Raw genomic sequence first — 57,342 nt, 5'->3', positions numbered from 1 at the left:
CCTCACTGACACTCTTTAAAACGATACCTTGAATTACCCGATATGCCGGGGTTAATAGCATACAGGTCTCCGGCGTTCGGATACTGAATCAACTCCGGAACAGTCATAGCAAAACGAGCTGTGGTAATGAATAACGTCCCGAGACCCTCCCCACCGAAACAGCAGCTGGTAGGACGTGGAACAGGCATTACGACGCGCTCGCTCAGACACCCGTTCCTGTCATAGCGTAACAGGCATCCGCCATTGAACTGACAGACCCATAAGCCCCCCTCCTTATCCAGAGCGATCCCATCAGGACGTCCCAGCCCGGTGGGGGTCTTAACAAACAATCTGATTTGTTCCGGCATACCATACGCGTTGTAGGCCGCCTGAAAAATAGAGCAGGCGATCGAATCGACAAAATATAAGGTATTCCCGTCATCCGACCATGCAAGCCCATTAGGCAATGCGATCCCCTGCTGAATTACATAGGCGTCACCTGAGCAGCCGAACCGGTATAGCTCGCCAGGGCTGCGATCTGGCCCCTCATGCATAAGTCCGGTAATAAAACGGCCCTGCGGATCGCAGGCACCATCGTTGAAGCGACACCCTGTATCATCGTGAATAGCTGGACTGATGTGGCTCACTTCCCCGGCCTGTAGATCGAGCATGGCAACGCGTGCATCTTCTGTGAAAATGAGATTGCCTTTATCGCTGAGCGCCAGGGCACCAATACGTGCCACTGACTCATAAACGGTTTCTGTCTTGCCATTTTGCAGCAACACATGGATCCTTCCGCGAGTGATATCCACGAAATACAACACACCTTTCTGTTCATCCCAGACAGGGCTTTCGCCCAGCTCGGCGCGGACCCCGGCAACGCGACGCATAGCGTAATCGTCAGGCATTTCAGACCTCTTTTATCTGCTGCCACAGGCGGGCGACATCCGTAACGCTTGCACACTCGACGCGTTTCAGGTCTGTGGGGTAAACAACGTCTGGATTCTCACAAAAACGAGTGGCGGTGAACTGACCATTGCTGGCACGAAGGATGTAGCCGGTGTCCTGACATAGTGGACTCGACAGATAAAGGACTCCCGGCGCTACCCACTCCGGTTTGAGATCAACCGGAGGCTGCGTAATCCCCCACATGCGCGTTCTGGCAACCGGCGAGATAGCATTTACAAGAATGCCATGCTGTTCGCCTTCCAGGCTCAGGGCATTCATGATCCCTATCTGAGCCATTTTGCCTGCTGCATAAGCGACGAGACCGGGCTGTGCATAACGCTGAAACATGGCACGATCGGACGTATTAAGCACAATCCTGGGCGAGGAAGAGTGTTTAAGGTATGGCCATGCATATTTACTCAGCCAGATCGGCGCACGAAGACTGATATCGATGGCACGCTCAAGGAAATCCTCATCCTGGTCTTCAATAAGCTGATAGTCCACCCAGCCTGCGTTGTGGATCAGTATGTCCAGTTGACCTAACCCGGTGACAGCCAGTTCAATCAGCTCCCTGCACGCCTCCTCGCTGTCCAGCCGTCCACTGTGTGTGAGCAGTTGCCCCTTGTCGGCGCGCAGGGTGCGGGCAGCTTCAGCGATCACATCCTCAGAGGCACCTTCACCAGACCGGTTGGTGCCGGGGTCACTGATGACAACCCGCGCACCATTATCCAGCAACGACTGCGCGTATGTGCGCCCCAGGCCCTGTCCTGCTCCGGTGATGATTGCGACCTTATCTTTCAAAACCGTTTCTGTAGGCTGTTTTCTGTGGCTCATACTGAATCTCCGTAATCAGGAATGTCACGATGATCGCGTGTCACAAGCAACCGGTAAAATATATTATTTGTAGCCTGATAATATCTGTAACGTCTCAATCTATACTGAGCGCCATAGCCCTGCGTATCTCTTCGATTAATTTATCCCGGATTAAAGACGTCGAGTGCGCATTCCACCCCATCAGGAGTTCCACGTGCTGCAGTTCAGCCGGGGCATCGACACTGAGTGGTCTGAATATCACGTCTTCCCGTGCCTCGTGCGCCAGTGAGGCGGGTAACAGCGCGACGCCGAAACCGCTGGCAACAAGTGCAACGAGCGTCTGGAGTTGTCGGGCCTGTTGTGTAATGTGAGGTCTGAATCCTGCAGCTGCGCACAACTGAATGAGTTGGTCGTGAAAACCCTGGCCCAGGTGGCGCGGTGCTGAAACGAAGTTGTCGTGCTGGAAGGCTGAGAGATGAAGGGTTTCAGAATGTGCAAGAGGGTGTGCAGCAGGCAGAGCGAGCATAACTGGCTCACGCCATATGGTGTCGAAACGCAGCTCTGGAGCGCTCCTGCCGGGCGCGCGCATAAATCCAAGATCCGCGCGTCCCTGCTCAAGCGCTTCCGTCTGCTCCTGAGTCGTGGCCTCCAGCATCGTAAAGGAGACTGCCGGGAAAGCAGTCCGGAACGCTCTCAGTGCACGTAAAAGGGGAGCATAACTGACAATACTGATAAAGGTCAGAGTGAGATGGCCCTCAATTCCCTGTGACACGCGGCGGGTTTTTTCAACGCCTTCATCAAGAACACGTAACACTTCTCTCGCTGATTTGAGAAAATTGACCCCGGCAGGCGTAAGTGACACGCAGCGGTTCGTGCGTTCGAACAGCAAGACACCTAACTCCTGCTCAAGCCTGCGGATAGCCTGACTGAGGGGGGGCTGCGCCATGTAAAGTCGCTGCGCAGCCCGGTTGAAATGCAATTCTTCTGCAACGGCAATGAACTGGATAAGAAGCCGAGTTTCTATCATGAGATGCCATGGATACCATTGTGGTTTTTATGAGATCCATATCATATTACTAATGCAGATATATACCTTTCAAGTAGGGGAGCGGATGCCGTACCCGCCAGCATCCGGTTTATATGCATCATGCGGAGCTTAGTTATGGGTTCTTTTTCAGGTACTGTGCCGTCGTCAGATAGTAATTACGCGCGGTCGCATTAGCCTGCAGCCCGCCCAGCGCGGTGAGTGCATCAGCTTTTAGCTTTCGGGCCTCTGCGTTGTGCGGGTCGACGGCCAGTACATAGTCGGTCTGTTCAGCCGCCCACTGGTACTCGCCTGACGCCAGGGACTGACGGGCGCTATCCAGCATGTTTATTTTGCCACCGGTCATCGCCAGCAGACGCGTCGCCCGGTCTTTTTCAGTGAGCGGATACATGTGCGTGGCATTACCGTCGAACCAGCCCGCCTGCTGCGCAAAGATACCCCGTACGGTAAAGGCCACGCTGCCATAATACTCCTGCAGGTACGGATTTTTTGCCAGCTCAGCGGGTAGCTTCACCGTCTGCACCAGCTCATCAGGGGTCATGCCTTTGGCAATGCCGTCCATCGTCTGGTCCCATACGCTTTGTATCCCATCCCGATATGCCGTCAGTGCATTTTTTATCGCTCCCGAACCGCTTACCGGCTGCATATGACCCGGAATGACATAATCCGCATTCAGGGCAATCATTCTGTTCAGGCTCTCAATCCATTTCTCCACCGGTCGGGTCGGCAGGCCACGAAGCGGAGCAATATTGGGGAAGGTTTTCAGAAAGTCATCACCCGTCAGCAGTACCTTCTGTTCGGGTAACCACACGGCCGTATTTTCATCAGACTCGCCCGGGGTATGGATAAGCTCCATTTTTACACCGGCGACCGCCAGCTTTTTACTGGTGCCATCAAAGGTCTGCGTGGGAGGAAGAAAGCCTTCACGTGTATGGGGAGTTATTCGGCCGTATTCCAGTTGCGTTCCCGCATTAATAAACTGGTCATCCGGCAGCGAGGTGCCAAAGGCGTCCCCACCCTCTCGTTTTCCGCGCCCGGTATCCGGTTTAGCCATGACCAGCAGGCTGTGGCTGATAATGTCCGGCTTGTCATTGCCGGCAAAGACCGTCGCACCGCCGGAATGGTCCGGATGATTATGCGTGTAGATTATTGCGCGTACGGGATGGATCAGGCGGTGACCAAAGGCCTCAACAATCGCTTTCGCATCTTTGGGATTGGCTGAGGTATCAACGATAATGGAGCCGGTTTTACCCTAGATCAGGCTCACGTTAGCAGCCGAAAAACCGACGGCTACGTATACACCTGAAGTCACTTCCACAATCTGCCTGCGAAAATCAGCGTTATGTTCCTGCAGCACCTTCTCACCTGCTGTGGCTTCGTGCGCGAATGCTCCTCCCGGCGCGACCGTCGCCATCAGGGCCGTAACCATCAGGGGCAATTTTTTCAGGGTAACGTTTAAGGACTGTCTCATTTTTTTTCTCCAGGGATCGGGTGGCCATAAAGGGATAGGATTTAAAACAAAATACGGATAACGCACGGCTTGCGGCATTACACGTTATCGCGGGACTGAAGCCATTCCTCATGGATCAGCCGCACCTTCGCCCACAATGTGGTCAGTGATGCCTCGGGAACATTTTCGAAAATCAGGCCGAATTCGTCGCGCAGTACATCCAGCCATTCCGCCAGGGACGCCGAGGTGTGAGTCGTTACGACGTTTCCGTCAGTTTTGCTGAGAACGCAGCCTCGTAGTATCGTTTTACCGTCAGGTCGGCGAAGTTGTGCAGTGACAACTTTTGCATATCCCGACTCTGGCGAGTGCACGTTAAAGTGATGCCGGTCGATCAAATCCATCATATTTACGGGCTGGTCAGCCAGACTGACACCTGCGATCCAGCATGACGGGTCGGCCGTGAGATGCCAGTCGCCAACGCCATCCTCGCCTACAGCCTCCATTCCAAACTGCATCAAACCCTGGTTAACGGTGGTGTTCATAAGCGGCATCTGTTTATGCAGTGCATCGCCAAGACCAACATCAACCCACCATCTGCCATTGGGATTGCTTTCACACGGCATTCCCTCGGCGATGAGTGCGGCGTGATTTTCCAGCTTTATACGCTCAGGACCTTCAGCACCATGAACGTTTGCCGGGTTGAGACTCACACGATAACCAAGGTGGCTAAGCAGCATATGAAAGCCGCCATTAAGCTGAAAGCAGTAACCGCCTCGCCGGGTTGTCGCTGCCCTCCTGAAGCTCTCAATGGGGTCAATTCTCCAACCCTGTGCAAGGTGGATCCAGAACGTTTCGTACGGTATCCGCTCAACATGAGCCTGATGCAATCGGGTAAGTGCCTGGAGGGACGGCGGTTCGGCATCAAGACCAGGACGGTCCAGGTAGGCTAGTGCTATGTCTTTCATGTTACTGTCGTTTTCCTGATGGATATAAAACCCGGTCCTTTCATATCTGATAGCTTATTTCAGGATCCGGGCTTAGCGTTTGAGAAGATATAATCACGGCAGAAATACGCTAATGGTGCTTTTTACCCTATATTCCCTCTACAATCATGGCGGTTAATGATTAGGAACAGCGGTATTCTAATACCCCTATTCCGTTCTCTGTAGATCCTGAATTGGAAGTGATGTTTTCATATTTGAGAGGCCAGGATGAATTTAAATGCGCTAAAGATGTTTGTTCTGGCAGCCCGCTGCGGCAGTCTTTCTGCTGCTGCACGGCAAAATAACATCCCGCTTCCCACACTCAGTCGCAGGATCTCGGAACTTGAGCATGAGCTGAATGTGGTTCTGCTGGAACGAACAGTGAAGGGTTGCAAGGCTACAGAGGCAGGACAAAAACTGCTGAACCAGGCGAGTCCGGCCATAGATATACTTAATGATGCAGAGCTGTTTCTTACAACCGGCGACAACCATATTACCGGCCGATTGCGCCTGACGATGCCCCAGTCACTCGAACCATGGTGGGAGATCATCAGGCAGTTTCAGCAGACGCACCCGGGTATAGCCATTAACGTTTATACGACTGAACGCCGGGTGGATTTAATCTCTGAAGGCATTGATGTCGCGCTGCGGGTCGGGAGCATCGCTGATGATGATGTGGTAGCGCGCCATCTTATGGATTTCAGGCATATTCTGGTCGCCAGCCCGAAACTTTTCCTGAACAGCGATCTCCCCAAAGAACCGTCAGACCTCAGAAATTACGCCTGTGCCGCCTGGGGTTCAGTGATAGGCGCACGTCCGGCATGGATGCTCGGTGAGCATGCCTGGGATGTTCCTGCCACCTTTACGGTAAATGACTACCTTCATTTGCGTGCGGGAGCCCTGGCAGGAGCCTGGATTACCGAATTGCCTGCATTTTTTGCTGCTGAATATATTCACAGCGGACAACTGATTGAGATATTGCCTCAGACACGATTACCCTTCTCTTCATTGCATCTGGTTTATAAAAAACACAGGCATGTATCGGCGGCGGCAAGAGCTTATATAGAATTCTGTACGGATAACGCCTTCGTACTGAAGGAGAAATGCCGTGTACCGTCAGATGATGAAAATAAGCACTCGTAATACCCCTCGCGGGTTATCCCTCAGAAAAGTCGCGGGGAATAGAGTATTCTGCTGTACCTTGATCTCCCTGCTTTGTGACACAACGGAAAGTGAGCCATGATTAACCGCATTCAAATACAAAACTTTCGTTCGGTACGTAATATTGACATTGAACTTGGCAAACTGAATGTTGTCGTTGGCAGCAATGGCTGTGGAAAATCAAATATTTACAAAGGCATCCAGTTACTCTCGGCTGCTGCTGACGGTCAGTTTTCGAGACATCTCAGTGACGAAGGCGGGCTTGAGAATGTGATGTGGTCAGGGGAATCTCGCGTAACAGCCAGGCAACCAAAGCGCGTCGTCTTGTCCTGCCAGACTGATGATTTTGACTATGAAATGCAAATTGGATTTCCGGATAGGCTGCCCTATCCCACTCATTTTTACTTAGATCCTGTCTTCAAAGAAGAGAACATATGGGTTGGTCAGTCCGGACGACGTCCCGCTTCGAACGTCTTACATCGTAAAAATAGCGCCGCTTTTTTAGTCGATATTGATGGCCATAAAAATGCGTTTACGGATGTAGTCTATGAGAATGAATCCATTTTCGGTCACGTCGGCGAGCCTCATAAATATCCGGAGATCTCTCAGGTTAGAGAAACGATGCGGAAATGGCGTTTTTATCACGAATTTGATATCTCTAAAAAATCCGCGCTGAGGACAGCCAATGTCGGAAACCGTTCTCCGGTATTATTTAGTGACGGCGCCAATCTGGCGGCAGCATTTCAGACCATTATTGAAATTGGTGATTCAGAATTACTGACTGAAATACTTGCTGATGCGTTTCCTGAGTGCACATTTTATTGTGAGAATGTGAACTCCTTATTTGAGATGAAAATGCGACGACAAGGCGTACGTCGCCCTTTGCTGGCGAGCGAAATGTCAGACGGAACATTGCGTTTTTTATGCCTGGCCGTTGCGCTGCTTAGCCCACGTCCCCCTTCATTCTTTGCGTTAAATGAACCGGAGAATAGCCTGCACCCACTTTTGCTTCCGGCACTGGCGAAACTTATTGTGGAATCGTCGCGGTATTCGCAAATATGGTTAACCAGCCACTCTCCCGACCTTGCCGATCTTATCGCGGGGCACACCCCGTTTCATCTCTATGAGTTAGAAAACCGGACTGGCGAGACCGTGATCAAGGAACGATGCTGAAGAGATAAAAGCCGGTCTACTCATCCGGCGAAAAAGGCATTATCCGTCCGCTCAGTACCAGAAGCGGACGTTGCTAGTGCCAGCCTATGTTAATCAACAGGGGGCAGATCAGATGGGCTCTGTCACCAAAGGTTGCTTTCAGTTGGTTCATGTTCCGATTCCCAAACCTAATGAGGCATAAAAATTTAATTACTATTAAACGAATTAATATTCTATTCGGGAATGATATGGACGTAATGTGATGTATTAGCTCATACCTGAGCTAATACACACTGAATAATTAAGCTGCTACAAGGGTATCTATGATTTTTGCGGTTTTTTGTAATAGTTGAGCATCAGTAGGTAGAGAAATAACATTCCTATTCTTAGCAATATTTATAATCATTGGTTCAAATTCATTTTTTGCAAACAACGGGCGGTCAGAAGATGCATACATATCTCGCAAAAAATCTGGTACGTCCTTCTCTTTAAAGCCATCAATAACTGACTTTGCCTCTTGCTCACTTAACAGATAATTAAAAGCAAGTTCACCAAATGCTTCTTCAACTATTTTAAGCATTTCTTTAGCATCGTCCTCAATAAACTCATCGAGAATAGCTGAAACTGCAGCATTTGCAGCCGTACCACCGGCAAACGCACCTAGTAACCCCCCGATGATTCCGCCTGCAGCCGTGCCAACGAAAGGAATAAGTGAACCCAATGCGGCTCCTCCAGCAGCGCCTGCCATCCAGCCACCTGTTCCGCCAGCAACTCCAGATGCAGTAGCTGTAACATTCTTGAATAATTGAGCGCCTGAGCATCGGCCCTGAAACATTCGAACAAAATCTACCGAAGATATAACCAGAGTAGTGACAACACCTGTGACGATATTCCCGCGCAAAAGTTTGCTAACGTGGTTCATCGCAGCGGCACCATAAATCGCATTACCTGATCGTAAACCATTTGCAATCCATGCGGCAGCTTTAGGCCCCATTTGCTGAACGATCCAATCTGTAGCGCCACGCAAACTTTGTTCTATTCCTGTTCTGCCAAGTTGAGCAGTAATGATGCTACTAACCCAGGCTACACCACCCACTTTTAATCCAGCATAGCAAGATGATTCAAGAGCTTTATCCCAGTCTTCGCCATTCCATAGAGCGACAGCGAATGAAACAGCCGCAGAGATTCCCATTGCAGTACCAGCCAACTTAATGCCGTTTATTGCATCATAAGTTAAGCTTTCAATAGTACCAAATTTAGCAATATTCCTTACTTGTTCATATGTGAATGAACCTTTTCTGACAATATCTTTCGCTAATTCTGGATCTTTTATACCTGGCACCTGATTATTTTTTATTCTATTCTCCATTGCCTTCACCGCATCATCATATTTATCTGACGGTACTTCTATTTGCATAGGAGTACCATCAGTGTTTAAGTAGCGGAAAGTTCCATTTTCAAAACATTCACTGATACATTTTGAGCCTGAATTACAATATTTTGTTTGTATGTGAATGCCATCCACCAGTCTGTCAGCGCCATTTTTGACATTGTCACCGCCAACAATCTTTGCATTTTTCCCTGACATCACATCCTTAAGGTGATTCGCTTTTTCAGCAGCAAATCCATGACCTCTGGTTGCCCCCAAGACTACATTGTCTGCGTAATTTTCAGAGCTGCCAATTATACCAGCGGTTGTTCCGACAATACTTTTCTCATTCATGAGGTATATATCCAATCTCAGGCAATAGACGTTATATTTACTTAGTTATCGGCATATATATATCACTCTTTAGGAGCTTTATTCAAAAATATCAGCCGTTGTCGGGTTGATGGTGACATTAATGATCCACAACATACTGTAAAACATAGTTTTTATTGAGATGAACCGTACTCATCTTGGTGTACAGCCTGAGGGATAATTTAATTATCGATGGGAATGTAAGTATCCTGCATGATCATACCATTCTCCTTTAGAGGGCCTCTGGCATGTGGGTTAGGCACTGAAGTTATTGCGATACTTGATGAGTTGCAAAAAGCAGCATTTCCTTCATATCTCAACTAGTATAGGGAACATCTTCCAGACGGGTTAGATGATGTAGCTAAAATATTGTGGATGACCAATGGCTATTAAGGCGTGCAGCCCGTTATAGGAAAAGATGTCCGCTTCTCACTCATGAGGGACAGCCATACTCAGATCACCCACATTTCAGGAGATTTGAGTATGAACACATCACCGTGGAACAAAGACCGTATCATCGGCCAAAAAAGACCACTTCAGATATCTCATATCTGGGGGATCCGAATCAGGCTTGAACTGGAAGGTAAAACGCGCGATTTGGCTCTGTTCAATATGGCCCTTGATAGTAAGCTTCGAGGCTGTGATCTGGTAAAACTCAAAGTATCTGATGTTGCATATGGTAGCTCTGTTTCAAGCAGAGCTACGGTGCTACAACAGAAAACCGGCAGCCCTGTCCAATTTGAGATAACCAAAGGGACAAGAGAGGCTGTTTCTGCATTGATAAAGCTTGGCAATTTATGCAGTAAAGACTACCTGTTCCGATCTCGGGTCGGTACTAACCAACACATATCACCCCGGCAATACAACCGAATTTTTCATGGGTGGGTAGCAAAAATTGGTCTCGAAGATTCGCTTTACAGTACACATTCCATGAGAAGAACAAAACCTTACCTGATCTACAAGAAAACTAAGAATCTTCGTGTGATTCAACTCCTGTTAGGTCATAAGAAACTGTAAAGCACGGTCCGTTATCTGGGCATTGAAGTCGATGATGCGTTAGAGATTTCTGAATCGATTGAAGTCTAAGGTTGTCAGGGCTGCAACAGCAGCCCTGTGCCAGAAGCGGACTGTAATTAAAATGTTCGATAGTGCTTTGGAAACAACCTTAAAATATGTGTTGATATAATAAATATATACAGTATTATTATTTTTACTGAGCGCTCAAGTAACAAATTAATCTTTTAAAAAAAGAGGATTCAATGACTATTGAAGCTGAATTGATTGAGTTTCTTGATGGAAACATTAAAAGTGGAGGGAATAAGAAAAGAGATATAGAAATAATAAAATATTACTATGGGTTACATGAATCGCCTTGGCCAACATTAGATGAAACTGCAAACAGGTTTAATATAGGTACTAGAGAAAGGATCAGACAGTTACTTAATTGCAAGTTTAGGGACTATTCAAATAAGGATTCTATCACTTCATTGCGTCATTTTGTTGATATTTTACAATCAAGAGAATACTGGTTGACATCAGAATTTGAGAAACACATCACAGCTACCAACCTAATCAGCCAACATACACATGTAAAAGGAATATTTAATTTAATTGAAGATCTTAATATTGATTGTGGTTATGAGTTTTATTCGCCGGAGTTAAAAGTTGCCACAAGAAATTCAATTGGAATTAATAATGACACATGTTTGCTTAAAAAGGCTCATATCAATGAGCTTAGGAAACTACTAAAAAAGGCCCAAGGGCTACCAGGTCGTTGTGGGATAGCTAATTTAAATTATATTAAAGAAGACTTGGGTGACTATTACCAGCTTATACTTTTCCTCATTGAGAAATCTAAAAACTCATGGGTTAAAGCCAACGGGAGTGACTATTGGTACATTTTCGAAAATAGAGACAATACTATTATTAACTATTGCGAGAAGATATTCGGGGTTATTCATAGCATTGATTCCTATAAGTTAGCCTCAACATTTAGGAATTCTTTGGATGGGCGAAGTTACCATTACCCATACCCACCAGTTGATATGATACATGCTTATCTTAAAAGCTCTATATTTTTGGTTAACAGTAGCTCAGACGTTAAATTTATAGGTGAAACGACAAAGTTAAACGATATCGAGAAAGATATATTAATATTTTTCGAGAACCATACGGAAACATCATTCTCGGCATTAAAGAAAAATTTATTACAAAAAGGTTATGGGAGTGCAAATGTGCTTAAAACAACAAATCACTCACCACTTATTTACGTTGATAAAACCCAAGGCAGAACACGTTATACTTACAGCTTGATTGGTCGAAGAAAATTATTGCAGGATGAAATTCAAGAATTTAACTCTTATGAGTTGTATCTTCGTAGATTAAGAGCACTTCTTGAAGATGGGACTGATGATACAAGGGAACAAGTGGCAAGGAAAGAACAACATATTCTTCAAGAGTGGTTATTTAAAGATAAAACTCATGAGAATTGTGCTATTTGTGGGAGAGAGTTTAGCATTCAAAGTTTGGTGACGGCTCATAAAAAACCGAGAGCTAATTGCAATGATGCAGAAAGATTAGATCCATACATTGTTATGCCCGTATGTTTAATGGGTTGTGACTATTTTTACGAAAAGATGTTTGTCTATATTAACGGCATGGTAATAGAGGCAGGATTGGAGCTTCCAAACGCAAAAACTGAATCCAGCTATATAGAGAAAATCGTTGGAAGGCGAGTCGACCCTAGATGGCTGTTAGGCGAGCCATCTTTCTTTCGCTCCCCTAACATGCAATCTCCAATCAGCTGAATACTTTCACGCAAATACCTAAATCTACTTAGTTTATCAATATCAGCCTTTTGAAGAATAATATAGACGGACGTTATGAACGTCCGCTCTTCGCTCATAGCAGACCTGCGTGATGAACCGATCGTTTTGGGCCAGAGAGGACGTTATGCCACGGTTGGTAGATTATCTAAATATGTCTGGCCGCTCCGATTGGATATTTACATTGCGTCTAACAAACAACATGTTGCTATGAAGCAATGCCCCTAAGCTCACCTGGCTTTACGATTAGAAGATCATCTTTTTCTCGTTTTTTGCATTGTTTAGCAAAATTTACCGCCACATCTGGATTCTCCAGCAGAATATTATAGTCACTTTCACTTATCTCATAATATTCTTCGTAATCAATCATGTGATTGGTTACAGGAATGGATAAATAATATCGACCGCTCTCTTTTTCAATCCCTATCGAATATCTTTCCTCTCGACTAAAAAAAGTGTCTTCAAATTTCATTGTATCATCTCATTTTAATAGAATAGAGAAACGGTGTAGATTATTGGATTATACATTATTTCCTTCCGCTCCTCGCTCACTTCACCCCTGCAGCACGCCGCGCCAGCCAGGCTCCCCAGAACAGGCTGGAAAAGAAGCGTACGGGGTCTTCAAAGCCCGCGTCGCTAAGCAAGGTAAAAACGGCATTTTCCGACAGAGGTGGCTCTGCGCCCTGCAAAATTTTGTTCATTTTAGACTGGAGCTCTTCCGTCCCCGCGCCGTTCATGCGCCAGCGATTTGCCCATGCCGCCATCAGCAAAGGTTGCGAAGCGTACGCCCGGTAGTTTCCCGCAACAACCAGCGGCGCGCCCGGTTTCAGACGCATGGCAATCTGAGCCAGAATGTCGTGCTTCGCCTTATCGCCGGGTAGATGGTGCAGCACGCCAGTCATGATGGCGGCATCAAACGTGGGGGAAGCATCCAAATCTGCGAGCGCACCGAGAACGGTTTCTACCCGGTTTGCCACCCCTGCCCCGGCTATATTCGCGCGAGCAAGTTCCAGCATCGGCTGCGAGGGGTCGACGGCGACAAAAGACCAGTGCGGCTCCAGTGTCGCGGAGGCGATGATTTCACCAGCCGTTCCTCCGGCACCGACCACCAGCACACGCGCAGGCTTTCCTTCCCCCAGCGCAGCAGAGAGCATGCAGGCAGAAAGTTCGTGGCAGGCATCATATCCGGCCAGGGCAATCCGGCTTTGTCGTGCGTATTCTCCTGCGCGAGTCGCGTCGAATTTAGCGGCAGAATCTTGTGTCATGGCTTCTCCAGTCAATCGTTTAGGTCATCATAGGGCGTTGAAGTAGAATAAAAGATTCACGGTAAGGAGGTTTGAGAAAAGCATGATTGAAAGTCTGAATATGCCACGAAGATATGACCGGTTGACCGCCTTCCTGAAAGCCTTCCCCCTGCGGGTGGCGCATTGCGATTCGACCACTTCGGCGAACCTTCTTATCATCGATACCAATGGCACAGGCGCACCGAGCCATTTGCTCTACCGTGCCAGATCGTCAGGCGGTTTGCCCGTCGGGGCAACGTTATGCGCTGCCGCCAGAGTTGATTTTGGCGGTAGCGCGAATCCACTGGTCGGTGCATTGCCAGACGAGCTGTGCTTTTCCATAGACGAGATGCCGCAGTTACAAAGCCTGGCAGAGCTCATCGTCGCGGAGAGCGACGTTGCCCGTTGCGGTGGCGGTGCCGTGCAGACACGCCTGTGTGAGGTCATCGTGGTGCTGGCCATTCGGCGGGCCATCGCGAGGGGAACGGTTGATGCGGGATTGTTAGCGGGGCTTGCCCACCCCAGACTGCACATGAGCCTTGTCGCTATGCACGATGATCCCGCGCGGAAGTGGCAGCTCCCCGATCTCTCCGCTATCTCGGGGCTCTCCCGTGCGCAGTTTATTGAAGTCTTCAGGAAAACCGTCGGAGAACCACCCGGTGCGTATTTGACCCGCTGGCGTTTAGCTCTGGGGGCAGCCCATTTGCGATCCGGACGAAGCGTCAAGTCAGCCGCCGCGATGGTTGGCTTCGGCAGTGCCGAGGCCTTTTCTCGCGCGTTTCTGCGTAAATTCGGCTACTCACCGGGCAAGTGTAAATTAAGCGGAGCGAATGACGAAGTCAGCAACCAAAGACCAGACCTGGAGTAACATCGTGCCCGGTGGTTCGGGTCAATCATCAGACCCGTCATTGACGAGCGGCTCTTTGCTCAGATGTAACAGAGGATACGGCCTGCCCTGACTATCCCGCGCGGAACGCCCTGTAACCTGAAAGCCCATATATTGATAAAACCCGACGGCCTGCTGGTTTTGTTCATTCACATCGACGCTTAAATCAGGATGAAGCGCCAGGGCATGGGATATCAACTGTTTTCCGACGCCAAGCCCGCGAGCAGAAGCATCGACAAAAAGCGCCTCCAGATGACCATCATGCAAAAACATAAATCCCAGGGGATGGTCTTCCCGATCGGTAGCAACCCATACCGGGGTTTCTGAAAAAAAACCGATGACTTCTTTTTCGATCTCTTGTCGGTCTTTCGCAGTCAGAAAATCATGCGTGGCATCTACAGAGTTTTTCCAGATCTGTATAATTTCTGGCGCTTCAGAGGGTCGTGACATTCTGATTTTTAACATTTTTTCCACCTTAAGCCGGGCATCAGCGGGTACATTTACATATAAAACCTGCCCGCGCAAATTGACTATGCTGGCCTGTTTCAAACCAAGGTCCGCTTTTCACTGTGATTTCAGGCCTGGACCAAAGTAGGAGAACATCGAATTTTGCCTGCCAGCCTCTGTCAGCGTAATCGGGAAACTTGACCAGGAAAGAATGATCGTTCTACCCTCTATCATATGAACAAAAACACAACGAACACCCGGGACAAAATCCTCGCGTCTGCCGAGCAACTCATCTACCGGAACGGTATTCATGCTACCGGTATGGCGCTTTTGGTGAAGACATCAGGCGTAGCCCGCAAAAGTATATATCACTATTTCGCCAACAAAGACGAAGTGGCTGTCGCGGCGCTGAATGCGCGTGATGTACGCTGGATGGAATGGTTCAGGACCGAGTGCGACAAAGCCGATACGCCGCAGGCGCGCATACTGAATATGTTCACTGTACTAAAAAGCTGGTTTGAGTCAGAAGGATATCGTGGATGCGCATTTATCAACACCGCGGGTGAAGTGGGTGATAGTGCCGATCCTGTTCGCCAGATCGCCAGACTGCATAAACAGAAAATACGGGATTACGCGCTCGAACTTACCGGGCAACTGAATATTGAGCACGCCTCATCCCTCGCCAGACAATTGCTGATACTGATCGAGGGCGCCATCACCACATCGCATGTTATGGGCGATGACAGCGCCGCCGACGATGCAAGAGATATTGCTCAGCTGTTACTAAAACAGGTCTCGTAACAGAGACCTAAGCTCCTCAGATGAAAACCGTTTAACTATCCAGGTTTACTGGAGGCATGACTCTGTCTGATTCCCAACGCCATCTGCCTTGCTGATTAAACATCCCCTTGACCGGGTAGAACGATCGTTCTACCATCAATGCACAGTCTGAATATCGACAAACGGGTTATCTCTTTAGAGGAGTCTTTACCATGTCAGATACACAAAGCCGTCCGCCGCTTCCCCCCTTCTCCCTCGAGTCTGCGATTGAGAAGGTCCGTCTCGCTGAAGATGGCTGGAACAGTCGCGATGCTGAAAAAGTCTCGCTGGCATATTCGCTGGATACTCAATGGCGTAACCGTGCAGAGTTTGCAAACAATCGTGAAGAAGCCAGAGGGTTTCTTGAACGCAAATGGAAAAAGGAACTTGAGTATCGCCTGATTAAAGAATTATGGGCATTTGGAGGCAATCGTATTGCCGTCCGTTATGCCTACGAATGGCACGATGACTCAGGTAACTGGTTCCGTTCTTACGGAAACGAGAACTGGGAATTCGGCGAAGATGGTCTGATGCAGCGCCGTTTTGCCTGTATCAATGACATGCCTATCAAGGAAAGCGAACGCAAGTTCCACTGGCCGCTGGGACGTCGTCCGGATGACCATCCGGGACTATCAGAGCTGGGTCTGTAGGGTTGCTGACGTGGTTCTTGCCAAACGTTAGCGGTTCGTTTTGCGTCAGGCATACAGCACCTGACGCAAATTATTAATACCGAATTACGCTTTCGTCTGCAGAGCCTTGACCACGGCTTCACCCAGCGTTTTTGCCGATGCCGGATTCTGCCCGGTGATCAGCCGTCCATCGACGACAACTTTGTTTTCGAAAATCGGCGCTTCCTCGAAGGAGGCACCGTCTTTTTTCAACGCCGCTTCAAGCTCAAACGGGACGATTTTATCGTACTGGCGGGACTTCTCTTCTTCAGCGGTAAAACCGGTCAGGTGACGCCCCTTAATTAACAGCTCGCCATTGCTGAGTCTCACATTCAACAGCCCTGCCGGGCCGTGGCAGACCGCGCTGATAATGTCATTGTTCTCATACATGGTTTTAACGATGTTCGTTAATTGGGGATTATTCACAAAGTCCCACATGGGCCCATGCCCGCCGACCAGCAGGATCGCACTGTATTCAGAAGGGTCAACCTTTGCCAGCGGGATGGAATTAGCCAGCTTGTTGCGATGCCCTGGGTTGGTCCAGAAATCCAGATTCGCGCGGTCTTTCAGGTCAAACCCGTCGAAAGGCGGCAGCCCGCCTTTGGGGCTGGCGATATCGTAATCCAGACCTGCTTTGTCAAAAACCTCTACCGGATGAGTCAGTTCCGGAAGCCAGAAGCCGCCGACCAGATCCGGCGTTTTTTTATCCAGGCTCGAGACGACGATCAAGATCTTATCTGCTTTGCGATCGCCCTGAGCGAAAGCCGGGGATGCGGTTGCGAATACGGCTATTGCGGCGATAAGGCCTGCGCATAATTTAAAAACGGACATAGAAAACTCCTTTTGCGGGTGATGTCTGCCGACTATATCCGCGAGAAATGCCTGAAAACAGCCGGTAAAATCGGGACATTTTGTTTAATAAAACGATGTAATGATTTTTAATTGGCGTGGTTTAATCGTGTAAAATGGTTCAATCGAAGATTAATGACGAGGAAGCTTAATGGGGCAGTCCGACAGTTTTGATGGCCTGGCAGAGTTTCTGGCAATCGCGAAACGACTGAGTATTCGTAAAGCCGCGATGGATCTGAATAAGACGCCGGGAGCAGTAAGTCTGGCCCTGCAGCGACTGGAGCATCGGCTTGGCGTCCCCCTTTTCCACCGCACGACGCGAAAGATGGCGCTTACCGAGTCTGGTGAATCGCTGCTTCAGCGAATACAACCTGCGGCACAGGTTATTGCCACGGGTTTTGAAGAGATCGCGCAGTCGGCACAGACACCGTCCGGGACACTGAAGTTAATCGTCGAGCGTCTGGCGATCCCCCACGTTATTGAACCTCTCTTACCGGTATTTCGTCAGGCATGGCCAAACCTGAATGTCGATATCACGGTCAGCAACCGGCACGATAACTTCGTCTCCGAAGGTTACGACGCCGGTATTATGATTGGCTCATACATTGAGCAGGATATGATCGCGATCCGTCTTTCCCCGCCGTTTAAATGGGCGGTATTTGGCTCACCGGACTATTTCCGCCGCAATGGAAAACCTGAAGTCGTCAGCGATCTTGCTCGCCATGAATGCATCCGCTTTCGCCGCCCGGAAAAGGGCGATATTTACCGCTGGGAATTTATCGAAAATAAAGAAAGCGTCAGAATCGAGCCGGCGGGTTCAGTGACCGTTAATGATGGTGAGCTAATGCGAAGCCTTGCCGTCAGGGGCACAGGACTGATCTACTCCTCCACCTTTCATGCCTCCCGTGAACTCGCCAATGGCACGTTGGAAGCAGCATTGCTTGACCTCTCTCCGGGAAACGATGGGCTGTTTCTTTATTTCTCAAAGGCAGCACGAAACCAGCCTAAGCTACGTGCGTTTATCGACGTATGTTTGCAGATGGGCAAGTAAAAGCGGTGTCCAGGGTCTGTCAGAGTTCTTGCAGTTTACGAACAAGATGACCTTTTAGTTTGCTGCGTAGCAAGGTGGCAGAAGAGTGGCTTATATTCGCTTTAAGGCCGCTCTTGTACGCTTCTGCGCTAAGGGTATGAGTGTTCAACTCAGCAGAAACCAGGGCCTGTAGAACTTTCTTCTGACCGTTATCTGGGGTGAGAACCGTAGAACGTTGGTGCTTATTACAAGATGACATAGCAGGCTCTCCCCTCTGTAACTGTTTTATACGCATGGAAATCTTCTGGAATCAGAGGCCGTGGAGCTTTCTTCCGCAGCCCTGTACATATATTATACCGTGGTTCATTTTTCAACCCAAGCATATAGTCATAGGTATCTTCCAGTGAGGTACGGCGACCAATGTCAACAACCCCGCCAGATGCGGCCTGAAAAACGAAGCCACCAACGTTAAACGTCTCAAAGTGCGCGATTAATACCAGCGAAACCGTCTGCAAAACAACAGCTCCCCCTAGTCCCACAAACCTGACATGGCGAAAATCGCCCAAGCTATCAATGCCATCGAACACGTCAAAGTAGACTTCGGCCATTCCGTTAACCGGGAATGAGGACTTCATCGGCATTTTGTATCCAATTCGGGTAAAGGTCAGCTCGTCAGCCAGGCTGCCAACAATGACAGTGTATACCTCGTTACCGGCAACAAAAACATAGCTATGATGAATACGTCGATCGTAGACAAATCTCTTTCGCCTCATTCCATAATCATCAAGAAAAATCTCTTCTTCTATGCGCATTGCCTGTCCCTGGTATCTAATTTTGCCGATACCGAAATACCATAGTGACAGGCGCTATATATCGAAAGACGTTTTACGGTCAAAGAGAAATGGAAATGTAACTCTGGAATATAATTAGCAAAATAAAATGAATGGCTGTAATGGCTTATCAGTACAACGCGACACTGATACCCGCTTTCGTGCGGATACGGCCCCCGCCACAACGACTGGAATGCGTAGGATGGAGAGCCAGCGCTAATTGCGCTGGCGAAGTTTTCTTTTAATTGAGGCCCTTTATGCTGCTGATGCTACAAAGGTGAATTGTATTCTCAGCACACAGACCTCACTTCTCCCCCACCCGCTCCAGCCACTCCCGATACGCACTCTCCGTCCCCTCCGGCAGATTATCCCGGTGAGCACGCAGCTCATCGTCCATACCGAAGAGTTTCCACACCAGAGGTGCCAGACGCGCCGTCGGGCTATTGCTGTTTTCGGCTTCCCGCAGCAGTTCCAGCGTGCGGCGCTGGAATTCGTTGAGAATGCCGGAGCGATAATCGAAAGCTTTGCCAAGTCCGGAGAGATACATTAGCTTCGGCGTATCGATCTCCGGCCACTGCAGCGCCATCTGTAGCGGCCACTCCAGCATGGTCCGCTCACCCCACATCGCGTCGGGCGGGGTGATTTTATTGGCGACCATCGTCAGGGTGAATGCCTGGGCCAGTTCGCCAAGATAGATATCGATGGCCTCCACCGACGGACGCCGCCAGAAGGCATCAAAGGGCTCGGTACGCGGCAGGCCCGTCTGCGCCAGCAGGCGCTGTTCAAGCTCCAGTACCTGAGCGCCGAGTTGCGCCTGGGTTACACGCGTGCTTTCGGTGGATTTTTTCTCACGGGTAGCGCAGTCCCACAGGCTGAGTGAGATTTGCCACTCGCGGCGCTCCCCTTCTCCACTACAGCCCATCGCGCCGGTGACGAAGTACTGCATTTCAGGCGGGACGATATCGAACAGGTCATTGCCGTCGATTTCACTGCCCATCAGTACCGGTCCGCCGCCTTCAACTACCTGCACATAGAAGCGGCTGGCGCAGTCGCTCTGATAATGCGCGGCTTCGGCGAAATACAGCGGGATAGCGCGGGTCAGGCGGCCGATATCATCTTCACGCTGCGACTCGCCCTGCTGTTGGCCGTCGGTAATTTTCGACCAGGCAAAGAAGCCCACGATCGGGGCATCTTTCGGTTTCTGGCTGAAGAACCAGGTCGCATTGTTCAGGCCGTAATGCCAGATCGGCTGGGTAAGCGCGAGCGTGTTAATCTGCATCTGCGCCGGATCGGCGGGAACGCCGGATGATTCCTGCTCACGCATCTCCTGGAAGGCGCGGGTAAATTCGTCCAGATGCTGTTTCAGCGGCGTGTAACCCAGGGCATACAAGCGCTCCAGCAGCTTTTCGCCCTCGTCGGCATTGCCCAGCGCCTGCCAGGCGCGGAGTAAGTTGATCCCGGCCATCGGGTCGTGCCGCTGTACGTCGTAAACCGGCGCCACCAGCTCAATCATCAGCGGAATTTGCCCGCTATTACCGAGATCGCCGGTGACCATCATCAGGGCGTTTTCGTCATACAGTCCACCCGCCAGCACGTCCTGATACAGCGCCCGGGCCGCATCGACGTCGTTGTGTTGCAGATAATGACGCGCCAGCCACAGCTGCGCCCGCCAGCTACCGGGCAGTGCCGCAGCCCGGTTCAGTGCAGCCAGATACGCCTCGTCTCCGCCACGCTCCTGCTGAATAGTCGCCCACCACAGCAGGCCGTTATCCTGATTCGGATCGGCCTGAATAGCCTGCCACAGGGTGTGGTCTGCACGCTCTTCTTCCCCGCGTTCGGCAAATACCTTCGCCAGATTGGTCAGCAGCGTGCCGGTTTCACCCGCTTTAGCCATGCCCGCCCGCAGGGTGGTTTCTGCAGCTGACAGCTCCCCATTTTCCATAAGCACGATGCCCTGAATGGTATGGCTGCGCTCCGGGATATCGTCGATCTCCACCAGACGCGCGGCGGCAGGTATCAGGTCAGCGGCAAAGCCGTCGTTCAGGCCGTTAATAATGGCCTGATAGAGTCCGGCTGCATCATCGCGTTTCTCGTCCAGCGACGGCAGAAACACCTTCTCGCGCCACTCGCGGCGCGGGATCTGCATTTCGCGACCATAGGAATCGTAAGCGACAATCAGTTCGTCGTCCAGGGTGGGTTCGGTGGCTGGCGCTGCAGACGGTTGTTCGGGTGTTTTTTTGCCGCTGATGGCAGAAAGGAGACGCTTAAACATGGCGGTTGCCCGTTGGTTGGTGAGTTTTTTAGCAATAACAACAGATACTAAACGCAAACGCTCCTCGTCAAAAGCCCCTAATTACAAGGGGCTGGCGGTTTCAGAGAAGCGCTACGTAGACGTTACCGCGACAGCTGTCTTGCCAGCGCCTGGAGCTGTTCGGCAATCGCCTGCAGATTTTGCCCGCCCTCGTTTTTCGGCCCGGTCGAGTGCCGCACTACCAGGTTGGCAGGCAGAACCGCCGAAGTTCCTGACCCGTTAAGGATATGCCGCACGGCCTCTTTTCCCTGCAGATCCAGGTCGAGGGAGACCGTCGTCAGTGCCGGATAGAAAAACGAGCTTTCGTAGGTATCGTCATAGCCTACCACCGACTTCTCGCCGGGGATGGAGATCTGATGCTGATGAAACGCGCTCAGCACGCCCAGCGCCATCTGGTCGTTCGCCACCAGCACGGCGCTAAAATGCGGCGTTTCCCGCAGCATCTGTAGCGCGCCGGCGTAGCCGCTCTGCGCATCCCAGTTACCGTGGAGCGTCGTCACCGGCTTCAGGCCGTAACCTTCCAGCGTCTCCACCCAGCTTTTTAACCGCAGCCGGGCCGAGACGGAGCCTTCCGGCCCGGCCAGCAATGCGATATCCCGGTGGCCAAGATCGTAGAGATATTTGACGCTGGCACGGGTACCGTCAGCCGGGTTAAACGAAACGTTATACACGGAGCTGTAGGGATCGACATCGAGGAACAGACAGACAATATCATCGTTGTCAGCCGCGATTTTCTGCGCCTTTTCCGTCTCCAGCGGGACGTTGATAATCACTTTCTCCACCCGCTGAGACTTCAGTTCATTAAGCGAATCCTGAATTCCATGATTGACGTTCTCATCAATCATCGAAATCAGTACCTGCCAGCCTTCCAGATTAGCATAGCGTTTTACCGCCGCCGCCACCTGCGAGGGAGCATGAAGCGCCAGGGACGTCGTCACCAGCCCGACCGTCTGACTCTGCTTGCCGACCAGCTGCTGGGCAAGGCGATTGGGCACGTAGCGTAATAACTCGATTGATTTCTCAACCTTAAGCCGCGTGGCTTCGGATACGTTTGCCGACTTGTTGAGTACCCTGGACACGGTCTGGTAGGAGACACCCGCATGGCGGGCTACATCTTCTAAGGTCGCGCTTTTCGACTTCATTGTCAGGTTCCTGATATTGGTATCTCCGAATTGTAACAGGGACCATTTAAAAAAACGCTCACCGCCACAGCAACTCGCGTAGATAGCCCTTTAAAAGTATGACGCTCACAATACATCACATTGTGAACAGACTCACCTCTCGTAACAAAATACGCCTCTTTATTTGCAGTTAATCACACTATTTAGATCATTCAATTGCCCACCGCTTCGTTCAGGCATCTTATGACATCGATTATGTGAACGTCATACAAAAAAATAAGAGGATTGCTATGAACACTACGCTGCGCACAGTCTCGCTGGCGTTAGCCACCGCGCTGACGTCATCTCCCCTGCTGGCCGCTTCCGTCCCGATTGATTTTCACGGCTATCTGCGGTCCGGGGTGGGCGTCTCCCAGGATGGCGGGATGCAGGAGTGGCAGAAGAACAAGCTGGGTCGTCTGGGCAACGAAGCGGATACCTACGGTGAGCTGGAGTTAGGCTCCGAGGTGTATAAGAAAAACGATGTCAGTTTCTATCTGACCACCATGGTCAGCATGGTCTCCGACGGCTCGAACGACAGCGAAACCACCTTTGGTGACGACGCCGAGTTTGGCCTGCGCCAGCTGAATCTGCAGATCAAAGGCCTGATCCCCGGCGATCCAAACGCGGTGATCTGGGGCGGGAAACGTTACTATCAGCGCCACGACCTGCATATCATCGATACCAAATACTGGAACATTTCCGGCTCCGGCGCGGGGATCGAGAACTACAGCTTCGGTCCGGGGGCTTTCTCCATCGCCTGGCTGCGCGGCGACGCTAATGACGTGGACTACCGCGTGGATGGCGACAATGATGTGAATATCAACTATATCGACCTGCGCTATGCCGGCTGGAAGCCGTGGAGCGGCGCATGGACCGAGTTCGGCATTGACTACGCCATGCCAAACCCGACCGATAAGCAGAAAGACTACGGCGGGCTGTACGAGGCCGACAACGGCGTGATGCTGACGGGTGAGATCAGTCAGGATATGTTCGGCGGCTATAATAAGCTGGTGCTGCAGTACGCCAACAAGGGTCTGGCGCAGAATATGGTCTCCCAGGGCGGCGGCTGGTATGACATGTGGAACGACGTCAATGACGCCACCGGCTACCGCGTGATCAATACCGGTCTGATCCCGATTACCGATAAGTTCTCCCTGAACCATGTCCTGACCCTGGGCTCCGCCAACGACACGACGGCGGTCACCGAAAAAGCGCGCCTGATCTCACTGGTCGGCCGCGCTCAGTACCAGTTTACGGATTATGTGCGCCTGATTGGCGAGGTGGGCGGTTTTTACCAGAAAGAGAGCTACGCCGACGGCTCCCACTATAAACAGAGCGGCGAGAAGTATACCGTGGCGCTGGGTCTGGCCGACGGCCCGGACTTTATGTCCCGTCCTGAACTGCGCGTATTCGCCTCTTATCTGAATGACTCAGAACAGGGCAACGCCTTTAACGACGGCAAGGCCAGCGACACCTGGAACGTAGGTGTGCAGGTAGAAGCCTGGTGGTAATACCGCGCTGAATGGCGTCAGGGATAGCCCTTGCAGGCTATCCCTTTTTTACGCCCTACTCTCCGGCAAAATGCTCATCCAGCAGCTGACGCAGCGCGTCAGACTGTTTTCCAAAGACGGCATGCACCTGCTTACCCAGGATAATCACCCCGGCCGCCCCTTCGTTCTGTAGCTGCTGCGAACTGACCGCAGAGAGTTTTTTAACCGTGACCCGCAAGCGGGTAATACAGGCATCAACGTTCTCGATATTGTCTCGCCCGCCAAACGCCTCTATCAGACGAAGGATCTGTTGCCGATCGCCGGTACTTAATTCCACGCTGGGTTCGGGACGAGAGAAGTAGTGCAGAAAGGATTTCAGACTGACCATAGAAGGCTCCTGATGGCTGGATGTAAGAACGCCTGCCCGGATGGGCAGGCGTGGTAAAACTGCGGTTACGCCCTGGTGGTAAGAATACGACAATCCCACGGCATCAGCGCCAGCGGGCCGCTAAGTTGTGATCCAGACAAGGCATCGGCATAGCCCTGCGGCAGATGCAGGGTCTGCTGCTGCGCGGAAAAGTTCTGGATAAAGACATAGCGGGTTTCGCCATCGCTGCGCGCCGTCGCCACCACCGCAGGTGGGAAATCACAGTCAATGGCGCGCGGCAGCGCCAGCGCCTGTATAAGGCTGCCGAAGAAGTCGCGCTGGAAGGCCAGATCGTTGCGCGAGGCCAGATGCCAGGCCTTGCCGTTGCCAAAATGATTGACCGTCACCGCCGGTCGGCCCGCATAGAAGTCATCCCGATAGGTCGCCAGCGGTTTCGCCGTTTCCGTATGAATGAGCTCGCACAGATGACGGGCCTGATACGGCCCCTGCAGTCCGGCGTCGTTGCCCGCCAGACCCTGGACCTGGTTACGTTCGTGATCGTCCAGACAGTCGATCTCTTCCGCCCAGATCCCCAGCAGCTTGCGCAGCGGACCGGGGAAACCGCCCAGATAGCAGAGGTCCGTTTCATTGACCACGCCGGTCCAGTAGGTGGTGACCAGATGCCCGCCGCCGGCGACAAAGGCCTCGGCCCGTTCGGCAAAGCCCTCGCGCACCATATAGAGCATGGGCGCGATAACCAGCGCGTAGCCGCTAAGATCGCCATCGGCGTCAATCACATCGACGGCCACACCCTGTTCCCAGAACGGTCGATAGTGCTCGTTGACCGTATTCTCGTACTCCATCCCTTTATTGCGCGGACCGGCAGCGTCATCCAGCGCCCAGCGGTTTTGCTGGTCGAAGATAATCGCCACTTTTGCCTCGGTACGACAGCCCGCCACGCCCGGCAGGCGCTTGAGCATATCCCCGAGGGCCGTGACTTCCCGCCCGGTACGGGTATCGAGATGACCGACATGATCGATAATCGCCCCGTGGAATTTCTCCACCGATCCCCGGCTTTTACGCCACTGGAAATACTGCACCGCATCGGCCCCGTGGGCCACCGCCTGCAGGGAGGAAAGAATGTGCATGCCCGGTTTTTTCAGCTTGCTGGTCGGCTGCCAGTTGGTGGTGCCCGGCGTCGATTCCATCAGCACAAAAGGTCTTCCCCCTTTCAGGCTGCGCATCATGTCGTGGTACATGGCGGTGTAACAGGCCAGCGTGGTTTCGTCTTTGTCCCGGTGCCACATCGGGTAACTGTCCCACGAAATGAAATCCAGCGGCTGCGAAAGCTGCCAGTAATCGTAGTCGTAGAAGTACTCCATAAAGTTGGTGGTCACCGGCAGATCGGCATTCACCGCCCGCAGCGGCGCAATCTCATGGCGACAGAAATCCGTGACCTGCGCGGTATTGAAACGCCGCCAGTCGAGATTCAGGCCGTGGATCGACACTTCGCCCTGCGGTGACGGCGACTCGATCTGCGACCAGTCGCTGTAGGTGTGGCTCCAGAAGGTGCTCCACCAGGCGTGGTTCAGCGCTTCCAGGGTCTTGTACCGCGCCTGCAGCCACTCGCGGAATTTCTCCTGGCACAGATCGCAGTGGCACTCGCCGCCGTATTCGTTGGAGATATGCCAGCCCAGCACCGCCGGATGGTCGGAGTAACGCTCCGCCAGCAGGGTATTGATTTTCAGAGTCTTTGCACGGTAGACCGGCGAGGTCATACAGTGATTATGACGCCCGCCGTGCAGGGCCGGAACCCGATCGCGCCCCACCCGCAGCACCTGCGGATATTTCTGTGACATCCACGCCGGACGCGCCGCGCTCGGCGTCGCCAGCCAGACGTGGATCTTCGCCGCCCACAGCTTATCGATAATATTATCGAGCCAGGCAAAATCGAATACATCTTCCTGAGGCTCCAGCTTCGCCCAGCTGAAGATCCCCACCGACATCACGTTGCAGTTTGCCTCTCCCATCATGGCAATATCGCGATCAAATACCGCGGGATCGTTTTCCCACTGTTCCGGGTTATAGTCGGCACCATGCAATACGCCGCCGACCTTAGGACTAAAAGGCGCAAATTTATTCATATTTAAGATCCTGAAATACAGCTGTATTTAATTAAAGACTTTCATTGACGGTAAAACTTTTCCCTGACAATTAAACAGCGCCTGATTTTCCCGCGCGTTACCCTCTTTCCAGTGGTCTTCTGTATATTTCATGCCCGCGGCCGTGGCCCAGGTGGTGCCCGGCACGGCAATCCAGGTCGGCTCCCAGTAAAAGATGCCTTTGCCGCGCTCGCCTTTGACGTCAATAACCGCCTGCATCAGATCGTGGATATAGTTATATTGCCCCTGAACCGTAGCCGGATAGCCGCCGTCTTTTTCTTCTTTGGCCTGGAAACTATTTTCCGCGTTATCGCAGTTTTCCAGGGTATATGCATAGGCGGCCTCAACCACAATCACGTCTTTGTTATAACGCTGGCTAATATCGTCCATATTGCTTTTCAGCGCGCTGATTGGCCCATTCCAGTAGGTGTACATAGAAAGCCCAATAATGTCGTAGGGCACATTGCGCTTGCTGATTTCATCGAACCACCAGCGGAAGGTGTCGTTCTTCGTCCCCTCGGCCAGGTGGAGCATAATTTTGACCTGCTCGCCGCCCTTCAGGTTTTCTTTCAACCCGCCGATAGCCGCGTTTAACAGCCCCGCCAGCCGGTCAAATTCGCCGCCGTCCTGTCCCCAGCTTTTGCCTTCCGGCCACAGCATGCCACCGTTAATTTCATTGCCAATCTGCACCATATCCGGCAGCACACCCTCCTGCTTAAAGCGGGCGATGGTGTCGCGGGTATAGTCGTGGATAGCCGTTTTAAGCTGCGGATAGTCCATCTTCGCCCAGGCTTTGGGCTTAAACTGTTTGCCCGGATCGGTCCAGAAGTCGCTGTAGTGGAAATCGAGCAACAGCTTCATTCCCTGCGCCTTCGCCCGCTTTGCCAGCGCCACGGTGGTTTCAAGATCGTTAGCACCACCGCCGTAGGTGTTGCCCTGCTCGTCTTTCGGATCCACCCACAGACGCAGACGAACGTAGTTGACGCCGTTGGCCTTCAGAATGGCGAGCGCATCCTGCTGCTGGTTATTCTGGTTATAAAATTTCGCGCCGTGCTGCTCGGCCTCCAGCAGCGTGGAGATATCTGCCCCTTTGATAAAGTCGGCGGGCATCGCGTTAAAAGGACGAGTATTCACCGTGTCGGCGGCATACGCGCCAAAGCTCAGACAAACAGCCAGTAAAGCCGGGGTAAATCGTTTCATAGAATTATCCTTTTGTACTGCCAGAGGTCAGGCCGGAGACGAAGTACTTCTGCAGGGCCAGGTAGAGGATCGCCACCGGAACGGCGATCAGGACAGCGCCCGCCGCGTAGGTGGTGTAGCTGGCCCCCATTTTTTGCGCCACCAGGTTATACAGCCCGATGGGCAGCGTGTACTTATCCGGGGTACGCAAAATGGTGCTGGAGAGAATAAAATCACCCAGCGGGCCGGTGAAGGAGAACAGCGCCACCACGGCCACAATCGGTTTCGACAGCGGCATAATAATTTCGATAAAGATGCGGAAATTACTGGCACCGTCCATACGCGCCGACTCGTCCAGATCTTTCGGAATGGCGTCGAGATAGCCCTTCATCAGATACGTATTCATCGGGATCATCCCGCCGACGTAGATCAGCACCAGCGCCAGATGACTGTTAATCAGCCCGAGCAGCTGGGAGAGGACGAAAATCGCAATCAGCGCCGAAAACTGCGGGATCATCTGCAGCAGCAGAAACAGCATCAGCCCGTTCTGCCGCCCCTTAAAGCGAAAGCGCGAGAAAGCGTAGGCGGTAAAGCTGACGCTGATTAAGGTCAGCACCATGGTCAGGAAGCTGATTTTCATCGAGTTCCAGTACCAGGTGACATAGTTCACCTGACCGTTAAAGAGATCGGCATAGTGCTGGAAGGAGAGATTCTCCGGAATAATCGAGCTGCTGAGCAGGCTGTTACCGGCGTTCAACGACGCGCCCACCGTCCAGACCAGCGGGTAGATAATAATCGTCGAGACCAGCACGATAACGAGCCAGGACAGAGAGAGGCGGATCCACTTCTCGCGCCGGATACTGGGTGATTTAGCCATTGCGTTGCCCTTATGCCATGTCGTCGTTTTTGAAAGATTTGGTGGCGCGGAACTGCCACAGCGCCAGGCCGACGACAAAAATCGACAGCAGGATGGTGATGGTTGCCGCTATCGCATACTGCGAAGAGGACATGGTGAGTTTATAAATCCACGACACCAGGATATCGGTGCCTCCCGCATTCGACCCCACCACTGCCGGTCCACCGTTGTTAAACAGGTAAATAATGTTGAAGTTGTTAAAGTTGAAGGTGTACTGGGTGATGATGATCGGCGCGATGGAGTACAGCACCAGCGGCAGCGTAATGGTCCGCATCCGGGTCCAGCTGCTGGCACCGTCCATGGTGGCCGCTTCATAGAGGTCGTCAGGGATCGCCTGCAGCACGCCGGTGGTCATGGCAAAGACAAACGGGAAGCCCAGCCAGGTCTGCATCATAATCAGCGCGGTTTTGGTCCAGAATGGATCGGTCATCCAGGCCTTGGGTGCAATGCCGAAGAAATCCAGAATCGCGTTGTTAATCACCCCGAACGAGTCGTTAAACATCCCGGCAAAGACCAGAATGGTGACAAAGCCCGGCACCGCCCATGGCAGAATAAAAATGGTGCGTATCAGCGGCTTAAAGCGCAGGTCTTTCTGGTTAACGAGGATCGCCAGCAGCACGCCCACGGTGCACTGCAACGTGGTCGCGAGCAGCGTCCACACCACCGTCCACTGCAGCACGTCGAGGAAGGTCGAGCGCCAGATCGACAGGGTGAAGATATTGATAAAGTTTTTAAACCCAACCCAGTCCACCAGCTTCGCGGGCGGCGTGTGGTAGAGGTTGTAGTTGGTGAAGGCGATGGCAAAACCGAACAGGATCGGGAAGACCACCACAAACACCAGCAGGATAAAGCCGGGGGTGATCATCAGATAGGGGAAACCGTCGCTGAGCAGCATCTGATACTGCTTGCGGACGCTGTTGAGCTGCAAACCTTCGTCGCGCTTTTTGCCGTTCAGCCAGGCATCGCGCATCGACAGCCCGTACACAGTAAGCCCAAACCCGATAATCAGGACGCTGATAATCCCTTCCGCCAGCAGGAAGATGGAGTTATCCCGCGGGACTTCTTCGCCCAGGGTATACAGCCCCCAGAGTCCTTCTTGCAGGAAGTCGTAGAAGACGCCGACAAAACTGCTCAGCAGCACCAGGAAGATAAGCCCCTTGAGCCACTGACGATGATAAAACTGACCGAAACCCGGCACGATAGCCAGCAGCAGGCCGTACAGGGCGTGACGCCCCGCGCCCTGGGCTTTAGCAATGTTTTCGCTGGGACTGATAATCACACACGACTCCTTCTGTAAACGGGAGGTCGCCCTCCCGTCCGTTACGTCAACGAATTACTGATTGCTTGCCTGCATGGCTTCGATCTGCATCTTGATCTGTTTTTCGGCACCGTCGAGGGCCGCTTTCGGATCCTGTTTCCCGGTCAGGCTAAGTTCCAGCGCCGCGTTGGACGGCCCCCAGACTTCACCCATCTCGGCAATGCCCGGCATCGCCGTAGCGCGTGCGGCCTGTACCGCAACGGCGCTGGCTTTTTCATCGTTCTTAATCAGCGGATCCTCGATCATCGCCTTCTGGGCCGGGATTTCGCGGGTAGCGATATAACGGGTTTTCACATACTGAGGCTGGTTGATAAAGTCGATAAACTGCTGGGCCAGGGCTTTATCTTTACTCCAGGTAGAGACCACATAGCCCTTCACGCCGAGGAATGAACTCATCGGCTTACCGTCAGGCAGGTTGGGGAGCGGTGCCACGCCGTAGTTGATCCCGGCCGCTTCATAAGGCTGGAACGCCCACGGGCCGTTAATCACCGCCGCCGCTTTTTTCTCGGTAAACAGGGAGTCGATGGCGTTCAGGCCGTTATCGCCGATAATCCCGGTCGGGAAGACGCCGTCGGCATAGAATTTTTTCAGGAAGGTTACGGCTTCGACCGCGCCGGGCTTATTGATCCCCACGTCCAGCGGGTTAAAACCGCCCTTGTCGTTTTTGCCAAAGATATAGCCGCCCATCGGGCCAATCACGCCCCAGCTGTAGTAGATCTGGTCGAACTTGGCGAGCAGGCCGTATTTGTTTTCCGCACGCTGGGTTTTTGAATAGTCATACCAGGCCTGCAGGCTATCGAGCGGCTTAGCGATCAGGTCTTTGTTATAAATCAGCACCAGCGTTTCGACCGCTTTTGGCACGCCGTAGAGTACGTTGTCCATGCGGAAGGCGTTAATCGAGGACGGCGTAAAGGCATCCGCTTTCTCGACGCTGAGATCCAGCGGCGACAGCAGGCCCTGCACGACCGCGCCACCCAGCTGGTCATTGGGGATCACCAGTACGTCAGGGCCAATCCCCGCCGGACCGTCAAGGCGCAGTTTCTCCAGCTGCTGGGCGTAGGGCATCTCCTGCACGTTGACCTTAACGTTGTACTGTTTTTCAAAATCGCTGATGGCATCTTTAATACCGGCGGATTTCTTAATATCTTCCCAGACATTAAGCTGTCCCGCGGCCTGAACCTGGCCGATGGCCAGCGTGGAGAGGATAAGTGCAGCAAGTATGTTCTTTTTCATTACCAGCCTCATGTGAAGGTATAACATATTTGTGGTTTTTATGTGGTTACATAACGCAGGCACAAACCAGAAACAGCTGATATCTGGCGAGTTTAAACCTGTAACACCAACATCTCAGATTTGTTATACGCTACGCTTTGAAGGGGTTTAAAACTAGAGGAAACTGCGGGTTGTGTGATCGTGATTGCAGAAATGAAACATCGATATAGGGCCGATGAATACTGAAAGATATAGTCTTCGCAGCAACTTAACGCTGTTTCTCTGAAATGTTATACGTAATACAGAATGACATTTCAGGCGCCTGATTCTAACGGCACACAACGGCCAGACTTCGGGGAATGTGGATGTCGAGTATACAACTGAGAAATGTCACCAAACGGTTCGGAAATGCGGTGACCCTGCACAATGTCGATCTCGCGATTGAAGACGGCGAGTTCGCGGTTTTTGTCGGACCTTCGGGCTGCGGTAAATCGACGCTGCTGCGCATGATTGCCGGGCTGGAAGAGGTCAGCGAAGGTGAAGTGCTGATCGGCAATGAGGTGATGAACGACGTGGCGCCCGCGCACCGGGGCGTGTCGATGGTATTTCAGTCCTATGCGCTCTATCCGCATATGACGGTGGCGGAGAATATCGGCTACGGGCTGAAGGTCAACAAAGTCCCGAAAGCGGAGATCCGCCATCAGGTAGAGATGGTGGCCAAAACGCTACAGCTCTCCGCCCTTCTCGACCGTAAGCCAAAACAGCTCTCCGGCGGTCAACGTCAGCGCGTGGCGATTGGCCGGGCGATTGTGCGCAACCCACGCGTGTTTATGTTTGATGAACCGCTCTCTAACCTCGATGCGGAGCTGCGCGTCGACATGCGTCTGCATATCGCCCGCCTGCACCAGGAGCTGAAAACCACCATGGTCTATGTGACCCACGATCAGGTCGAAGCCATGACCCTGGCCGATAAGATTGTGGTGATCAACGGCGGTAAGGTGGAGCAGATGGGCGCGCCGATGGAGCTCTACTACAACCCGATCAATAAGTTTGTCGCCGGGTTTATCGGCTCGCCGAAGATGAACTTCCTGCCCGCCGTGGTGACCCACTGGCAGCCGGGCCAGCTTGCAGTCACCCTTAACGAAGGCAATAGCCTGACGCTGGATATCGACACCACGCCGCTGGACGTGGGTGCGTCGGTAACGCTGGGGATCCGCCCGGAACATCTCTCCACCGACACATCAAGCGGTGCGGTACTGGCGTTTCAGTGCGAAGTGGTCGAACGACTGGGAAACAATACGTATCTCTTTGGCCAGTGTTACGGCCACGACAATATTAAAGTCCTGCTGCCGGGCGACGCCCGGTTTAGCCCGTGGCAAGAAATCGACGTTGCGTTTGCGCCCGGCAGTTGCCTGGTCTTCGATGAAAACGGCCTGCGCATCAGCCAGAACCAACCGCACCATAGCTGAATCTCCTCAAGCCCGGCGCGCAGGTGACCGGGCTTTCTGCCGTATCGCCTATTGCCACTTTCCCTCTTTTGAACCACGCTGTTATCTGCGCAGAATTACCCTACAACCTTTGCGCCATTGCGATACCGCAGCCTCAGGCGCACATCATGGAGAAGAGAGATGCTCAATGTAAAAGGCTATGCGGCCCTGGCCGTTAAGCAGGACCTGGTTCCCCACAGCTTTGCCCGCCGCGACCCGCGCGAGACGGATGTTGTTATCGATATTCTCTACAGCGGCGTCTGCCACTCGGATATTCACAGCGCCTTTAATGACTGGGGCAATGCCACCTACCCGATGGTGCCGGGCCACGAAATTATCGGCAAGGTCAGCCGTGTTGGCAGCCGAGTAAAAGGCTTTAGCGTCGGGGATTATGTCGGCGTGGGCTGTATGGTCGATTCCTGTCAGCACTGTGATCCCTGTGCAAAAGGGCTGGAGCAGTACTGCGAGGCCGGGCCGACCCTGACCTATAACAGTATCGACCCGCACGACCAGCTCCCGACCTACGGCGGCTATTCAGACAAGATCGTGGTCAGCGAGAAGTTTGTGGTGAAAATTCCCGCCGGGCTGGATCTGAAAGGTGCCGCGCCGCTGCTGTGCGCCGGGATCACCACCTGGTCTCCCCTGCGTCACTGGAAGGTGACCAGCGGCAGTAAAGTGGCGGTGGTGGGACTGGGCGGTCTCGGGCATATGGCGATCAAACTGGCGGCGGCACTCGGCGCGGAAGTGACCCTCTTTACCCGCTCACCGGGCAAAGAGGCCGACGCGCGCCGTCTGGGCGCAAAACACGTGCTGTTCTCCACCGACGAGCAGCAAATGGCGGACGCTGCCAACCAGTTTGATTTAATTATTGATACCGTGCCCTACGCCCACGATCTGAATCCGTATCTGCCGACGCTGACGCTTGATGGTACCCTGGTGCTGGTCGGCTATCTGGGCGATCTCGACCCGATCGTCAATAGCGTCCCGCTGATTATGGGCCGTAAATCGATCGCCGGCTCGCTGATTGGCGGTATTGCGGAAACCCAGGAGATGCTTAACTTCTGCGGGGCGCACAATGTTACCGCCGACGTGGAGGTCATCGCCATGCCGGATATCAACCAGGCCTGGCAGCGGATGCTGAAAAGCGACGTGAAATATCGCTTTGTGATTGATATGGCGACGCTGTAATTGTCCGGCTAAAGGGCGAATTTCCGCCCTTTAGCCCTTATAGCGCAGCGCCTCAATCAGCCGGGCAAAGGCGGCGGTATGCTGTCGGCGGCTCGGGTAGTAAAGATAATAGCCGGGAAACGGCTCGCACCACTCTTCCAGCACCTTCACCAGCTTGCCTTCGCCCACCGCCGCTTCTACCGTATCTTCCGGCACCAGCGCCAGCCCCATCCCCGCCATAGCAGCCTCAAGCCGCGAGGAAAGGTTATTAAAGGTAAGCTGTCCTTCCACTCTGACGCGTAGCTGCTGGCCGTCGCGGGAGAACTCCCACGCGTACAGTCCACCCAGCGTCGGCAGGCGCATATTGATACAGTTGTGGCTCTGAAGTTCGTGCGGGGTCTGCGGCACGCCATTGCGGGAAAAATAGTCCGGGCTACCCACCACCACCATGCGCCAGTCAGGCCCGACACGCACCGCCACCATATCGCGGGCTACCTGCTCCCCCAGCCGGACGCCTGCGTCAAAACGACCGCTGACGATATCGGCCAGGCTGTTGTCGATGCTGAGCTCGACGTTAACATCCGGATACTGCTGTAGCCAGGGCTGCAGCGCGGGCCAGAGCGCATAGTGCAGAGCATGCTCGCCCAGCGTCAGCCGAATATTACCCGCCACGCGCTCGCGCATATCGGTGAGTGAAATCAGCTCCTGCTCAATATCATCAAAGCGCGGGCTGATATTGTTGATCAGCATCTCCCCGGCTTCGGTAGGCGCCACGCTGCGGGTCGTTCGCGTCAGCAGACGTACCGCCAGCCGCTCTTCCAGACCACGTATGGCATGGCTCAGCGCGGACTGAGAAACCCCCAGCTTCGCCGCTGCGCGGGTAAAACTGCGCTCGCGGGCTACCACGATCAGATAGAACAGGTCATTAAAGTTATCACGTAGCATGGGCGTTTCTCCGCAGGGACCGAGCGTTTGCCTGCTATTGTAGCGGGATGGTGGAAGCGCATTAATGAATTTTACTCATAAGACCATCCCGACAAGGGCGAATAATCGCAGCGGCGAAGATCTGCTAGCCTGAATATCACCGTTTCTTATCGGAGACTCACTGATGAAAATTATCCGCAACGCCTCGAACCCGTCCGTCGCCGGTCCCGAAAGCTACTTTAGCGGCCAGGTCCGTATCGATAGCCCTTTTAGCGCCAGCGCCCCTGCCCGCGTCGGCGGCGCTATCGTCACCTTTGAACCGGGCGCCCGTACGGCCTGGCATACCCACCCGCTGGGCCAGACGTTAATCGTCACCCAGGGCCAGGGCTGGATCCAAAAAGAGGGAGAAGCGGTAGAAACGATTAATCCCGGCGATATTGTCTGGATCCCGGAGAACGTCAGGCACTGGCACGGCGCAACCCGCAAGACGGCGATGACCCATATCGCCATTGCCGAATCGCTCGACGGTAGTACGGTCACCTGGCTTGAGAAGGTCAGTGAAGAGGAGTATCCGCAGAAGTAGCGGAGACAAAAAAGGCGACATTATCGTCGCCCTTTTACTGCTCACGTCTTAAACGTGTTTCTGCGCATCATTAATAATGCTGCCGCACAGCTGCGGGATCTCCTGCAGCACAATCCCTGCTGCGCCAGAAGGTTTGACGACTTTGTCATACCACTCTTCCCGCGACAGCTCGCCGGACAGGCGGTTAACGCGCACCAGCCTGGCGTAGTGCTGAATCGCCGATTCATTCAGGTAGCAGGCGTACTGTCGGCTCAGCACGTAATCGATAGCCAGCATCTTCCCTTCCGGGGTTTCCGCGGCTTCTCGCGCGGTGATATTTTGTTCGCGTGCGATGCGAATCAGACCGTGAAAGAGCTCTTCATCGGCTTTTTGCTGGGCCTCATAGATCCCTTTTGCCTGCTTAATCAGCGTTTTGATTTGCTTTTCTCTGCCTTTCAGCGTTCTGCGACGCAGGAACCCGAACATGCTGCACCCCTGAAATAGTAAAAATAGCGATAATCTACCCATAATGCTGCGCCGCACGCACGGACGCAAACGCGTAAACAGCGACTCGCTGCCTGCGCGGGGGTGTAATGTGCTCGTCGTCACAATCGCTGTCAACAGGAACCTGCTACAGACACTTTTTGTTAAACAATTTCTGCGCAGCGCCGATGCTAATAGCGTGTCAATAACCCTGACAAACTATATGGAGATGGTCGTCTGATGATTAGCCATGTCACTAACTCGCTGCAGGCCGCGCTAAGTCGGCTGAATCCAACGGCCCAGGTGTCGAAGGCCAGCGTCGCCCTGCCCGCCGCCGCGTCCGCCTCTGCAAAGGTGATGTTCGGCAGCCAGAGTTCAGAGATCGCCGAGATCTACAGTATTTCGCCGCAGAAACGCGTTACCACACCCGCCGGAATGAACAGCACGCAGATCCAGAATCTGATGCACAGCGTCATGACCAGCGGGCCATCAATCGGTTTTAACGGCCTCGGCAGCGCCCTGCTGGCGCAGTTACAGGATAATCCTGGCGATCTGACCCAGGTCCTGACCACCGCCCAGGTTGGCGAAAGCGCAGTCAGGGCCGGGCAGGATTCGGCCGTCGCGCTGACCATCACCACCCAGACCGGCGTCACCGTTAGCCTGAGCCTGACGCGTCAGTCGGACGGCATGGCCGTTGAGATTAAAACCAGCGGAACCCTGAGCAAAGATGAGTCAGAGGCTATCGCCGGACTGGGCGAAGCCTTCCAGAAAGCCCTTAACGGTCTGGCGCAGCAGCCGCCGAAAATGGATCTGAGCGGGCTGACGAAATTCGACAGCAGCATTCTCAAGTCCGTTGATCTGAAAACGGATATTCGCAGCGGTGATACCAAACTGCAGTCGCTTAACTTCCGCGCCGATGATGTCGAGCGCTGGGTCGCTTATCAGGATCAGGACGTCTCTCTGAAGATGACCAGCGACCGCAGCCAGAGCACCATCGGGGGTAATGCCGCCCAGCAGCTGCTCACCCTGAGCGCCTATGATAAGCAGTTTGATCAAGCGCGCAGCGATGGCCACGGCGATAAGGCGCAGATGGATATGCTGAAGTCGGTCTTCCGTGCGCTGAATGAGTCATCCCCTTCTCAGCAGAGCGAAGCCACGACGGCGGCCAGTACCGCGATTCGACTGGGCAGCACTGCCGCCTCGCGCCTGAGCGGTCTGAACGACTTCTCTCTGGAACTGACCCAGACGGAAAAATCGATTAACCCGTATCGTCAGGATGAGAAACAGAGCTTCTCTTATCAGGCCTCCCAGACGACGGAAAATAATCGCCTGTTTGACGGTTCCGGCACCCTCAAACAGACGAACCATGCGCATTTAAGCGCCTCCTGGTATAAACCGGTTGATGCCAGCATTCCGCTGTCGCTCAATATGATGAAGTCGTCGCAGAACTACTATTACCATCAGCTGGAACAGGATTCGGTAAACACCACCAGCCTGAACTTCAATACTCAGGGCCAGCTCGCCAGCGTCGGTACCACCTCGCAAATCAGTAACCGTGAGACGGTGACAAAATATGTGCTGGGCGAAGTGATCGAAAGTCTGACGACGCCGGAAGAAGAGAACAAAGAGAATCTGATTAAACTCCTGGAGGATAACTGACCCTCAGTTTCCTCTCTTTTCCTGCAGGCGAGCGCAGGATTCTCCTCCTCGCCTGCAGCCGCATCGGCAGCATACTCCTGTAAATATCAGGCCCCATCAGGCATAAAAAACCAAATACCAGGCAATTAATGAATTAAATTGCTGAGGTATTTTCCATTTGAATATATTGCACCCTGCCGGACGTTACCCGGACGAATAAGAAATCGTGTTACTTCGAGGGTGTTCAATATGATGTCTACATTTAAAAAATCAGTTTTGGCCGCGATCGGCGTGGCCGCAATGATCTCAGGCGCTTCGGCGGTAGAAGGCAGTCTGCATTCAGGGCAAAACCTGACCAACGTGAGTATCGGTCTAGGGCAAGGATCTACCGCACCCTAGAGCCATACACGCTGAGCCGAAAACGGCACCTGCGGTGACAAACCCGCCTGCGCCAAAGCAGGTATCCGCCCCGGCGCGGACGCTGCGCAAGTTTGCCTCCGCCATTCGAAAAAAGTGGTAAGAAGCAGACAGATATCGCTGAACTTGTTAGGGTCGTGTTGAAAATAAGCCGCCGCTTTTACGCTATGCTATTTGCATCGCGCCATCGTTGCGTTTCGCTCCGACTAATGAGTTTCCCATGCCCGTACAGTTTACCCTGAGAGTCACCGCCAAAGCCCTGCGCTTAACAAAGCGTATTCTGCTGTGCCTGCTGGTCTTGCTGGTGATGTTTCTTCTTGTGCGGATCTACGAAACGGAAAGAGGCCCGGCGCTGCACCCCTGGCATAAATGGGTGCCGGAAGAGATGAGCGAGAAAGAGATCGATCGCGCCAGCTTCAGGGAGTATCAGGCCGCAGAAGACAACCTGTTTCGCGAGATGAAAAGCGAGGTGACGGAAAAACTCAGCGCCGATGAGAAAACGCCGCTCAATCGCTATTACGAAGGCAGCCTGGTCTATCCGGAGACGTTTACCCGGGACTGGAACCGCTCTTATATTCTGATGCCGGAAGGAACGCCACGCGGCGCGGTTGTGCTGCTGCACGGCCTGACCGACACCCCTTACAGCCTGCGTCACGTTGCCGAAAGCTATCGCCAGCGGGGTTTTGTCGCCGTCGCTCCGCGCCTGCCGGGTCACGGTACGGTGCCCGCTGCGCTCACCCGGGTTGACTGGGAAGACTGGATGGCCGCCACCCGAATGGGCGTGCGCGAGGCCACCCGTCTGGCAGGCCCGTCAGTGCCGCTGCATATTGTCGGTTTTTCCAACGGCGGCGCGCTGGCGATGAAATATGCCCTCGATAGCCTGGATAACAAAAGCCTGCGTCGCCCCCAGCGCATTGTCTTGCTCTCACCGATGATCGGCGTCACCAGCTTTGCACGTTTCGCCGGTCTGGCCGGGCTGCCGGCTATTTTCCCGGCCTTCGCCAAAGCAGCCTGGCTGAATATCGTCCCGGAGTTTAATCCGTTTAAATATAACTCTTTCCCCGTTAACGCCGCCCGTCAGTCGTATCTGCTGACCCAGGCACTGCAGCAGCAAATTCTGAAATATTCTAAAGAAAAAAACGGCAGCCGCCTGCCGCCGGTGCTCACCTTCCAGTCGGTGATGGATTCGACGGTCAGCACGCGGGCGGTCGTGAACTCCCTGTATAACTATCTGGGCAACAACGGCAGCGAACTGGTGGTGTTTGACCTCAACCAGGCCGTCAGCTTCCGTCCGCTGTTCCGCCACTCGTCCTGGACGGCGATTGGCAACCTGCTGCCTCGCGCCCCGCGACAGTACACCACGACCCTGTTGACCAACGCGTCACAATCCTCGCTCAATATGGTGGCCAGAACCACGCTTGCCGGGCAAGACCACGAAAGCGTGCAGCCGCTGGCGCTTCAGTATCCGCCGGATATCTACTCCCTTTCCCACGTGGCGGTACCCTTCCCGGTCACCGACGCGCTCTACGGCAGCCAGCCGGAAAACAACGCCTATGGCGTTAATTTCGGCACCATCAGGATGCGCGGTGAAACGGCCGTGCTGGTGGTCGGCCTGGAGTCCCTGATGCGAGTGACCTCTAACCCCTTCTTCCCCTGGATGATGGAACGTATCGAACGGGATATTCCATAAGCTACGCAACACTCTCTTTTCCAGCCTGACTGCGGGCCCGCGCCCGCACCTCTCGACATGATGCAGATCACACTTCTTTAACTCACTGAAAAGACTTACTGATAAAGCGGATTATTACAAATCCATATAATTCAACACGTTAATTATTTCCCTTAAAAAACCTCTGCTTTCAAACATTAAACATTCTTTACATATCATTTTCGATAATGATAATCAGTGTCGAAAATATTCTTATTACGTGAACTTACTCTCATTTCGCGCTTTACCGCTGACGGGTTCGACGGCGCGGTGTGCATCGCGACGAAATGACACAGGGAAACTGAACGGATGACCTTCCGTTCACAGGATCGCCCACAGATGGCGGTCGCGATGATAAAAATGAGGATAGTTGGTATGAAATTGAAGCCTTTATATGGAATGATCCCGCTGCTGTTAGCCTCTCCCCTCTATGCCCAGCAAAACACGGGCGAAGATGAGATGGTGGTGAGCGCCTCGCGCACCAACAGTGAAAAGAAAGACTCAGCGCAGGTGACCCGCATCATCACCGAAAAGGAGATAGCCCAGCAGCGTCAGCTGACCTCCGACACCTCGCAGATCCTCAGCAATCTGCTGCCCTCCTTCTCTCCGTCGCGGCAAAAAATGAGCGGCAGCGGCGAAACCCTGCGCGGCCGTATTCCGCTGGTTATGATCGACGGTATTCCCCAGTCGAACCCGCTGCGCCCGACCGGGCGTGAGATGCATACCGTTGATGCCTCCATGATCGAGCGCATTGAGGTGATTCAGGGGGCCAACGCCAGCAACGGCGTGGGCGCGACCGGCGGGGTGATTAATATCATCACCAAACGCGCCAAACCCGGCAGCCTTAATCAGCACTTTAGCGTCGAGGCCACCTCGCCCACGTCTGAGCTGAACGGCAATACCATGAATTACAAGACCAACTACAGCGTCAACGGTAGCGAAGAGTACATCGACTACCTGTTTGCCCTCAGCTATGAAGATCAGGGTCTGTATAAAGATGCGGACAATCACGCCATCGGCGTGGATAACACTCAGGGCGATCTGATGACCTCCCGCGCCTGGGATATGATGGCGAAGGTGGGCTACTGGCTGGATAACGATCAGCGTATCCAGCTCAGCCTTAACCGCTACCAGATTAAAAACAAAAATGATTACCGCAGCGTCACCGGCGATCGGGAAAAGGGTATTCCGACCACCTCTGAGAAAGGCCGCCCGATCGGCTCCGCGCCGCACAACGATGTCTGGAGCCTCGGCACCACCTACGATAACTACAACCTTGCCGGCATGAAGCTGACGGCGCTGGCGTTTTATCAGCGCTATGAAGCCCTGTTCGGCGCCACCAACTCCGGCACGTTCCAGGATCCGGCGATTGCCCCAAGAGGCACGCTGTACGATCAGTCCCGCGCGTATACGGAAAAGTACGGTACCAAACTGGCGCTGACCAAAGAGGATATCTGGGACGATCGCATCAAGGCGACGATTGGCTTCGATACCCTGTTTGATAACTCGAAACAGGATCTCTGGTCGACCGGCCGTACCTACGTCCCGGAAATCAACTACACCGATTTGTCGCCCTTTATGCAGCTCGAGTTTAGCCCGCTGGAGTCCGTTAAGCTCAGCGGCGGCGTGCGCTATGAGTATGCCCGCCTCAAGATCGACAGCTATCAGACGGTCGCGGCCAATAACGGGGTCACCGTCGAAGGCGGCACGCCGTCCTTCAGCGAGACGCTCTACAATGCCGGGATTGTCTGGAACCCGATTGAGCCGCTCAGCCTGTTCGCCAGCTACTCCGAAGGCTTCGCCGTGCCGGACGTGGGTCGCGTCCTGCGCAGCATCAAAACGCCGGGCGTCCAGCTCGACAACTTCTCCAGCCTGCAGCCCATCGTGACCAAAAATAACGAAGTCGGCTTCCGTATCCAGCAGGCACCATTCGACCTGGAAGCCAGCTACTACCAGTCCACCTCGAAGCTGGGTAGCCGCGTTGACCTGGAGGGCGATGCCTTTGTTGCCCGTCGCGAAAAAACCAAAATCGACGGGATGGAAGTCACCGCCGGTTACGCGGTAAATGAAGACCACAAACTCAACGTCTCCTGGTCCCATATGCGCGGCCGCTACGACAGCGACGCTAACGGCAGCCTTGATGCGAAACTCGACGGTCTGAATATCGCCCCGGACCGCATTATCGCCAGCTGGTCCGCCAACTGGACGCCGGAGCTGAGCACCTTCCTGCAGGCGAACTGGGCTCTGAGCAAATCCTTCGACGATAAGGATAAAGAGTTCAGCGGCTATACGCTGGTTGACGCTGCCGTTGGCTATAAACTGCCTTACGGTAAAGTGAATCTGGGAATTAGTAACCTGCTGAATAAACAGTATATTACCTACTATTCTCAGAGCGCACTGGTTGAGCCGGATCGCTACTTCTCAGGTCGTGGCCGGACGGTAACGCTCGGCTACGGCATCGACTTCTGATGCCTCCGCTTTTTAATCCTTGTATGAACCGCCGCCGACTCTTGCAGTCGGCGCTGCTTCTTTCGGCCTTCCCGGCGCTGGCGGAGCAAAAAGCCGCCCCTCGCGTGGTATCCCTCTTTCAGGGCGCGACCGATAGCCTGGTCGCGCTGGGCGTGCGTCCCTGCGGGATCGTCGAATCCTGGGCCGAAAAACCGGTTTACCACTACCTGCGCCACGCCCTTGACGGCGTCCCGCTGGTGGGCCTGGAAACCCAGCCCAGCCTGGAAAAAATCGTGTTGCTGAAGCCGGATGTGATTGTCGCCTCCCGCTTTCGCCACCAGCAGATTGCCCCGCTGATGGAAAAAATCGCCCCGGTGGTCATGCTGGAGGATATTTTCGAATTCAAACTGACCCTCGCTACACTGGCGGAGAAGCTGCAGATGCAGTCCGCCGCTGCGGCCATCCTGCACCACTGGCAAACGCGCAGTGACCGAATACGCGAGACGCTGCGCCAGCGTTTTGGCCAGCAGTGGCCGCCGCAGGTGTCGGTGATTGAGGTCCGCCCGGACCATATTCGCAGCTACGTTGCCGGGAGTTTTCCCGGCGGAGTGATGTCGGAACTCGGCTTTACCTGGAACGAATCCGCCCGACAAACCACCAGCCCATCCCTGCGCTTCAGCAATATGGAGAGTCTCCCGGTGCTGGATGCGGATCTCTTTTTTATTCTGCTGCGGGCACAGAGCCCGGCCATCGAACGTCAGTATCAGACCCTGCGTAACCACCCCCTCTGGCAGCAGCTGCGGGCGGTGAAACAGGGCCAGGTATGGCAGGTCGACAGCGTGCCCTGGAGTTTATCCGGTGGCATTCTCGGTGCCAGCCTGATGCTGGGCGATATTGAACGGCATCTGCTCGGCGGAGAAACAGAATGACGCTGATCCATAAAATGGCGCTTGCGCTGCTGGCGCTGCCGGTCTGCATGCTGCTCAGCCTGATGACCGGTCCGCTGTGGATCGCTCCCGACGTGGCCTTGCGTGCCCTGCTGCACCCCAATCCCCTCGATGCTACTGACATAATCGTGCGCACCGCCCGTCTGTCGCGCACGATAATGGCGGTTTGCGTCGGTGCCTGTCTGGCGGTTGCCGGGGCGCTGATGCAGGCCCTGACCCGGAACCCGATGGCCTCGCCGGGCCTGTTCGGCGTGAACGCCGGGGCCACCTTTTTTATCGTGGCCTTCGGGGCCATGCTGAGTCTGAGCCACGCCTGGAGCACGCTGACGCTGGCATTTTGCGGCGCGACGGTGGCCGGGGTGCTGGTCTGGGCGGCCAGCCAGGCCAGCCACGGTCGGCTTAACCCGCTGCGTCTGGTTCTGGCGGGCGTCGCTATCAGCGCCCTGTTTACCGCCTTTAGCCAGGCCATTCTGGTCATGAATCAGGAGAGTCTCGATACGGTCCTTTTCTGGCTGGCGGGTTCCCTTACCGGAAACGATCTCTCCACGCTGATGCCCGCGCTAATGGCCTCCCTCGCCTTTTTAGTGCCGGGCCTGCTGATTGCCAGGCAGATTAACGTCCTCAACGCCGGGGATGAGATCGCCCGCGGACTGGGGCAAAACATTGCCCGGATCCGACTCTTTGCCAGCGTGCTGGTCGTTGGGCTTGCCGGTTGCGCTGTGGCTATCGCCGGTAATATCGGCTTTGTCGGACTGATCGTGCCGCATATTGCCCGCCGTCTGTTTGGCGCCGATCATCGGGTACTCCTCCCCGCCTGCGCCTTGCTGGGGGCCATTTTGCTGCTGCTGGCGGATATCGCCGCCCGGATCATTCTACTGCCGCAGGAGTTGCCGGTCGGCGTGATGACCGCGCTGATTGGCGCGCCGTTCTTTATTCTGCTGGCACGTCGGGGAGGCTCCGGTGAGTAAACCCGTTATCTTTCGCCTCGGTGCGTTCTCCCGCCAGTGGGCCCCGCGTCTGCCGCTGATGCTCTTCACCACCCTACTGGTCACCCTGCTGCTGGCGCTGTTTTCTCTCTCCTGCGGCGAGGTGTGGATCCCACCCTGGCGCGTGGCGATGCTGCTGGTCAGCCAAAGCGACACGCCGGAGGGCTTTATCGTCAACCAGCTGCGCCTGCCGCGTATGGTGCTGGCGCTGCTGGTCGGCGGCGGACTGAGTCTGGCCGGGCTGCTGCTACAGAATATGGTGCGCAATCCGCTGGCCTCGCCGGACCTGATGGGCATCTCCGCCGGAGCCAGCGCCGCCGCCGTGCTGTGGCTGGCCCTGTACGGCGCAACATACCTGCCCTTCGCGGCGATGGCCGGGGGCGCAATGGCCGTGTTGTTGGTGTTTATCCTGGCCTGGCGCCAGGGACTGACGCCGCTGCGGCTGGTCCTGACCGGGGTAGGCGTCTCGGCGCTGGCCGGAGCATTGACCACGCTGGTTCTGGTGTTCAGCCCGCTCACCACCACGCTTTCAGCCTGGGTCTGGCTGAGCGGCAGCGTCTACGGTGCCGGATGGGAAAAAGTCAGGCTGCTGATGGGCGTCTACGTCCTGGCCTTCCCTCTGCTGGTCTGGTGCGCCCGTCACGTGGTAACGCTCCAGCTGACCGACGGCACCGCAACCAGCCTCGGCGCACGGGTGCAGGTCAACCGTATTCTGCTGTTGCTGGTCTGCGCCATGCTGGCCGGGGCCGCCATTGCCACCGGTGGCGCGATGGCGTTTGTTGGCCTGGTCGCTCCGCATATCGCCCGGCTACAGGTACGTAACGGTTTTGTCGGCCAGGCCTGGGTCGCCACCCTGACCGGCGGCACCATTGTGATGCTGGCTGATGTGGCGGCCAGAGTCTTGTTCCAGCCGGTGGATCTCCCGGCGGGTATTTTTGTCGCCGCTTTTGGCGCGCCTTTTTTCCTCTGGCTTTTGCTCAGACAACGCGCCTGACTGATTGAGGTATATGTGTCGTTATCTACCCAACACCTGACGCTCGGCTATCAACAGCGTTCAGTGATAGAAGATTTGACCCTGTCGATACCGGCGGGGAAAGTGACCGTGCTTATCGGCAGCAACGGCTGTGGCAAAAGTACTCTGCTGAAATCCCTGGCCCGGCTGATGGATCCGCAAAGCGGTGCGGTGATCCTCGACGGCATCGATATTCATCAACGCCCGACGGCGGAAATCGCCAGAAAGCTGGCAATCCTCACCCAGATGCCCACCGCGCCGGAAGGGATTACCGTGCGCCAGCTGGTCAGCCTGGGGCGCTTTCCTTGGCAGAGCTGGCTACGCCAGTGGTCGCCGGAGGATGAAGAGTGCGTGGAGCAGGCTCTGCACCTCACCGGCATGCTGGAACTGCAGCATCGCCCGGTCGACGCGCTCTCCGGCGGTCAACGTCAGCGGGCGTGGATCGCCATGACCCTGGCGCAGAATACGGATACCGTCCTGCTGGATGAGCCGACCACCTGGCTCGATCTCGCCCACCAGGTCGAGGTGCTGGATCTGCTGCGCCGCCTGAATCGTCAGCACGGCAAAACCATTATTATGGTGCTGCACGATCTTAATCTCGCCTGCCGCTACGCGGACCATCTGGTGGCCGTTCATAACGGAGGCGTCTGTGCCGAAGGCCCGCCACAGGCGATTATGGATGAGGCGCTGGTGAAAACCGTGTTCGATCTGAACTGCCGGATTATTCCCGATCCCTTTTTCCATACGCCTCTGTGTATCCCCTTCTCACGCGAGGAGAGCCATGACGCGCACGGGGCTGACTGAGGCCCAGTGGCATAGCCTGAGTCATACCTTTCGCCTCAGGCCGGGAGAGCAGGCCGACGCCCGCAGCTTACCTGCCCGGGAGTGGCTTGATGAAGAGCGCAGTGAAGCCCTGCTGGCCAGGCTGGCTCCCGTGATTGGTGCGCCCGATGCCGCGATCGCCGCCTCCCTGCTGGTGAAGCGCCTGGCGTTTCTGGTCACCGGCAACGTGCTTTATGCCATGACGGTCTTTAATCAGGGCCTGCGGCTCGATCTTAACCGCACCCACCTGGAATATGCTCACGATAACGGTCTGTGGACCTCGGCGCTGCCGGTAGACGATCTGCGGTTCATACCCTGCCCGTCAGACAACCGCGAAGCATGGCGCGAGGCCACCGTCGCCGCCCTGTTTGCCGGTTTTTTCGCCCCCCTCTGCCATGCCCTTTCCCGCAGCAGCGGTCTGCCCGTCACCATCCTGTGGGAAAATATCGCCGTACGTGTCTACTCCCTGTATGAGGGCCGGATGGCTAATCTTGATGCACAGGCGGAGCGCCGTCGTCAGGATGATTTCGCCTGGCTCACAGAGCGGGCCTCACCTGCGCTGTTCGGGCTGGACAATAACCCCCTGAAACGCTTTCGCCGCCCGGCGAAAAAGCTCCCTGAGGGACAAGGTTATCGCCGGTTCCGTCGCACCTGCTGCTTTTACTATAAGGCGTCAACGCCGGTGGAATACTGTCTTAACTGCCCGCTGAACTGCGCAAAGCCACAGTGAATGCGGTTTGAGGGGGAATGAGAGGATTATTCGAACTCGCCTTCCTGGCGCATCTGCTCGGCCCAACGCTGGGCGGCGGCTGGCTCGCTAAAGGCCTGGGAACGGTGAAAGCGATTCTGCATTAGCACGAAGGCGACATACTTTCCGCGCAGTACCCAGACGTCACGAAACCCTTCCACCTTCGAGGCATGATCAGGCGGCGCGGGTTCGACACGCGGCACATAGCTGATAATACGACGGTTTTGTTGGCGATGCGGTTTCATAAGCGGCTAATTCACTAAAGCAGTTACCCGTTAAGGAAACGTCTATCATAGCCGATCCGCGGGGCCTGCGTCGCGCCCCGCGTGCTTTCTTCTGTGTTTCTGCGCGCTTAGCCTCAAAGGTCGGTGTACGTCCCCAGCCGGAAACCCCGCTCGGCTACCGCATATTTCAGCGCCAGGGCGGTCAGCACCTCCAGCTCCGCAAGGCGCGGATAGCAGTAGCTGCTACCCATGACCACCTTGTCGATAAACGCCGGATGACACATCACCTCCAGGGAGCGAGCCCCGCGCTGAACCGCCTCATCCAGCACCTGCAGAAACAGTGCTTCGGAGATAGCGTCCCCGTAGAAACCGCTGGCAAAATAATCGCTGGTCAGCAGGTTATCGACCGACAGCGCGTGCTGAGCCACCGCCTCGCGATCGACCCGCAGGGGGATCCCTTTCCGGCGGGCAAAATCGGCCACCAGGGGGAAGATCTGCGGCATCATATGCACGTGGTGATGACTGTCGATATGCGCGGGCTCATAGCCAAACAGGCTGACAAAGCGGCAGAACTGCGCTTCCAGCTCCCCGGCGATCTCCTCCAGCGGCAGCGGCCCCTGTTCCGCCTTCTGCCAGATCGCTTTTCCCAGCCGGCCCTCCGGGGCCAGCTCCGGCATCGTCGTCAGAGGCGCGCCCAGGGTCAGCACAAAGTGCATCCCCACGGACAGGCCGGGACAGCGACGGCTAAGCGCCGCCGCATGTTCGCCCGCTTCGCCGTTAACCAGCGCGGTGGTCGAAGTGACCAGTCCGTTATTGCAGGCTTCAATAATGCCGTAGTTCTGCCCCTTGCTGAGGCCAAAGTCATCGGCGTTGACGATCAGTAAGCGTTGCATCCTTCCTCCTTACTGGCGCAGTTTCTCAACGGCTGCGGCAAAATTCGGCAGCCATTTTTCATGGGCGAGGATCATCTCCCGGGCCAGTTTTTCCGCGTCGCTGTCAGACTGTACCAGCGGGCTGAGATTCAGCGCCAGCAGCACGTCGTTTAGCTCACCGCTAAGCGCGGCTTTGGCGGCAGCGATCTCAAAGCCTTTGATGGTATAAATCAGGCCCAGCACTTTTTCATCAAAATGGGTCAGGCGCGGGTGCGGCGTCGCGCCGTTGCGGCCGAGAATGCAGGTCATTTCGACCGCCCAATTGGCCGGGACATTGTCAATGTGACCATTATGCGGGACGTTGACGTAGTGCTCTTCCTGCTTGTCGTTATAGATGGCGTTAATGACTTCGCAGGCGGCATCAGAGTAGTAAGCGCCGCCCCGCTGCTCCAGCGCCTTTGGCTTAACGTTGAGCGTCGGGTCCTGATACAGCGTGAACAGCTCTTTTTCAACCTGCTGCACCACCTGAGCGCGCACACCGCCCTTGTAGTATTCCCCCATCTCAATGGCCAGCATCTCTTTCTGCTTGAAGTAGTAGAGCAGATAAGAACAGGGCAGCAGATTGAGGGAGCGGATCAACCCTTCACTGAACGGCAGATCGAAGATATTTTTCACCGAGCCGGCGACCAGTCTGCCGGAGGCCACGCCGTCCAGGAGCTCGGCGAAGCGCGACTGGCCGTTCACCAGCACCTCGCGGATAAACACCATATGGTTCAGGCCAAACAGATCGATGGAGAGCGTATCCTTCTCATCCAGCGCCAGCACGTCACGAATAAACATTTTCATGCCAATCGGAATATTGCAGACCCCGATAAAGCGACGGAAATCTGTATGACGGTAAACGGCTTCGGTCACCATGCCGGCCGGGTTGGTAAAGTTAATCACCCAGGCCTGGGGGCAAATTTCCTCCACGTCTTTAACGATGTCGAAAATCACCGGAATGGTGCGCAGTCCTTTAAACAGACCGCCCGCACCGTTGGTTTCCTGCCCCAGATAGCCGTAACTCAGCGGAATACGCTCGTCCAGCTCCCGCGCCTTTAGCTGGCCGACGCGCAGCTGGGTGGTCACAAAGTGGGCACCTTCCAGCGCCGCACGGCGATCGAGAGTTTTATAAACCTTTAGCGGCACCCCGGCCTTTGCCACCATCCGCTGACAGAGGTCGTAAATAATATCCAGCTTGGCTTTCCCCTCTTCGACGTCCACCAGCCACAGTTCACTGACCGGCAATTCATGATAGCGTTTAAGGAAACCTTCGAGTAATTCCGGGGTATAGCTGCTGCCGCCGCCAATGGTCACGACTTTCAGATTCTGGCTCATTTCTTTCTCCCTTTCGGTGTCGCGGAGATAGCACGGCCCCTTCGCCGCTGCTGTCGCGATGAATTAATAAGGATAGACATAGTGCTGCGGAACCGCGTCCCGCAGGCGATCAGTTAATTTCCGTCAGTTTCTTGCGATAATTACTCGGCGTAAATGACGTGAGTTTTTTAAAGGTTTTAATAAACAAGCTCGGGCTACTGTAACCCGCGTCATAGGCAATATCGGTCACCGAGTAGTTGGTAATTTCCAGCTGCTTTTTAGCGAAATCAATTCGGATATCGTTAATAATCTGCATCGGCGTTTTGGCATAATAGCGCTGGCAGGCGCGGGTTAAATACTCCTGCGATTTTCCCGACAGCCTTACCATCGTCTCCAGCGCCCCGTCGCCAAACTTTGCATTGTCATGCATCACCTCGACGGTGGCTTTTAACCAGGATGGGATGGCATCCTGCACAGGTTCCTCACGATGATGACGCAGGCGATTGATCACATAAAAGGTCACCTGCTCGATAAACTCATCGAACTCGCTGTCGCGGAAATGCAGCGACGCAATCACCGATTCGATATAGCTCAGAAAGCTGTGCTTAACCGGATAAACCTGCGACGCGACAAAGCAGGACGGCAGCAGCGGCTGATAGTGACGCTCGAAGAAGCGTTTACCTATCCCGACATTGAGGATGCGGGTCGGACCAAATTCATAGAAGCTCTGGTGGTGAGAACCCAGCGGAATAAACACAAAATCCCCACGCTCCAGCAGCACCCGCTTGCCGTTAATGACCTGATAGTAGCGACCCGTCAGCACGATAGTGAACTCGTAATAATCGTGCTGATGCAGGCCGCTGATGCTTTCGGTTTTGTTGTAGATAAACACGTGAAAATTTTTGCCGTTAAACAGCTGCTGCTCGCGGGCGGTGTTAATTTCCATTGTGCTCATCTCAACGACTCCTCGGGGTGAAAACTTAGTGTAGCTTCTCGTGAAGCTCAATCAACTCACAGACCAGTTCCCGCGCCAGCATCGAGGTCATCAGATGATCCTGGGCATGAACCAGCACCAGGCTCACCTTCATTTTCCCCTCGCCTTCATCGCTTTCTATCAGCTGAGTCTGTACCCGATGCGCCTCGCTCAGCGCCACGCGTGACTGTTCCATCGTGGCCTTCGCCGTGGCAAAGTCGCCCTGCTTGGCCTGTTTCAGGGCGTTGTACGCCAGGCTACGGGCGTGGCCGGAATTAATGATTAGCCCCATCACCACTTCTTCAAGCGCGTTCTCTTCAGTCTGTTCGTCGGTAATCGTATCCAGATCAAACACGGCTTATCTCCTTATCTTCAGAATTTCAGGGCATTCGCGATATCTTCTTCGCTCTCTTCCTGCTCGATTTTGCTCTGGGCCTTATTGGATATCACCACAAACGGCAGGTAGACCAGGGTCGCAACGCCGAGGTTAAACAGGGCCAGCAACAGGGCTGCGATACTGCCGTTGGTATTAAAGAAGGCGCCCAGCCCGGTCGGCATTGTCCAGGGGGCGATATTGGTCACCGGCGGAATAATGCCAAGGTAATACGCCGTCACGGTGATGGCGGCCAGCAGCGGCTGTATCAGTACAAAGGGGATAAACATCACCGGGTTCATGATGATTGGCAGACCAAACAGAATCGGTTCGTTAATCTGGAAGATACCTGACGGCAGCGCCAGTCGGGCAATCTGGCGATGATCCGCACGACGTGAGGCGATAAAGATAGCCAGAATCAGGCCCAGAGTCGCACCGGTGCCGCCGAGGAAGACATAGGAATCCAGCATCGGCTTGGCCCACAGATGGAACGTTTTACCGGCAGCCAGGGCGGCGTCAACCGAGCCGTACTGCTGGTAGGTCGCCACATTTTCCAGCGCCCAGGGGGTCATAATCCCGCTGTCCAGCGCCGCCAGTGCCAGCGAGCCGTGCACGCCAAAGAACCACAGAAGCGAGGTAAAGATAACGTATGCCCAGCCCACCACGCTGCCCATTGCCGCCAGCGGCGTCGAGATGCTGTCCATAATGATCTGGTGGAAGTTGGTGCCGTAGTGTGCCAGCGCCCAGGCGATAATCCCCATCACCGACAGAATGATAAAGCCGGGGATCAGCGCGGAAAACGAACGCGATACCGAGGCGGGGACGCTGTCCGGCAGGGTAATCACCCAGTTGCGGCGGATAACAAAGGCAAACATTTCCGCTACCGCCAGGCCTATCAGGATCCCGGAGATAATATTGGCCCCGCCGAGCCAGTTGGCCCCGACCGCGTAGGCGTCACCCACGCTGTAAGGCGTGACGGTCATAAAGGCGGCAACCGCCAGTAAACCCGCGGCAAGCGGATCGACTTTGCGCTCCTCGGCCAGCGCCATTCCGATAAAAAATGGTGCCATCAGCGACATAATACCCAGTGTACCGTTATACACATTGCCGCCGATGGCCTTAAACCCATTCAGGGTTTCAATGGTCGAGGGATCTAACCTGACACCTAATGAGAAGAAAAATGAGCCTTCACCAAAACTTAAAAACACGTTATTGATTAAAACAAACATCGCCCCCGCGAGGGTCAACGGCATTAATTTAATAAAGCCATTTTTAATCGCATTAACGTGCGGCTGCTTTCCTATTTTAACGGCAAAAGGAAGGAGTACCTTTTCAAGCGAAGCAATAACTGTGCTCATAGAAAATACCCTTAAAAAACCGCAATAACGTATTGCGGTGGATGTATGTGAAATTGCTCTTTGACGGGAAAATAACGAAATAAAAAAATAAAGTTAGTGCGCAGCCTGCTTTTTAATAGCAGCAACCGCCGCTTTCAGAACCCCTAAACCATCAACCTTGCCGTACAGCGCGGAATCAATCACCTCGACGGTTTTATCCGGCAGCAGACGCTGGATATCGGGCAATAAATAAGCGATTTGCGGCCCCAGCAGAATAACGTCGGCTTCCGGCCCCTTTTCCGCAGCGAAGGTTTCAGAGAAGGCCTCGATCAATACCGGAACCTCATACTTCTCTGCCTGAGCCCGCATTTTGCTGACCAGCAAGGAGGTGGACATTCCGGCAGAACAGAACAGATAAATACGTTTCTTTTCCATATACGCTTCCTCAGATTGCATCGGGTCACCGGCCAGCGGAGAGGGTTCCATCACGTCAGCCACCGAAATGTCGTGGCGTGCTGCGTTGAAACTGAGTATACGGGGTTGCAGCAACAGGGAATAATTCACGTCGGACAGAAATTGTCTCTCATTGACCTCCGCTTATGATTCCGTTCACATTTCTCTTAAATAATTCGCGAAGATAAATAAGAATTGCACCGACAATAAAAAACCGGCCAGTTGGCCGGTTTTCTCTATGCTCAGGCAAAATCAAAGGGTTATTACTGTTTTGGTGCCTGCGGATCCGTATCGTATTCTGCACAGGTCTGGTAGCCAGAGTTGATCACCCGACCGGTATCGTCCAGCGCGACGAAGTAGGTTTCTGTTTTACCTTCGCGTTGACCCAGGATGTAGGTCTGGCAGGTACCACGGGCGTGGATCATGCTGACTTCCGATGAAGGTTTGCCCGCCAGCTGCTCAACCTGAGCCCGGGTCATCCCCTTTTTAACGTCTTTTACAACAGGCTGAGAAAACTGATCTTTAGTACGATCATACGCCGTACAGCCTGCCAGCATCGCCATTACCGCCGCTGCACCCAGAATTCCTGCTACGTTCTTATTCATATTCCGTCCTCTTGTTTATCAGCGTGTAATAAGCCTGGAATAGATAACAATATTTTGCAACCCGGGCAGCGAAACGGCAGATCTTTCGGAAAATTCTTCATCGGGACGGGAATATCGCGAAAGTGGCGCAAATTACAGCGTTCAGGCCGGTGAACCTTGTCGTTTTACCGTCAAAGAGGTAGCTTTACGCTATTGTTCAGGTTGCTAAACGCTAACGATTCAGCAGATGGAGAAGTGAAATGGCTCTGCAAAAAGAGATTATCGAGGCACTCGGCGTCAGGCCGCAAATAAACGCAGAAGAGGAGATCCGCCGCAGCGTGGATTTCCTGAAAGCTTATCTGCAGGCCCACCCTTTTTTAAACGCGCTGGTGCTGGGAATTAGCGGCGGGCAGGATTCCACCCTGACCGGTAAACTGTGCCAGCAGGCAATCAATGAACTGCGGGCAGAAACCGGCAACACTCAGCTACAGTTTATTGCCGTCCGGCTGCCCTATGGCGTACAGGCTGACGAGCAGGATTGCCAGGACGCGATTGGGTTTATCCAGCCCGACCGTGTGTTAACGGTGAATATCAAAGAGGCGGTGCTGGCCAGCGAGAAAGCCCTGCGCGACGCGGGCATCGAGCTGAGTGACTTTGTGCGCGGCAATGAAAAAGCCCGCGAGCGGATGAAAGCCCAGTACAGCATTGCCGGAATGACCAAAGGCGTGGTGGTAGGGACAGACCACGGCGCGGAGGCGGTGACCGGCTTCTTCACCAAATACGGCGACGGCGGAACCGATATCAATCCGATCTTCCGGCTGAATAAGCGCCAGGGCAAACAGCTCCTGGCTCAGCTCGGCTGCCCGGAGCATCTGTATAAGAAAGCCCCGACCGCGGATCTGGAAGACGACCGCCCTTCTCTGCCGGATGAAGCCGCGCTGGGCGTGACCTACGACAATATCGACGACTATCTGGAAGGTAAAAAGCTCGATAGCACCATTGCAGGCATTATTGAGAACTGGTATCAGAAAACCGAGCATAAGCGTCGTCCGCCCATCACCATATTTGACGATTTCTGGAAACGCTAATCCGTCACACCGTCCCGGAACGCCTGCTTCCGGGACGTCGCTCAGTACCCCGGCTGCCAGTTAATTTCACTGAACAACAGACGGCCCTCTTCCTTTAACAGGCGCAGGGTATGTTGCCCCTCCTGCCAGCTGGCACCCTGATCGGCCGTCAGCAGCTTATCGCCCAGTTGCCAGGCACCGCTCAGCACGAAAACGACGCCGCCACGCGAGCCAAAAGTAGTAAAGGTGCGATCCGCGACCCGCACTTTCGCCCGACAGTGGTCGCGCCGGGTAATAATATTCAAATCCATCGACATCCGTCCTTCGGTCAGCTTTGCCTTTACCGGCTCTTCGCCCGCAAAGCTGAACGGCTGATGCCGTTTCAGGGTGTGACGAAAGGCCTTGCCCCCGTCAAGCAGCACCTCGCCCCCTTCCAGCAGCGTGATCACCCGATCGACGCCGGGAAGACTCGAAAACTCGCCGTTACCGGCAATAGAAGCAATACTCGCACGCCAGCTGAATTCTCTGGCTGCCGGTGGGAAACAGCAGATCTCACGCGACTCGCCGGCACCATTACGCCAGAGATTGACCGGCATTTTGCGAAGGTCAAAGAATTCCATCATCACTCCTGAAGGGCGCAACACACCCTGATGCCGTCGCAAAGGCGACAGCAAAAATTATTGTTATCATCAATTCCGCTCAGGTGCGTTATCGGCAGCGGCAGGGATTTGCCTTAGGCTCGCCTCGTCACAAAACGGAAATAATTCTGCTGGTGCTGTGATTAATCCCAGAAAAGGGTTACAGGAGAATAACCTGCTGGATGGCGTAAGCAAGAGATTTATAAAGAAAAAACCGCCGATCCTGCCCACGCCGGGGGAGGCGTTTGTGGGCAGGACCGGCGGTCTTATGAGGGGGCTGAATTACTCAGCAGGTGCAGGCATTTTACCTTCCGGCGCCGGACGTTCTGTCAGACGCTTCTCAAAATTGGCATTAAACTGCTTTTTCTGTTCCGGGGTCAGGATGTTGTAGACCTTGTTCTGGGTTTCCATATGCGCCAGCATTTGTGCTTTACGCTGGGCATCCATCTTGTCGATTTGCGCCTGGGCCTTCGCCTTATCGAAGGTGTCGCTGGCGATCAGGTCGTGCATCGCCCGGCGTTCTTCCACCGGCGGACGCTTCATCTGGTCGCGCTGGCCTTTCATGATCTCGCGAATCTGCTGTTTCTGGGCGTCGGTCAGATTCAGATCTTTAAACATCATCTCGTGATGCGGGCCGGGTTTGCCTTTATGGTGCATCATCGGCTTACCTTCTGCCGGTGCAGCAGTGGTATCGGCGGCGTGGGCCAGATTGGCAGCGCCCAGCGCCAGGGTAGAGGCAACAAACAGTGCAGTTAATTTACGCATATTATAATCCTTACTTTCAGTTCAGCCTGCCGTTGCAGACGCATTATTGCTTCGGCACATTGCCGTGTTGACGAGATTAACTTTACGCTCGCCAGCGTCAATAAATCAGAGCAACGGTAAAACAGTGAAAGTATAAAAAACACTTTATCGGCAATTGTGAGGGAAATAAGGATAAATAGTGGAGAGGGGAAACAAAAATAAACAACAGGATGATAAATCGAGAAATTATGGAGAATGATAACGCAGGCAGTAAAATTAGTCATCAGGTCAATGCAGAATAATCTGTAAAAAACACAGGGCGCAGAAAATGTTATTTCCCCGGCCTCTATGTGAAATTCACGCTTCACTACGACAACGCGCCTGCAGGCGTCAGCCCCCACCGGGCGCGGCCCGGGGCAGGTTAAGCGTTTAAAAAAAAGTGTCAAATGTTACGAGAATGATCATAAAGTTCCCCTCCGCCACGTCGATAATCTATCTGCACATCCCGCACACTGGTGGACAAAGAGTCATGCTCAAAAATATGCGCGTTTTAACAGGCATTATTATCGTACTGATGGTTTTTTGTGTTTTGCAATTGGTTACAGGGGGCCTTTTTTACTCAACGGTCAGCAACGATCGTCTTAATTTTCAACGCTCTGGTCTGCTGAATGCTCAGCAGGAGAACCTGAGCGACAGCGTGAATACGCTGGTTAAAACTCGCGTAACCGTGACGCGCGTGGCGATTCGCTATCTGAAGAACCAGCGCAGCCCTGCGGATATCGGCGGTCTGATTGCGGCTGCAACCGCATCGCTTGGCAACGCAGAGAAAAGTTTTGCCACTTACCAGGCCATCCCGAAGCTGGACGGGCAGGATAAAAATCTGGCCGCGAAGATGGAAGGCGACTACACCCAGATGCATGACGTGCTGAAGAATTCGATTCAGTACCTGCAGAGCGGCAACTATGAAGCCTACGGCAATCTCGACGCGCAGAAGGCGCAGGACGAGATGGAAGCCACCTTTAATCAGTGGCGCGTTGAGAATAACCGCTTCCTGCAGGAAGCCGCAGACGAAAACCAGAGTAGCTTTGCCGGGATGCAGTGGACGCTGGGGATTATTCTGCTGGTGGTGATCGCCGCCATTGTCTTTATCTGGCTGGGCCTGCAGCATCTGCTGCTGAAGCCGTTGCACAGCGTCATGCAGCATATCCGGGTGATTGCCGGGGGCGATCTGACTCACGCAATTCCGTCCAGCGGCCGCAATGAGATGAGCCAGCTTGCCTCAGGCCTGCATGAGATGCAGCAGTCGCTGATCAATACCGTGCGTGCGGTACATAACTCAACGGATTCTATTTATACCGGTGCCGGTGAAATCTCCGCCGGTAACAACGACCTCTCCGCCCGTACCGAGCAGCAGGCTGCGTCTCTGGAAGAGACGGCCGCCAGTATGGAAGAGCTGACCGCGACGGTGAAACAGAACACCGACAACGCGCGCCAGGCCGCACAGCTGGCGAAAACCGCCTCCGATACCGCAGCCCGTGGCGGCGAGGTGGTGAGCAACGTGATTCGCACGATGGATGATATTGCCGACAGCTCGAAGCAGATCGCCCATATCCTGAGCGTGATCGACGGTATCGCCTTCCAGACCAACATTCTGGCGCTGAACGCCGCGGTAGAAGCCGCCCGTGCCGGTGAACAGGGTCGTGGATTTGCGGTCGTTGCCGGTGAGGTTCGTACCCTCGCCAGCCGCTCTGCCCAGGCAGCGAAAGAGATCAAAGGCCTGATCGAGAACTCGGTCAGCCGCGTCAGCACCGGTTCACATCAGGTGGCCGAAGCGGGCGATACCATGAAAGAGATTGTGTCTGCCGTCACCCGAGTCACCGATATCATGGGCGAGATCGCCTCCGCGTCCGATGAGCAGAGCCGCGGGATTGAACAGGTCAGCCTGGCGGTATCGCAGATGGATAGCGTAACCCAGCAGAACGCCTCTCTGGTTCAGGAGTCCGCCGCCGCTGCGGTGGCCCTGGAAGAGCAGGCCAGCCAGCTGCGCCAGGCCGTGGCGGTCTTCCGCCTTAAAGGCGGCCAGGCAAGCGCGTCCGTCAGCGAAACACGTGCGAAGTCGCAGCCGCTACTGCGTCCTGCCGCCGCCTCTGCTGGCAGCAGCAGCGACGGCAACTGGGAAACCTTCTGATGACCTTCCCCCCGACTTCGGTCGGGGGGTTATTCCTCCTGCCACTTCTCCAGCATCAATCCTGCCCGCAGTCCCACCGCCACATTCGGATTCGGGAACAGCACAAACTCCCACGCTTTCTCGACCACCCAGCGACGTTCCCCCTCTTCCGCCAGCA

Annotated in this window: 54 protein-coding genes and 1 pseudogene (1 of these 55 only partly in view); 22 read left to right on the top strand and 33 right to left on the bottom strand. The window is 54.1% G+C overall.

Translation table 11 applies throughout. From position 1 onward, the window contains the following. Positions 1-2 precede the first annotated feature (2 nt). The 6 genes from EDF81_RS24010 to EDF81_RS00840 all read right to left on the bottom strand — a co-directional run bounded on the left by EDF81_RS24010 (position 3) and on the right by EDF81_RS00840 (position 5,200). A complete protein-coding gene (locus EDF81_RS24010) occupies positions 3-869 on the bottom strand; it encodes an SMP-30/gluconolactonase/LRE family protein (RefSeq protein WP_260232630.1) in 867 nt (288 codons plus the stop codon). A gap of 19 nt (positions 870-888) precedes the next feature. Then, a complete protein-coding gene (locus tag EDF81_RS24005) occupies positions 889-1,761 on the bottom strand; it encodes an SDR family NAD(P)-dependent oxidoreductase (RefSeq protein ID WP_184999438.1) in 873 nt (290 codons plus the stop codon). Positions 1,762-1,855: 94 nt separating this feature from the next. Beyond that, entirely contained in the window at positions 1,856-2,767 is a 912-nt protein-coding gene (locus EDF81_RS00850) for a LysR family transcriptional regulator (protein WP_123345380.1), read from the bottom strand. A 133-nt stretch (positions 2,768-2,900) separates the two neighbouring features. Beyond that, complete coding sequence (locus EDF81_RS00845) at positions 2,901-3,980, bottom strand: alkyl/aryl-sulfatase (protein WP_260232678.1); 1,080 nt, start codon at positions 3,978-3,980, stop codon at positions 2,901-2,903. A 57-nt stretch (positions 3,981-4,037) separates the two neighbouring features. Beyond that, positions 4,038-4,256, bottom strand: a complete 219-nt coding sequence (locus EDF81_RS24175) for a hypothetical protein (protein ID WP_260232629.1) — start codon at positions 4,254-4,256, stop codon at positions 4,038-4,040. Positions 4,257-4,333: 77 nt separating this feature from the next. Beyond that, positions 4,334-5,200, bottom strand: coding sequence for an arylamine N-acetyltransferase (locus tag EDF81_RS00840; RefSeq protein ID WP_123345378.1), 867 nt, complete (start codon positions 5,198-5,200; stop codon positions 4,334-4,336). Between the two features lie 246 nt (positions 5,201-5,446). On the opposite strand from EDF81_RS00840, the gene EDF81_RS00835 reads away from it, so the two are divergent. Together EDF81_RS00835 and EDF81_RS00830 are read left to right on the top strand one after the other, a co-directional pair. After that, positions 5,447-6,361 (top strand): LysR family transcriptional regulator, encoded by a 915-nt coding sequence (locus tag EDF81_RS00835; RefSeq protein WP_123345376.1) that lies wholly within the window; start codon positions 5,447-5,449, stop codon positions 6,359-6,361. A 96-nt stretch (positions 6,362-6,457) separates the two neighbouring features. After that, on the top strand, positions 6,458-7,552 hold the full coding sequence (locus EDF81_RS00830; RefSeq protein ID WP_123345375.1) for an AAA family ATPase: 1,095 nt from the start codon (positions 6,458-6,460) through the stop codon (positions 7,550-7,552). A gap of 280 nt (positions 7,553-7,832) precedes the next feature. On the opposite strand, the gene EDF81_RS00825 is transcribed toward EDF81_RS00830, so the two are convergent. Further along, positions 7,833-9,254: a hypothetical protein gene (locus EDF81_RS00825; RefSeq protein ID WP_060451709.1), complete on the bottom strand. Its 1,422-nt coding sequence runs from the start codon at positions 9,252-9,254 to the stop codon at positions 7,833-7,835. 501 nt (positions 9,255-9,755) lie between these two features. On the opposite strand from EDF81_RS00825, the pseudogene EDF81_RS00820 reads away from it, so the two are divergent. Both EDF81_RS00820 and EDF81_RS00815 read left to right on the top strand, forming a co-directional pair. Further along, a pseudogene (locus EDF81_RS00820) lies at positions 9,756-10,358 on the top strand (site-specific integrase). A 173-nt stretch (positions 10,359-10,531) separates the two neighbouring features. Beyond that, positions 10,532-12,079, top strand: a complete 1,548-nt coding sequence (locus EDF81_RS00815) for a hypothetical protein (protein WP_123345371.1) — start codon at positions 10,532-10,534, stop codon at positions 12,077-12,079. A 226-nt stretch (positions 12,080-12,305) separates the two neighbouring features. Here EDF81_RS00815 and EDF81_RS00810 read toward each other — a convergent pair whose 3' ends face one another. Then, positions 12,306-12,569 (bottom strand): hypothetical protein, encoded by a 264-nt coding sequence (locus tag EDF81_RS00810; protein WP_123345369.1) that lies wholly within the window; start codon positions 12,567-12,569, stop codon positions 12,306-12,308. Positions 12,570-12,645: 76 nt separating this feature from the next. Beyond that, positions 12,646-13,362, bottom strand: a complete 717-nt coding sequence (locus EDF81_RS00805) for a class I SAM-dependent methyltransferase (RefSeq protein ID WP_123345368.1) — start codon at positions 13,360-13,362, stop codon at positions 12,646-12,648. An 82-nt stretch (positions 13,363-13,444) separates the two neighbouring features. On the opposite strand from EDF81_RS00805, the gene EDF81_RS00800 reads away from it, so the two are divergent. Next, positions 13,445-14,248: an AraC family transcriptional regulator gene (locus EDF81_RS00800; protein ID WP_123345366.1), complete on the top strand. Its 804-nt coding sequence runs from the start codon at positions 13,445-13,447 to the stop codon at positions 14,246-14,248. Positions 14,249-14,269: 21 nt separating this feature from the next. Here the strand turns inward: EDF81_RS00800 and EDF81_RS00795 are convergent, their stop codons facing one another. Beyond that, positions 14,270-14,731: an acetyltransferase gene (locus EDF81_RS00795; protein WP_123345365.1), complete on the bottom strand. Its 462-nt coding sequence runs from the start codon at positions 14,729-14,731 to the stop codon at positions 14,270-14,272. Positions 14,732-14,947: 216 nt separating this feature from the next. Here EDF81_RS00795 and EDF81_RS00790 point away from each other — a divergent pair, with 216 nt between their 5' ends. Further along, positions 14,948-15,514 (top strand): TetR/AcrR family transcriptional regulator, encoded by a 567-nt coding sequence (locus EDF81_RS00790; protein WP_123345363.1) that lies wholly within the window; start codon positions 14,948-14,950, stop codon positions 15,512-15,514. 191 nt (positions 15,515-15,705) lie between these two features. Further along, positions 15,706-16,182: a nuclear transport factor 2 family protein gene (locus EDF81_RS00785; protein ID WP_123345361.1), complete on the top strand. Its 477-nt coding sequence runs from the start codon at positions 15,706-15,708 to the stop codon at positions 16,180-16,182. An 84-nt stretch (positions 16,183-16,266) separates the two neighbouring features. Here EDF81_RS00785 and EDF81_RS00780 read toward each other — a convergent pair whose 3' ends face one another. Continuing rightward, entirely contained in the window at positions 16,267-17,031 is a 765-nt protein-coding gene (locus EDF81_RS00780; protein WP_123345360.1) for a type 1 glutamine amidotransferase domain-containing protein, read from the bottom strand. A gap of 169 nt (positions 17,032-17,200) precedes the next feature. Between EDF81_RS00780 and EDF81_RS00775 the strand changes: the two genes are divergently transcribed. Beyond that, complete coding sequence (locus EDF81_RS00775) at positions 17,201-18,100, top strand: LysR family transcriptional regulator (RefSeq protein WP_123345358.1); 900 nt, start codon at positions 17,201-17,203, stop codon at positions 18,098-18,100. A 224-nt stretch (positions 18,101-18,324) separates the two neighbouring features. Here the strand turns inward: EDF81_RS00775 and EDF81_RS00770 are convergent, their stop codons facing one another. From EDF81_RS00770 to EDF81_RS00760, 3 genes are all read right to left on the bottom strand, one after another. Further along, positions 18,325-18,891, bottom strand: coding sequence for a hypothetical protein (locus EDF81_RS00770; protein WP_123345356.1), 567 nt, complete (start codon positions 18,889-18,891; stop codon positions 18,325-18,327). A 322-nt stretch (positions 18,892-19,213) separates the two neighbouring features. Continuing rightward, the gene (locus tag EDF81_RS00765) at positions 19,214-21,181 is read right to left on the bottom strand and encodes a lipopolysaccharide assembly protein LapB (RefSeq protein WP_123345355.1); all 1,968 of its coding nucleotides are present in this window, start codon (positions 21,179-21,181) and stop codon (positions 19,214-19,216) included. Positions 21,182-21,303: 122 nt separating this feature from the next. After that, the gene (locus EDF81_RS00760; protein WP_123345353.1) at positions 21,304-22,362 is read right to left on the bottom strand and encodes a LacI family DNA-binding transcriptional regulator; all 1,059 of its coding nucleotides are present in this window, start codon (positions 22,360-22,362) and stop codon (positions 21,304-21,306) included. Positions 22,363-22,631: 269 nt separating this feature from the next. Here EDF81_RS00760 and EDF81_RS00755 point away from each other — a divergent pair, with 269 nt between their 5' ends. After that, positions 22,632-23,894, top strand: a complete 1,263-nt coding sequence (locus EDF81_RS00755; protein WP_123345351.1) for a maltoporin — start codon at positions 22,632-22,634, stop codon at positions 23,892-23,894. A 55-nt stretch (positions 23,895-23,949) separates the two neighbouring features. Here EDF81_RS00755 and EDF81_RS00750 read toward each other — a convergent pair whose 3' ends face one another. The 6 genes from EDF81_RS00750 to EDF81_RS00725 form a co-directional block, all read right to left on the bottom strand. Beyond that, a complete protein-coding gene (locus EDF81_RS00750) occupies positions 23,950-24,261 on the bottom strand; it encodes a glucose PTS transporter subunit EIIB (protein ID WP_123345349.1) in 312 nt (103 codons plus the stop codon). A 65-nt stretch (positions 24,262-24,326) separates the two neighbouring features. Further along, positions 24,327-26,384, bottom strand: a complete 2,058-nt coding sequence (locus EDF81_RS00745) for a beta-galactosidase (protein WP_123345347.1) — start codon at positions 26,382-26,384, stop codon at positions 24,327-24,329. Between the two features lie 27 nt (positions 26,385-26,411). Then, positions 26,412-27,602, bottom strand: a complete 1,191-nt coding sequence (locus tag EDF81_RS00740; RefSeq protein WP_123345345.1) for an arabinogalactan endo-beta-1,4-galactanase — start codon at positions 27,600-27,602, stop codon at positions 26,412-26,414. A gap of 4 nt (positions 27,603-27,606) precedes the next feature. Next, entirely contained in the window at positions 27,607-28,458 is an 852-nt protein-coding gene (locus EDF81_RS00735; protein ID WP_123345343.1) for a sugar ABC transporter permease, read from the bottom strand. A 10-nt stretch (positions 28,459-28,468) separates the two neighbouring features. Further along, positions 28,469-29,776, bottom strand: coding sequence for a carbohydrate ABC transporter permease (locus EDF81_RS00730; RefSeq protein ID WP_123345341.1), 1,308 nt, complete (start codon positions 29,774-29,776; stop codon positions 28,469-28,471). 54 nt (positions 29,777-29,830) lie between these two features. Beyond that, a complete protein-coding gene (locus EDF81_RS00725; RefSeq protein WP_123345340.1) occupies positions 29,831-31,048 on the bottom strand; it encodes an extracellular solute-binding protein in 1,218 nt (405 codons plus the stop codon). Between the two features lie 344 nt (positions 31,049-31,392). Here EDF81_RS00725 and EDF81_RS00720 point away from each other — a divergent pair, with 344 nt between their 5' ends. Continuing rightward, entirely contained in the window at positions 31,393-32,496 is a 1,104-nt protein-coding gene (locus EDF81_RS00720; protein WP_123347634.1) for an ABC transporter ATP-binding protein, read from the top strand. Positions 32,497-32,655: 159 nt separating this feature from the next. Next, entirely contained in the window at positions 32,656-33,702 is a 1,047-nt protein-coding gene (locus EDF81_RS00715; protein WP_123345338.1) for an NAD(P)-dependent alcohol dehydrogenase, read from the top strand. A 30-nt stretch (positions 33,703-33,732) separates the two neighbouring features. On the opposite strand, the gene EDF81_RS00710 is transcribed toward EDF81_RS00715, so the two are convergent. Beyond that, positions 33,733-34,626, bottom strand: coding sequence for a LysR family transcriptional regulator (locus EDF81_RS00710; RefSeq protein WP_123345336.1), 894 nt, complete (start codon positions 34,624-34,626; stop codon positions 33,733-33,735). Between the two features lie 163 nt (positions 34,627-34,789). On the opposite strand from EDF81_RS00710, the gene EDF81_RS00705 reads away from it, so the two are divergent. After that, positions 34,790-35,188, top strand: a complete 399-nt coding sequence (locus tag EDF81_RS00705) for a cupin domain-containing protein (RefSeq protein WP_123345334.1) — start codon at positions 34,790-34,792, stop codon at positions 35,186-35,188. A 48-nt stretch (positions 35,189-35,236) separates the two neighbouring features. On the opposite strand, the gene EDF81_RS00700 is transcribed toward EDF81_RS00705, so the two are convergent. Then, positions 35,237-35,653 carry a hypothetical protein gene (locus EDF81_RS00700; protein ID WP_123345332.1) on the bottom strand — a complete coding sequence of 139 codons (417 nt, stop codon included), beginning with the start codon at positions 35,651-35,653 and terminating at the stop codon, positions 35,237-35,239. Between the two features lie 237 nt (positions 35,654-35,890). Here EDF81_RS00700 and EDF81_RS00690 point away from each other — a divergent pair, with 237 nt between their 5' ends. The 8 genes from EDF81_RS00690 to EDF81_RS00655 all read left to right on the top strand — a co-directional run bounded on the left by EDF81_RS00690 (position 35,891) and on the right by EDF81_RS00655 (position 46,358). Then, positions 35,891-37,309, top strand: a complete 1,419-nt coding sequence (locus EDF81_RS00690; RefSeq protein ID WP_123345329.1) for a hypothetical protein — start codon at positions 35,891-35,893, stop codon at positions 37,307-37,309. 616 nt (positions 37,310-37,925) lie between these two features. Then, entirely contained in the window at positions 37,926-39,395 is a 1,470-nt protein-coding gene (locus EDF81_RS00685) for a carboxylesterase (RefSeq protein ID WP_123345327.1), read from the top strand. Positions 39,396-39,788: 393 nt separating this feature from the next. Continuing rightward, positions 39,789-41,882: a TonB-dependent receptor gene (locus tag EDF81_RS00680; protein WP_184999437.1), complete on the top strand. Its 2,094-nt coding sequence runs from the start codon at positions 39,789-39,791 to the stop codon at positions 41,880-41,882. Positions 41,883-41,905: 23 nt separating this feature from the next. Further along, a complete protein-coding gene (locus EDF81_RS00675) occupies positions 41,906-42,790 on the top strand; it encodes an ABC transporter substrate-binding protein (RefSeq protein WP_123345325.1) in 885 nt (294 codons plus the stop codon). Beyond that, a complete protein-coding gene (locus tag EDF81_RS00670) occupies positions 42,787-43,776 on the top strand; it encodes an iron ABC transporter permease (RefSeq protein ID WP_123345324.1) in 990 nt (329 codons plus the stop codon). The genes EDF81_RS00675 and EDF81_RS00670 overlap by 4 nt, the downstream gene beginning before the upstream one ends. After that, the gene (locus EDF81_RS00665) at positions 43,769-44,788 is read left to right on the top strand and encodes an iron chelate uptake ABC transporter family permease subunit (protein WP_260232628.1); all 1,020 of its coding nucleotides are present in this window, start codon (positions 43,769-43,771) and stop codon (positions 44,786-44,788) included. The genes EDF81_RS00670 and EDF81_RS00665 overlap by 8 nt, the downstream gene beginning before the upstream one ends. Positions 44,789-44,803: 15 nt before the next feature. Next, positions 44,804-45,610, top strand: coding sequence for an ABC transporter ATP-binding protein (locus EDF81_RS00660; protein ID WP_123345322.1), 807 nt, complete (start codon positions 44,804-44,806; stop codon positions 45,608-45,610). After that, the gene (locus EDF81_RS00655) at positions 45,588-46,358 is read left to right on the top strand and encodes an IucA/IucC family C-terminal-domain containing protein (protein WP_123345320.1); all 771 of its coding nucleotides are present in this window, start codon (positions 45,588-45,590) and stop codon (positions 46,356-46,358) included. Before EDF81_RS00660 ends, EDF81_RS00655 begins: the two co-directional genes overlap by 23 nt. Positions 46,359-46,384: 26 nt before the next feature. On the opposite strand, the gene cedA is transcribed toward EDF81_RS00655, so the two are convergent. The 8 genes from cedA to osmE form a co-directional block, all read right to left on the bottom strand. Continuing rightward, positions 46,385-46,621 (bottom strand): cell division activator CedA, encoded by a 237-nt coding sequence (gene cedA / locus EDF81_RS00650; RefSeq protein WP_123345318.1) that lies wholly within the window; start codon positions 46,619-46,621, stop codon positions 46,385-46,387. A 113-nt stretch (positions 46,622-46,734) separates the two neighbouring features. Beyond that, complete coding sequence (gene chbG, locus EDF81_RS00645; protein ID WP_123345317.1) at positions 46,735-47,493, bottom strand: chitin disaccharide deacetylase; 759 nt, start codon at positions 47,491-47,493, stop codon at positions 46,735-46,737. A gap of 9 nt (positions 47,494-47,502) precedes the next feature. Continuing rightward, entirely contained in the window at positions 47,503-48,849 is a 1,347-nt protein-coding gene (locus EDF81_RS00640; protein ID WP_123345315.1) for a 6-phospho-beta-glucosidase, read from the bottom strand. Between the two features lie 109 nt (positions 48,850-48,958). Continuing rightward, positions 48,959-49,783, bottom strand: coding sequence for a transcriptional regulator ChbR (gene chbR / locus EDF81_RS00635; protein WP_123345313.1), 825 nt, complete (start codon positions 49,781-49,783; stop codon positions 48,959-48,961). Between the two features lie 25 nt (positions 49,784-49,808). After that, on the bottom strand, positions 49,809-50,156 hold the full coding sequence (gene chbA / locus EDF81_RS00630; protein WP_123345312.1) for a PTS N,N'-diacetylchitobiose transporter subunit IIA: 348 nt from the start codon (positions 50,154-50,156) through the stop codon (positions 49,809-49,811). Positions 50,157-50,173: 17 nt separating this feature from the next. After that, a complete protein-coding gene (gene chbC, locus EDF81_RS00625) occupies positions 50,174-51,532 on the bottom strand; it encodes a PTS N,N'-diacetylchitobiose transporter subunit IIC (protein ID WP_123345310.1) in 1,359 nt (452 codons plus the stop codon). A gap of 93 nt (positions 51,533-51,625) precedes the next feature. Then, positions 51,626-52,075, bottom strand: a complete 450-nt coding sequence (locus EDF81_RS00620) for a PTS sugar transporter subunit IIB (protein WP_260232627.1) — start codon at positions 52,073-52,075, stop codon at positions 51,626-51,628. Between the two features lie 152 nt (positions 52,076-52,227). Next, the gene (osmE, locus tag EDF81_RS00615; RefSeq protein ID WP_123345307.1) at positions 52,228-52,569 is read right to left on the bottom strand and encodes an osmotically-inducible lipoprotein OsmE; all 342 of its coding nucleotides are present in this window, start codon (positions 52,567-52,569) and stop codon (positions 52,228-52,230) included. A 239-nt stretch (positions 52,570-52,808) separates the two neighbouring features. Here osmE and nadE point away from each other — a divergent pair, with 239 nt between their 5' ends. Continuing rightward, the gene (gene nadE / locus EDF81_RS00610) at positions 52,809-53,636 is read left to right on the top strand and encodes an ammonia-dependent NAD(+) synthetase (protein WP_123345305.1); all 828 of its coding nucleotides are present in this window, start codon (positions 52,809-52,811) and stop codon (positions 53,634-53,636) included. 41 nt (positions 53,637-53,677) lie between these two features. Here the strand turns inward: nadE and ves are convergent, their stop codons facing one another. Beyond that, positions 53,678-54,235: an environmental stress-induced protein Ves gene (gene ves, locus EDF81_RS00605; RefSeq protein ID WP_123345303.1), complete on the bottom strand. Its 558-nt coding sequence runs from the start codon at positions 54,233-54,235 to the stop codon at positions 53,678-53,680. Between the two features lie 300 nt (positions 54,236-54,535). Further along, positions 54,536-55,018 (bottom strand): ATP-independent periplasmic protein-refolding chaperone Spy, encoded by a 483-nt coding sequence (spy, locus tag EDF81_RS00600; protein ID WP_123345302.1) that lies wholly within the window; start codon positions 55,016-55,018, stop codon positions 54,536-54,538. Between the two features lie 508 nt (positions 55,019-55,526). Between spy and EDF81_RS00595 the strand changes: the two genes are divergently transcribed. Beyond that, positions 55,527-57,185: a methyl-accepting chemotaxis citrate transducer gene (locus EDF81_RS00595; protein ID WP_123345300.1), complete on the top strand. Its 1,659-nt coding sequence runs from the start codon at positions 55,527-55,529 to the stop codon at positions 57,183-57,185. Positions 57,186-57,214: 29 nt separating this feature from the next. Here EDF81_RS00595 and astE read toward each other — a convergent pair whose 3' ends face one another. Further along, positions 57,215-57,342: the final stretch of a succinylglutamate desuccinylase gene (gene astE, locus EDF81_RS00590; RefSeq protein WP_123345298.1), read on the bottom strand. It continues 847 nt past the right edge of the window; the window shows 128 of its 975 coding nt (coding positions 848-975); its start codon lies off the right edge, out of view — the gene reads right to left on this strand; it ends in the stop codon at positions 57,215-57,217.

The sequence above is a fragment of the Enterobacter sp. BIGb0383 genome (assembly GCF_003751845.1).
Taxonomy (GTDB): domain Bacteria; phylum Pseudomonadota; class Gammaproteobacteria; order Enterobacterales; family Enterobacteriaceae; genus BIGb0383.
Note: the sequence above shows the minus strand (reverse complement) of the source record. Positions and strands in the feature narration are given on the sequence as shown.

Bases quoted from the DNA above. Each gene is read 5' to 3' on its own strand.
- EDF81_RS00670 (WP_123345324.1), top strand. From the start codon at position 42,787: ATGACGCTGATCCATAAAATGGCGCTTGCGCTGCTGGCGCTGCCGGTC.
- EDF81_RS00825 (WP_060451709.1), bottom strand. From the start codon at position 9,254: ATGAATGAGAAAAGTATTGTCGGAACAACCGCTGGTATAATTGGCAGC.
- EDF81_RS00595 (WP_123345300.1), top strand. From the start codon at position 55,527: ATGCTCAAAAATATGCGCGTTTTAACAGGCATTATTATCGTACTGATG.
- chbC (WP_123345310.1), bottom strand. From the start codon at position 51,532: ATGAGCACAGTTATTGCTTCGCTTGAAAAGGTACTCCTTCCTTTTGCC.
- EDF81_RS00835 (WP_123345376.1), top strand. From the start codon at position 5,447: ATGAATTTAAATGCGCTAAAGATGTTTGTTCTGGCAGCCCGCTGCGGC.
- EDF81_RS00640 (WP_123345315.1), bottom strand. From the start codon at position 48,849: ATGAGCCAGAATCTGAAAGTCGTGACCATTGGCGGCGGCAGCAGCTAT.
- EDF81_RS00755 (WP_123345351.1), top strand. From the start codon at position 22,632: ATGAACACTACGCTGCGCACAGTCTCGCTGGCGTTAGCCACCGCGCTG.
- EDF81_RS00840 (WP_123345378.1), bottom strand. From the start codon at position 5,200: ATGAAAGACATAGCACTAGCCTACCTGGACCGTCCTGGTCTTGATGCC.
- EDF81_RS00715 (WP_123345338.1), top strand. From the start codon at position 32,656: ATGCTCAATGTAAAAGGCTATGCGGCCCTGGCCGTTAAGCAGGACCTG.
- EDF81_RS00740 (WP_123345345.1), bottom strand. From the start codon at position 27,602: ATGAAACGATTTACCCCGGCTTTACTGGCTGTTTGTCTGAGCTTTGGC.
- EDF81_RS00680 (WP_184999437.1), top strand. From the start codon at position 39,789: ATGAAATTGAAGCCTTTATATGGAATGATCCCGCTGCTGTTAGCCTCT.
- EDF81_RS00795 (WP_123345365.1), bottom strand. From the start codon at position 14,731: ATGTTAAAAATCAGAATGTCACGACCCTCTGAAGCGCCAGAAATTATA.
- EDF81_RS24005 (WP_184999438.1), bottom strand. From the start codon at position 1,761: ATGAGCCACAGAAAACAGCCTACAGAAACGGTTTTGAAAGATAAGGTC.
- EDF81_RS24175 (WP_260232629.1), bottom strand. From the start codon at position 4,256: ATGAGACAGTCCTTAAACGTTACCCTGAAAAAATTGCCCCTGATGGTT.
- osmE (WP_123345307.1), bottom strand. From the start codon at position 52,569: ATGAATAAGAACGTAGCAGGAATTCTGGGTGCAGCGGCGGTAATGGCG.
- EDF81_RS00760 (WP_123345353.1), bottom strand. From the start codon at position 22,362: ATGAAGTCGAAAAGCGCGACCTTAGAAGATGTAGCCCGCCATGCGGGT.
- EDF81_RS00850 (WP_123345380.1), bottom strand. From the start codon at position 2,767: ATGATAGAAACTCGGCTTCTTATCCAGTTCATTGCCGTTGCAGAAGAA.
- EDF81_RS00800 (WP_123345366.1), top strand. From the start codon at position 13,445: ATGATTGAAAGTCTGAATATGCCACGAAGATATGACCGGTTGACCGCC.
- EDF81_RS00735 (WP_123345343.1), bottom strand. From the start codon at position 28,458: ATGGCTAAATCACCCAGTATCCGGCGCGAGAAGTGGATCCGCCTCTCT.
- EDF81_RS00745 (WP_123345347.1), bottom strand. From the start codon at position 26,384: ATGAATAAATTTGCGCCTTTTAGTCCTAAGGTCGGCGGCGTATTGCAT.
- EDF81_RS00705 (WP_123345334.1), top strand. From the start codon at position 34,790: ATGAAAATTATCCGCAACGCCTCGAACCCGTCCGTCGCCGGTCCCGAA.
- EDF81_RS00815 (WP_123345371.1), top strand. From the start codon at position 10,532: ATGACTATTGAAGCTGAATTGATTGAGTTTCTTGATGGAAACATTAAA.
- chbR (WP_123345313.1), bottom strand. From the start codon at position 49,783: ATGAGCACAATGGAAATTAACACCGCCCGCGAGCAGCAGCTGTTTAAC.
- EDF81_RS00810 (WP_123345369.1), bottom strand. From the start codon at position 12,569: ATGAAATTTGAAGACACTTTTTTTAGTCGAGAGGAAAGATATTCGATA.
- cedA (WP_123345318.1), bottom strand. From the start codon at position 46,621: ATGAAACCGCATCGCCAACAAAACCGTCGTATTATCAGCTATGTGCCG.
- EDF81_RS00780 (WP_123345360.1), bottom strand. From the start codon at position 17,031: ATGTCCGTTTTTAAATTATGCGCAGGCCTTATCGCCGCAATAGCCGTA.
- EDF81_RS00775 (WP_123345358.1), top strand. From the start codon at position 17,201: ATGGGGCAGTCCGACAGTTTTGATGGCCTGGCAGAGTTTCTGGCAATC.
- EDF81_RS00790 (WP_123345363.1), top strand. From the start codon at position 14,948: ATGAACAAAAACACAACGAACACCCGGGACAAAATCCTCGCGTCTGCC.
- EDF81_RS24010 (WP_260232630.1), bottom strand. From the start codon at position 869: ATGCGTCGCGTTGCCGGGGTCCGCGCCGAGCTGGGCGAAAGCCCTGTC.
- EDF81_RS00785 (WP_123345361.1), top strand. From the start codon at position 15,706: ATGTCAGATACACAAAGCCGTCCGCCGCTTCCCCCCTTCTCCCTCGAG.
- nadE (WP_123345305.1), top strand. From the start codon at position 52,809: ATGGCTCTGCAAAAAGAGATTATCGAGGCACTCGGCGTCAGGCCGCAA.
- EDF81_RS00655 (WP_123345320.1), top strand. From the start codon at position 45,588: ATGACGCGCACGGGGCTGACTGAGGCCCAGTGGCATAGCCTGAGTCAT.
- EDF81_RS00685 (WP_123345327.1), top strand. From the start codon at position 37,926: ATGCCCGTACAGTTTACCCTGAGAGTCACCGCCAAAGCCCTGCGCTTA.
- EDF81_RS00720 (WP_123347634.1), top strand. From the start codon at position 31,393: ATGTCGAGTATACAACTGAGAAATGTCACCAAACGGTTCGGAAATGCG.
- EDF81_RS00750 (WP_123345349.1), bottom strand. From the start codon at position 24,261: ATGGTCAGTCTGAAATCCTTTCTGCACTACTTCTCTCGTCCCGAACCC.
- EDF81_RS00690 (WP_123345329.1), top strand. From the start codon at position 35,891: ATGATTAGCCATGTCACTAACTCGCTGCAGGCCGCGCTAAGTCGGCTG.
- ves (WP_123345303.1), bottom strand. From the start codon at position 54,235: ATGGAATTCTTTGACCTTCGCAAAATGCCGGTCAATCTCTGGCGTAAT.
- EDF81_RS00770 (WP_123345356.1), bottom strand. From the start codon at position 18,891: ATGCGCATAGAAGAAGAGATTTTTCTTGATGATTATGGAATGAGGCGA.
- chbG (WP_123345317.1), bottom strand. From the start codon at position 47,493: ATGCAACGCTTACTGATCGTCAACGCCGATGACTTTGGCCTCAGCAAG.
- EDF81_RS00710 (WP_123345336.1), bottom strand. From the start codon at position 34,626: ATGCTACGTGATAACTTTAATGACCTGTTCTATCTGATCGTGGTAGCC.
- EDF81_RS00725 (WP_123345340.1), bottom strand. From the start codon at position 31,048: ATGAAAAAGAACATACTTGCTGCACTTATCCTCTCCACGCTGGCCATC.
- EDF81_RS00675 (WP_123345325.1), top strand. From the start codon at position 41,906: ATGAACCGCCGCCGACTCTTGCAGTCGGCGCTGCTTCTTTCGGCCTTC.
- EDF81_RS00805 (WP_123345368.1), bottom strand. From the start codon at position 13,362: ATGACACAAGATTCTGCCGCTAAATTCGACGCGACTCGCGCAGGAGAA.
- EDF81_RS00765 (WP_123345355.1), bottom strand. From the start codon at position 21,181: ATGTTTAAGCGTCTCCTTTCTGCCATCAGCGGCAAAAAAACACCCGAA.
- spy (WP_123345302.1), bottom strand. From the start codon at position 55,018: ATGCGTAAATTAACTGCACTGTTTGTTGCCTCTACCCTGGCGCTGGGC.
- EDF81_RS00830 (WP_123345375.1), top strand. From the start codon at position 6,458: ATGATTAACCGCATTCAAATACAAAACTTTCGTTCGGTACGTAATATT.
- EDF81_RS00700 (WP_123345332.1), bottom strand. From the start codon at position 35,653: ATGTTCGGGTTCCTGCGTCGCAGAACGCTGAAAGGCAGAGAAAAGCAA.